This window comes from Bacillus sp. P4_E1, assembly GCF_056401715.1.
In genome coordinates this window covers 288,012-345,682 of record NZ_JBFUIV010000004.1, presented here as the reverse complement: position 1 = coordinate 345,682, position 57,671 = coordinate 288,012, and the positions used below count along the sequence as shown (strand labels likewise).

General features: G+C 34.5%; 53 protein-coding genes, 1 pseudogene, 1 riboswitch and 2 other annotated features (2 of these 57 cut by a window edge). Of the genes and pseudogenes, 39 read left to right on the top strand and 15 right to left on the bottom strand.

Going from position 1 to position 57,671, the window contains the following annotated elements; genetic code table 11:
* Nucleotides 1-112, top strand: the final stretch of a protein-coding gene (locus AC1DS7_RS08055; protein WP_476998903.1) for a prolipoprotein diacylglyceryl transferase family protein. It extends 569 nt beyond the left edge of the window; only the last 112 of its 681 coding nucleotides appear in the window; its start codon lies beyond the left edge, outside the window; it ends in the stop codon at nt 110-112.
* 48 nt (nt 113-160) lie between these two features.
* On the opposite strand, the gene AC1DS7_RS08050 is transcribed toward AC1DS7_RS08055, so the two are convergent.
* Nucleotides 161-706, bottom strand: coding sequence for a helix-turn-helix domain-containing protein (locus tag AC1DS7_RS08050; RefSeq protein ID WP_002012259.1), 546 nt, complete (start codon nt 704-706; stop codon nt 161-163).
* A 149-nt stretch (nt 707-855) separates the two neighbouring features.
* On the opposite strand from AC1DS7_RS08050, the gene AC1DS7_RS08045 reads away from it, so the two are divergent.
* Together AC1DS7_RS08045 and AC1DS7_RS08040 are read left to right on the top strand one after the other, a co-directional pair.
* Nucleotides 856-2,193: a D-serine ammonia-lyase gene (locus tag AC1DS7_RS08045; protein WP_476998902.1), complete on the top strand. Its 1,338-nt coding sequence runs from the start codon at nt 856-858 to the stop codon at nt 2,191-2,193.
* Between the two features lie 153 nt (nt 2,194-2,346).
* Nucleotides 2,347-3,594 carry a DUF445 domain-containing protein gene (locus AC1DS7_RS08040; protein WP_002189122.1) on the top strand — a complete coding sequence of 416 codons (1,248 nt, stop codon included), beginning with the start codon at nt 2,347-2,349 and terminating at the stop codon, nt 3,592-3,594.
* Between the two features lie 30 nt (nt 3,595-3,624).
* On the opposite strand, the gene exsE is transcribed toward AC1DS7_RS08040, so the two are convergent.
* The 4 genes from exsE to AC1DS7_RS08020 are packed head-to-tail and all read right to left on the bottom strand — an operon-like array spanning nt 3,625 to nt 6,569.
* Nucleotides 3,625-4,581, bottom strand: a complete 957-nt coding sequence (gene exsE / locus AC1DS7_RS08035; protein ID WP_476998901.1) for an exosporium protein ExsE — start codon at nt 4,579-4,581, stop codon at nt 3,625-3,627.
* Entirely contained in the window at nt 4,578-5,648 is a 1,071-nt protein-coding gene (locus AC1DS7_RS08030; RefSeq protein WP_002086382.1) for a hypothetical protein, read from the bottom strand. The genes exsE and AC1DS7_RS08030 overlap by 4 nt, the downstream gene beginning before the upstream one ends.
* Complete coding sequence (locus AC1DS7_RS08025) at nt 5,641-6,084, bottom strand: hypothetical protein (protein ID WP_002086380.1); 444 nt, start codon at nt 6,082-6,084, stop codon at nt 5,641-5,643. The genes AC1DS7_RS08030 and AC1DS7_RS08025 overlap by 8 nt, the downstream gene beginning before the upstream one ends.
* Nucleotides 6,081-6,569 (bottom strand): RNA polymerase sigma factor, encoded by a 489-nt coding sequence (locus AC1DS7_RS08020; protein ID WP_080019334.1) that lies wholly within the window; start codon nt 6,567-6,569, stop codon nt 6,081-6,083. Before AC1DS7_RS08020 ends, AC1DS7_RS08025 begins: the two co-directional genes overlap by 4 nt.
* 276 nt (nt 6,570-6,845) lie before the next feature.
* On the opposite strand from AC1DS7_RS08020, the gene AC1DS7_RS08015 reads away from it, so the two are divergent.
* The 5 genes from AC1DS7_RS08015 to AC1DS7_RS07995 all read left to right on the top strand — a co-directional run bounded on the left by AC1DS7_RS08015 (nt 6,846) and on the right by AC1DS7_RS07995 (nt 11,957).
* On the top strand, nt 6,846-7,484 hold the full coding sequence (locus AC1DS7_RS08015; RefSeq protein ID WP_002012250.1) for a response regulator transcription factor: 639 nt from the start codon (nt 6,846-6,848) through the stop codon (nt 7,482-7,484).
* 4 nt (nt 7,485-7,488) lie between these two features.
* Nucleotides 7,489-8,589, top strand: a complete 1,101-nt coding sequence (locus AC1DS7_RS08010; protein ID WP_002031110.1) for a sensor histidine kinase — start codon at nt 7,489-7,491, stop codon at nt 8,587-8,589.
* Between the two features lie 136 nt (nt 8,590-8,725).
* Nucleotides 8,726-9,664: an ABC transporter ATP-binding protein gene (locus AC1DS7_RS08005; RefSeq protein ID WP_002086377.1), complete on the top strand. Its 939-nt coding sequence runs from the start codon at nt 8,726-8,728 to the stop codon at nt 9,662-9,664.
* 36 nt (nt 9,665-9,700) lie between these two features.
* A complete protein-coding gene (locus AC1DS7_RS08000; protein WP_002086376.1) occupies nt 9,701-10,810 on the top strand; it encodes an ABC transporter permease in 1,110 nt (369 codons plus the stop codon).
* 1 nt (nt 10,811) lies between these two features.
* Complete coding sequence (locus AC1DS7_RS07995; protein WP_002086373.1) at nt 10,812-11,957, top strand: ABC transporter permease; 1,146 nt, start codon at nt 10,812-10,814, stop codon at nt 11,955-11,957.
* A gap of 44 nt (nt 11,958-12,001) precedes the next feature.
* Here AC1DS7_RS07995 and AC1DS7_RS07990 read toward each other — a convergent pair whose 3' ends face one another.
* A complete protein-coding gene (locus AC1DS7_RS07990; RefSeq protein WP_215588921.1) occupies nt 12,002-12,940 on the bottom strand; it encodes an esterase/lipase family protein in 939 nt (312 codons plus the stop codon).
* Between the two features lie 119 nt (nt 12,941-13,059).
* On the opposite strand from AC1DS7_RS07990, the gene cls reads away from it, so the two are divergent.
* The gene (gene cls / locus AC1DS7_RS07985) at nt 13,060-14,271 is read left to right on the top strand and encodes a cardiolipin synthase (protein ID WP_012260712.1); all 1,212 of its coding nucleotides are present in this window, start codon (nt 13,060-13,062) and stop codon (nt 14,269-14,271) included.
* Nucleotides 14,272-14,324: 53 nt separating this feature from the next.
* Here cls and pyrH read toward each other — a convergent pair whose 3' ends face one another.
* Nucleotides 14,325-15,068 (bottom strand): UMP kinase, encoded by a 744-nt coding sequence (gene pyrH, locus AC1DS7_RS07980; protein ID WP_002012233.1) that lies wholly within the window; start codon nt 15,066-15,068, stop codon nt 14,325-14,327.
* Nucleotides 15,069-15,448: 380 nt separating this feature from the next.
* On the opposite strand from pyrH, the gene AC1DS7_RS07975 reads away from it, so the two are divergent.
* The 6 genes from AC1DS7_RS07975 to AC1DS7_RS07950 all read left to right on the top strand — a co-directional run bounded on the left by AC1DS7_RS07975 (nt 15,449) and on the right by AC1DS7_RS07950 (nt 25,595).
* Nucleotides 15,449-16,720 (top strand): cation:dicarboxylate symporter family transporter, encoded by a 1,272-nt coding sequence (locus tag AC1DS7_RS07975; RefSeq protein WP_002012230.1) that lies wholly within the window; start codon nt 15,449-15,451, stop codon nt 16,718-16,720.
* Between the two features lie 24 nt (nt 16,721-16,744).
* Nucleotides 16,745-18,184 carry an aspartate ammonia-lyase gene (gene aspA / locus AC1DS7_RS07970; protein ID WP_002012229.1) on the top strand — a complete coding sequence of 480 codons (1,440 nt, stop codon included), beginning with the start codon at nt 16,745-16,747 and terminating at the stop codon, nt 18,182-18,184.
* 74 nt (nt 18,185-18,258) lie between these two features.
* Nucleotides 18,259-19,971, top strand: coding sequence for an oxaloacetate-decarboxylating malate dehydrogenase (malS, locus tag AC1DS7_RS07965; protein ID WP_002012227.1), 1,713 nt, complete (start codon nt 18,259-18,261; stop codon nt 19,969-19,971).
* A gap of 64 nt (nt 19,972-20,035) precedes the next feature.
* Nucleotides 20,036-21,334, top strand: a complete 1,299-nt coding sequence (locus tag AC1DS7_RS07960; RefSeq protein WP_476998900.1) for an ATP-binding protein — start codon at nt 20,036-20,038, stop codon at nt 21,332-21,334.
* A gap of 2 nt (nt 21,335-21,336) precedes the next feature.
* Entirely contained in the window at nt 21,337-22,269 is a 933-nt protein-coding gene (locus AC1DS7_RS07955) for a response regulator (protein WP_476998915.1), read from the top strand.
* 119 nt (nt 22,270-22,388) lie between these two features.
* Entirely contained in the window at nt 22,389-25,595 is a 3,207-nt protein-coding gene (locus tag AC1DS7_RS07950) for a DEAD/DEAH box helicase (RefSeq protein ID WP_476998899.1), read from the top strand.
* Between the two features lie 135 nt (nt 25,596-25,730).
* Here AC1DS7_RS07950 and AC1DS7_RS07945 read toward each other — a convergent pair whose 3' ends face one another.
* Nucleotides 25,731-25,862 (bottom strand): DUF3934 family protein, encoded by a 132-nt coding sequence (locus AC1DS7_RS07945; protein ID WP_000047589.1) that lies wholly within the window; start codon nt 25,860-25,862, stop codon nt 25,731-25,733.
* Between the two features lie 408 nt (nt 25,863-26,270).
* Nucleotides 26,271-26,530, top strand: a binding site (T-box leader).
* 70 nt (nt 26,531-26,600) lie between these two features.
* On the opposite strand from AC1DS7_RS07945, the gene asnA reads away from it, so the two are divergent.
* The gene (asnA, locus tag AC1DS7_RS07940; protein WP_476998898.1) at nt 26,601-27,584 is read left to right on the top strand and encodes an aspartate--ammonia ligase; all 984 of its coding nucleotides are present in this window, start codon (nt 26,601-26,603) and stop codon (nt 27,582-27,584) included.
* A gap of 144 nt (nt 27,585-27,728) precedes the next feature.
* The gene (locus AC1DS7_RS07935) at nt 27,729-28,169 is read left to right on the top strand and encodes a helix-turn-helix domain-containing protein (protein ID WP_061688938.1); all 441 of its coding nucleotides are present in this window, start codon (nt 27,729-27,731) and stop codon (nt 28,167-28,169) included.
* Between the two features lie 289 nt (nt 28,170-28,458).
* Here AC1DS7_RS07935 and AC1DS7_RS07930 read toward each other — a convergent pair whose 3' ends face one another.
* Nucleotides 28,459-28,911, bottom strand: a complete 453-nt coding sequence (locus tag AC1DS7_RS07930; protein WP_088039161.1) for a VOC family protein — start codon at nt 28,909-28,911, stop codon at nt 28,459-28,461.
* 280 nt (nt 28,912-29,191) lie between these two features.
* Nucleotides 29,192-30,421, bottom strand: a complete 1,230-nt coding sequence (locus tag AC1DS7_RS07925; RefSeq protein WP_476998897.1) for an aspartate kinase — start codon at nt 30,419-30,421, stop codon at nt 29,192-29,194.
* Between the two features lie 201 nt (nt 30,422-30,622).
* A riboswitch (Lysine riboswitch) is annotated at nt 30,623-30,809 on the bottom strand.
* Nucleotides 30,810-31,001: 192 nt separating this feature from the next.
* Between AC1DS7_RS07925 and AC1DS7_RS07920 the strand changes: the two genes are divergently transcribed.
* Genes AC1DS7_RS07920 through AC1DS7_RS07910 form a run of 3 tightly spaced genes read left to right on the top strand, consistent with a single transcriptional unit; the run spans nt 31,002 to nt 34,157 of the window.
* Nucleotides 31,002-31,910, top strand: a complete 909-nt coding sequence (locus AC1DS7_RS07920; RefSeq protein WP_476998896.1) for a DoxX-like family protein — start codon at nt 31,002-31,004, stop codon at nt 31,908-31,910.
* Nucleotides 31,911-31,914: 4 nt separating this feature from the next.
* Entirely contained in the window at nt 31,915-32,526 is a 612-nt protein-coding gene (locus AC1DS7_RS07915; protein ID WP_476998895.1) for a DUF4166 domain-containing protein, read from the top strand.
* Nucleotides 32,527-32,531: 5 nt separating this feature from the next.
* On the top strand, nt 32,532-34,157 hold the full coding sequence (locus tag AC1DS7_RS07910; protein ID WP_476998894.1) for a YndJ family protein: 1,626 nt from the start codon (nt 32,532-32,534) through the stop codon (nt 34,155-34,157).
* A gap of 28 nt (nt 34,158-34,185) precedes the next feature.
* Here AC1DS7_RS07910 and AC1DS7_RS07905 read toward each other — a convergent pair whose 3' ends face one another.
* Nucleotides 34,186-34,671 carry an 8-oxo-dGTP diphosphatase gene (locus AC1DS7_RS07905; protein WP_016103113.1) on the bottom strand — a complete coding sequence of 162 codons (486 nt, stop codon included), beginning with the start codon at nt 34,669-34,671 and terminating at the stop codon, nt 34,186-34,188.
* A gap of 172 nt (nt 34,672-34,843) precedes the next feature.
* Here AC1DS7_RS07905 and AC1DS7_RS07900 point away from each other — a divergent pair, with 172 nt between their 5' ends.
* The 4 genes from AC1DS7_RS07900 (at nt 34,844) to AC1DS7_RS07885 (ending at nt 39,490) form a co-directional block, all read left to right on the top strand.
* Nucleotides 34,844-36,088 carry an N-acetylmuramoyl-L-alanine amidase gene (locus AC1DS7_RS07900; RefSeq protein ID WP_016103114.1) on the top strand — a complete coding sequence of 415 codons (1,245 nt, stop codon included), beginning with the start codon at nt 34,844-34,846 and terminating at the stop codon, nt 36,086-36,088.
* A 259-nt stretch (nt 36,089-36,347) separates the two neighbouring features.
* Nucleotides 36,348-37,727 carry an S-layer homology domain-containing protein gene (locus AC1DS7_RS07895; RefSeq protein WP_476998893.1) on the top strand — a complete coding sequence of 460 codons (1,380 nt, stop codon included), beginning with the start codon at nt 36,348-36,350 and terminating at the stop codon, nt 37,725-37,727.
* 192 nt (nt 37,728-37,919) lie between these two features.
* Nucleotides 37,920-39,182: an MFS transporter gene (locus tag AC1DS7_RS07890; protein WP_476998892.1), complete on the top strand. Its 1,263-nt coding sequence runs from the start codon at nt 37,920-37,922 to the stop codon at nt 39,180-39,182.
* Nucleotides 39,183-39,211: 29 nt separating this feature from the next.
* Nucleotides 39,212-39,490, top strand: coding sequence for a hypothetical protein (locus AC1DS7_RS07885; protein ID WP_002135550.1), 279 nt, complete (start codon nt 39,212-39,214; stop codon nt 39,488-39,490).
* A 19-nt stretch (nt 39,491-39,509) separates the two neighbouring features.
* Here AC1DS7_RS07885 and AC1DS7_RS07880 read toward each other — a convergent pair whose 3' ends face one another.
* Nucleotides 39,510-39,974 (bottom strand): hypothetical protein, encoded by a 465-nt coding sequence (locus AC1DS7_RS07880; RefSeq protein ID WP_002086342.1) that lies wholly within the window; start codon nt 39,972-39,974, stop codon nt 39,510-39,512.
* A gap of 89 nt (nt 39,975-40,063) precedes the next feature.
* Between AC1DS7_RS07880 and AC1DS7_RS07875 the strand changes: the two genes are divergently transcribed.
* The 4 genes from AC1DS7_RS07875 to AC1DS7_RS07860 all read left to right on the top strand — a co-directional run bounded on the left by AC1DS7_RS07875 (nt 40,064) and on the right by AC1DS7_RS07860 (nt 43,801).
* The gene (locus AC1DS7_RS07875) at nt 40,064-40,372 is read left to right on the top strand and encodes a hypothetical protein (protein WP_016103117.1); all 309 of its coding nucleotides are present in this window, start codon (nt 40,064-40,066) and stop codon (nt 40,370-40,372) included.
* A gap of 327 nt (nt 40,373-40,699) precedes the next feature.
* Complete coding sequence (locus AC1DS7_RS07870; protein WP_476998891.1) at nt 40,700-41,512, top strand: polyphosphate kinase 2 family protein; 813 nt, start codon at nt 40,700-40,702, stop codon at nt 41,510-41,512.
* Between the two features lie 531 nt (nt 41,513-42,043).
* Nucleotides 42,044-42,379 carry a YrdB family protein gene (locus AC1DS7_RS07865; protein WP_016103119.1) on the top strand — a complete coding sequence of 112 codons (336 nt, stop codon included), beginning with the start codon at nt 42,044-42,046 and terminating at the stop codon, nt 42,377-42,379.
* Between the two features lie 153 nt (nt 42,380-42,532).
* Entirely contained in the window at nt 42,533-43,801 is a 1,269-nt protein-coding gene (locus tag AC1DS7_RS07860; protein WP_016103120.1) for an MFS transporter, read from the top strand.
* Nucleotides 43,802-44,033: 232 nt separating this feature from the next.
* On the opposite strand, the pseudogene AC1DS7_RS07855 reads toward AC1DS7_RS07860, so the two are convergent.
* Nucleotides 44,034-44,111, bottom strand: a pseudogene (locus AC1DS7_RS07855) (3-oxoacyl-ACP synthase); the annotation flags it as partial.
* A gap of 181 nt (nt 44,112-44,292) precedes the next feature.
* On the opposite strand from AC1DS7_RS07855, the gene AC1DS7_RS07850 reads away from it, so the two are divergent.
* From AC1DS7_RS07850 to AC1DS7_RS07825, 6 genes are all read left to right on the top strand, one after another.
* Entirely contained in the window at nt 44,293-44,847 is a 555-nt protein-coding gene (locus tag AC1DS7_RS07850; protein WP_016103121.1) for a hypothetical protein, read from the top strand.
* Between the two features lie 480 nt (nt 44,848-45,327).
* Nucleotides 45,328-46,587: a GTPase HflX gene (gene hflX, locus AC1DS7_RS07845; RefSeq protein ID WP_215588933.1), complete on the top strand. Its 1,260-nt coding sequence runs from the start codon at nt 45,328-45,330 to the stop codon at nt 46,585-46,587.
* Nucleotides 46,588-46,877: 290 nt separating this feature from the next.
* Nucleotides 46,878-48,089 (top strand): MFS transporter, encoded by a 1,212-nt coding sequence (locus AC1DS7_RS07840; RefSeq protein ID WP_002012170.1) that lies wholly within the window; start codon nt 46,878-46,880, stop codon nt 48,087-48,089.
* 10 nt (nt 48,090-48,099) lie between these two features.
* Nucleotides 48,100-49,017 carry a cysteine synthase A gene (gene cysK / locus AC1DS7_RS07835; RefSeq protein ID WP_002012169.1) on the top strand — a complete coding sequence of 306 codons (918 nt, stop codon included), beginning with the start codon at nt 48,100-48,102 and terminating at the stop codon, nt 49,015-49,017.
* Between the two features lie 94 nt (nt 49,018-49,111).
* Nucleotides 49,112-49,624 carry a GNAT family N-acetyltransferase gene (locus AC1DS7_RS07830; RefSeq protein ID WP_476998890.1) on the top strand — a complete coding sequence of 171 codons (513 nt, stop codon included), beginning with the start codon at nt 49,112-49,114 and terminating at the stop codon, nt 49,622-49,624.
* A 93-nt stretch (nt 49,625-49,717) separates the two neighbouring features.
* The gene (locus AC1DS7_RS07825; RefSeq protein WP_002141262.1) at nt 49,718-50,542 is read left to right on the top strand and encodes a DUF4037 domain-containing protein; all 825 of its coding nucleotides are present in this window, start codon (nt 49,718-49,720) and stop codon (nt 50,540-50,542) included.
* A gap of 41 nt (nt 50,543-50,583) precedes the next feature.
* Here the strand turns inward: AC1DS7_RS07825 and AC1DS7_RS07820 are convergent, their stop codons facing one another.
* Nucleotides 50,584-52,218, bottom strand: coding sequence for a putative polysaccharide biosynthesis protein (locus AC1DS7_RS07820; RefSeq protein ID WP_002141263.1), 1,635 nt, complete (start codon nt 52,216-52,218; stop codon nt 50,584-50,586).
* A gap of 220 nt (nt 52,219-52,438) precedes the next feature.
* Nucleotides 52,439-52,661, top strand: a binding site (T-box leader).
* Between the two features lie 298 nt (nt 52,662-52,959).
* Between AC1DS7_RS07820 and AC1DS7_RS07815 the strand changes: the two genes are divergently transcribed.
* Complete coding sequence (locus AC1DS7_RS07815) at nt 52,960-54,303, top strand: sodium-dependent transporter (RefSeq protein WP_002012165.1); 1,344 nt, start codon at nt 52,960-52,962, stop codon at nt 54,301-54,303.
* A 39-nt stretch (nt 54,304-54,342) separates the two neighbouring features.
* On the opposite strand, the gene AC1DS7_RS07810 is transcribed toward AC1DS7_RS07815, so the two are convergent.
* Nucleotides 54,343-55,047 (bottom strand): polysaccharide deacetylase family protein, encoded by a 705-nt coding sequence (locus AC1DS7_RS07810; RefSeq protein WP_016103126.1) that lies wholly within the window; start codon nt 55,045-55,047, stop codon nt 54,343-54,345.
* A 326-nt stretch (nt 55,048-55,373) separates the two neighbouring features.
* Between AC1DS7_RS07810 and AC1DS7_RS07805 the strand changes: the two genes are divergently transcribed.
* The 4 genes from AC1DS7_RS07805 to AC1DS7_RS07790 form a co-directional block, all read left to right on the top strand.
* Nucleotides 55,374-55,637 (top strand): CD3324 family protein, encoded by a 264-nt coding sequence (locus AC1DS7_RS07805; protein WP_002012161.1) that lies wholly within the window; start codon nt 55,374-55,376, stop codon nt 55,635-55,637.
* A 155-nt stretch (nt 55,638-55,792) separates the two neighbouring features.
* The gene (locus AC1DS7_RS07800) at nt 55,793-56,479 is read left to right on the top strand and encodes a DUF421 domain-containing protein (RefSeq protein WP_002126773.1); all 687 of its coding nucleotides are present in this window, start codon (nt 55,793-55,795) and stop codon (nt 56,477-56,479) included.
* Between the two features lie 110 nt (nt 56,480-56,589).
* Complete coding sequence (locus AC1DS7_RS07795) at nt 56,590-57,231, top strand: FusB/FusC family EF-G-binding protein (RefSeq protein WP_002012159.1); 642 nt, start codon at nt 56,590-56,592, stop codon at nt 57,229-57,231.
* Between the two features lie 164 nt (nt 57,232-57,395).
* Nucleotides 57,396-57,671, top strand: the 5' portion of a protein-coding gene (locus AC1DS7_RS07790; RefSeq protein WP_016103128.1) for an RCC1 domain-containing protein. It continues 621 nt past the right edge of the window; the window shows 276 of its 897 coding nt (coding positions 1-276); the start codon lies at nt 57,396-57,398; its stop codon lies off the right edge, out of view.

Genomic DNA, 57,671 nt, shown 5'->3' with positions numbered 1-57,671 from the left:
CATTATTTCACTTATTAGTGAACAAAATTCAGTTCTATTTGGTCTTTCAATACAGCAAATACTCAGTTTTTGTGTTATTAGTCTAGGGATTTCGTTAGTACCAAAAAAATAAAAGTAGCCATGCACGGAGAGCATGGCTACTTTTGTATCATCATATGAATTAAAAAATCGGCGGAGTAACAGAAAATAAAACAATCGCATTTTTCTCGAATTGATTTACCCATTTATGTTTTAAATAAGCTGGTATTTTTACGCTATCACCAGTTTCTAATGTGTATTCTTCTTCATTTAAGTGCAATGTGATTTTTCCGTCTAATACAAATGCTAATTCTTCACCTTTATGTTCTAGAACATTTTCTGATGAAGCAGTATTTGGTGGGATAGTCATAATTGCTGTTGCTAAATTTCCTGTGAAATCAGGTGATAACAATTCATATGATAAATTATCGATAATCATTTTTTTTCTTTTATGAGAACGTACAATTAAATCGTCTGTATTATTTTCTTCAAGTAAAAAACTAAATGTTGGAACATCAAGAGCTTTTGCAAGTACCTTTAATGTTTGAATAGAAGGGTTAGCAGAACCACGTTCAATTTGACTAAGCATTGATGGTGTGATTTCGGCCATCTTTGCTAATTCTTTACTAGTTAATCCTTTTTCTTTTCTTTGTTTTTCAATCTTTTTACCAATATCTATATTTTCCATAATAAATGCTCCTTAATAATTATTAAATTGTATTTAAATAAATTAAATTGAAATTAACTAAAATGAATTATTTATGTTAAACTATATTAAAATTAATTTAATTATAATTTATTATATGGCTATCTACAAGGATATGAGGAGGAAGAGGAATGAAGGAGATAGAGGCATTAAAAGAGCAATATCCACTAGTAAATAACTTAATCGCAACAGAAGAAGTATTTTGGATAAACCCGAATATGGAAAAGTATGAAACAGCAATAAAAAATTCGCCACTTAATGAAGAACATGTAAAAGACGCGGAAGAGAGATTAAAGCGTTTTGCACCATATATTGCGAAAGTATTTCCTGAAACGAAAGAAACAGGCGGTATTATAGAATCACCTTTAGTGAAAATCTCTTCTATGAAACAATCTTTAGAGAAAAGTTATGGGAAACCTATTTTAGGGGAATTACTATTAAAATGTGATAGCGGGCTTCCGATATCAGGATCAATAAAAGCTAGAGGCGGAATATACGAAGTGCTGAAACATGCAGAGCAACTGGCACTTCAGCATGGAATGTTAACAGGGAAAGATGATTATTCAATTTTAGATAGTGATAGATTTAGAGATTTTTTTGCGAAGTATTCAATTGCAGTAGGTTCTACTGGAAATTTAGGGCTTAGCATCGGTATTATGAGTGCGAAATTAGGTTTCAATGTGACAGTCCATATGTCAGCAGACGCAAAAGAATGGAAAAAAGATTTATTAAGAAGTAAAGGTGTAAACGTTATTGAATATGAAGCTGATTATAGTAAAGCAGTAGAAGAAGGAAGACTGCAAGCAGATGCAGATCCTAGCTGTTATTTTGTTGATGATGAAAACTCGCATGATTTATTTTTAGGATACGCAGTAGCAGCGTCACGTTTACAAAAACAATTAGAAGAGTTAGAGATTGTAGTAGATGAAGAGCACCCTTTATTCGTTTATCTTCCGTGCGGAGTAGGGGGCGGACCTGGCGGAGTAGCATTTGGTTTAAAGTTATTGTATAAAGACAACGTACACTGTTTCTTTGCGGAGCCTACGCACTCTCCATGTATGTTACTCGGTTTAATGACAGGGCTTCACGATAAAATCGCCGTTCAAGATATCGGGATTGATAATGTAACTGATGCGGATGGACTTGCGGTAGGAAGACCATCTGGATTTGTCGGTAAAACGATGGAACCATTTTTGAGTGGAAATTACACAGTAAGTGATGAGGAGTTATATAGATTATTAAAAGAACTGGCTGATACTGAAAATATTTATTTAGAGCCTTCTGCATTAGCGGGTATGATAGGGCCGTTGAATGTATGTAAAGCTGAAAATGAGTATTTACAAAAACAACAGTTAACAGAGAAGGTGAAGAAAGGTACTCATATTGTGTGGGGAACTGGTGGGAGTATGGTTCCGGAAGACGTGATGAATGGGTATTATAAGAAAGGTTTGGAATTAACGTGTAAATAAAAATGAGGCTATTTACAGCCTCATTTTTTTCATGTACATAAAATTCTTTGTTATTTTCGCACTAGTTCTTTATAGTATAGATATAAAGGATTGCTAATATCGAATAAAAATAACAAAAAGCTTTATTTTACATAATAAGAGGATGTGTATACGATGTCATTACAGACTAAATATATAGCGGGTATTTCGCTTGGGGTTATGGGCGTAGGTTTTGCGGCTTCCATCCCTTTTCAAGGAACGGTAGCTGGGGAGATTATTCAAGGGGGATTTGAAGCTGGGTTAGTTGGTGGACTTGCGGATTGGTTTGCGGTTACAGCTTTATTCCGTCATCCGTTGGGAATTCCAATTCCACATACAGCATTATTACCGAAAAATCGTAAGCGGGTAACAAAGGGTCTCGTTTCTACGTTAGAAAATGAATGGCTGACGAAAGAAAGTATTACAAGTAAAGTAAAAGAAATGCAGCTAGCACAAACGGTACTGCAAATTGCTGAGAAAGAGTTACAGTCTGACGCTGTGAAAAAAGGGATTGTAACAATTGCTGAGAAAGCGATTCTTCAAATAGATACGGAAAAATTAGCAGTTATTATTGAAAAAGAATTAAAAACGTATTTGCATACAATTAATACAAGTAACATATTACAAGTTCTCGTGGATCAATTAGTAGTGCAAGAATATGATGAAAAAACACTTGATTACATATTAGTAAAAGTGAAAGATTGGACAGCTCAAGATGAAGCACGTTATCAGCTCGGAAGCTTAGGCATGAAGGCGATGGAAAACATAAAAGTAGATGGATTCCTACAGTTTACTTTGAAATCGTTTATGAATATTGTTGATGAGGATAAAATCGGCGGCATTTTGCAGAAGTTTATCATTAGCAATATTAACAGCTTACAAGATGCAGATAATAGCACAAGGCAACTTATATTAGCGAAAATTCGTCAAGAGATTATAAATGTAAAAGAAAATGAATCTTTATTACAGGAATTAGAGAAGTGGAAAGAAAAATGGATTGCAAATTGGGATGCTACTGACAAAATAAAAGAGATGCTAGAGCAAGTACAGAGTAGGGCAGTTACTTTTGTGAAGAATGAAGAATTTGCTGATAAATATGTTGTTCCATTCTTACAAACACAAATGAATAAAATAAAAGAAGACGAATTGACTGTTCAAAAAATAGAAGATTGGTTACAAAAACAAGTTGTTACTATTGTTGAAAAGAATCATTCGAAAATTGGAAAGCTTGTGCAAGAAAACCTTGATAAGTTAGATGATAAAACATTAATCGAAATGATTGAAAATAATGTCGGTAAAGATTTGCAGTGGATTCGTGTGAACGGGGCTGTTTGTGGTTTTATGATTGGATTAATTTTAGAAGGAATAAAAGCGATTATATGAGAAAAACCTTCCACAATTGTGGAAGGTTTCTTATTTTTCGATAACGCTCATATTTAAATTATAAGCTTTCTCAATATTTAATTTGTACGTTCCATTTCCTGTTTTTATCGAGTTTTTATACCAATGTTCTTGCCCATTTAATTCTGGATTTTCTTCTGAAGAATTATTTTCTTTTTTCGCTAAATTTTCTACTTGTTCCCAAGGTGTGTTTCCGTGAGTTTCTTTTTGATTTGTTACGGCTGTTAAAGAAACATCACTTTCTTTAGTTAAATGAACAGATACGTTTGAACTGTTTTGTACAAACCAATTATTTTGTAATTGACCTGGATAAAGAGATAGTTCGTTATTCGAAGCGCGGATCTCTACATTTTTATTTTGCGGAAGAACGAGTGTTTGTTTCACCTGTGGTGCGAAGTTAAAAAACGTATGCTGAACCGGTAATGGTTTTAACGTTATATACATCGTTTCTCCAGCCGTTTGAACTGAAAGGAAATCCTCTTGTTTTAAATTAGGTTTTTCATTTGCCTTTGTCGTCATTTCATATGTTCCAAAAAGATGAATTTGATTTGTATTATTTCCCTCTATCGTTAGTGGGTGATGCCCCGCATCCACTACGATTTTTTTGATAGATTCAGGTATATCAAGTTGTCCGTCTGGAATATTACTCGTTTGCCTAGTTGTGTTAATAGAATGACGAACTTCTTCTAGCAATCCAGTTGATAATAAGCAGTAAAAAGCAATTCCAACACTTCCTAAAACTCCGATAAAGAAAATACTAAAAATATCATATTTAATAAATGAATGTTCCTTCTTAGAAAATAGAAGGTATAGTAAAATTTCAGCGCCAAGTATGATAAGTAAAACAGGCCACCAGGCTGTTAATGTATCTAATGCTTGAACTCCTTTTACGACTGAAAATAGTAAAAAGCAACCTAATGTAATAATGGAGAGCCCCATTGAGAATGTTCCAACGCGCCATGTTCTCATTCGTTTGTACCACCTTTGTTTTCTTTATTTCCAAGTAACAATTTAAAGCCGCCACCAATTAAAAGGAGAGCAACGATAGATGTCTGGAAATAGCGATAATATAGTTCGCTAAGATGAATATTAAATATAGTTGCAAAATAGTCATTCAAAATAGGAAGGACTGTTTGATCTAATAAATAGTAACCACCGAGTGTAATTAACCCAATACCGATCCATCTTTGATGATTTATAAAATAGTCAATGATAGGTTCGTCATTTACACGTTCTTTTCCGTATTTTGCAGTTTGCTGTAACGCATCAAAAAAGCTATAGAACCAAATGATTGGTACTAAAAATAAAAACGCAGAAAGTCTTAATAAGTCGAGCAAATAAATAGATAGTAAAAAGGCTGCCATAAGCTGAAGACCACGGCGCTGTAAGCCTAAATACATATGTCCTGCTCCAGGAAACATTGCTAAAATGGAAGCGAATGTTTTATTTTTCTTTCCTTGTTCTCGGTGCTCTTCAAATTCTTCAAAAATAGTACGATCCACTAATTGCTCGCCGCGTTCTTTTTTCTGTAGTTGTTGAACAACATCGAAGAAATTATAAATCCATAAAACAGGTAATGTAATAAGAAAGATAAGGAAACTTCCTTGAGATGTTAAGAGTGCAACGAATATAATCATACTTCCGATTCCTGTGCAAGCGACTAAAAATGTAAGTCCGCGTTGCATAAGTCCTAATTGAAAATGACCAAGCCCAGGAATGATTGATAGAAGAATGATATAAAATCGTTCGCTTTCTTTAGAGGACTCTGTAAATTCTCCGGCTGCTTGTTTTTTCGATTGATTAATAATAGTGATAACTAAATCTAATAAATTGATCGCCCATAACACGACTAGTAAAAATAGAGAAAGAAAAGCAATATCACGCGCTCCTAATGCTATTGTACAAAATGCTGCAAGGATAAATAGAAATAAAGCCCCGCCGCTATATAAAATAAATCGTCCAAATTTCTTTAAATATAAATGTCCAAGCCCAGGAATTAGCCCTAACACAAGTGCTAAAAAGGGATTTTTATTCATGCTTTGAACCTCCGTCCTTTTTTGATGTGTCTACCGATTTGTTTACAATTTGTTGTGAGATAGAAGACTCGTTATGTTTTGAAGATTTCTCGAAATTTGATGTCGCTGTGAAAATATACTGGAATAAACCACTTACCATAAAAATAATTGTAGCCGCAGTCGCAATTATGTAGTGAATAATTGTGCGCTTTAGTGAGTTTGTTTTTATATTTTCATTAGATTGTAGTGTTTCAAAATTAATTTGCGTCATAACTTCGTTCGTAAATGAATCATCATTTATCATTGGAAGGTTTTCATGTTGTTCATCAATACTTTCCATATAAAGTGCTAAACAATGATCACATTCATAAAGATGTTCTTCCATAGATTCACGTTCATTGTTTGATATAACATCTAATGTATAATTGCGCCAATCTTCTTTTGAATAATGCATCATAGAAACTCTTCCTCCTTCCAATGTTTTTTAATCCATTTTCTTGCCCGATACAGTTTCATTTCGACTGTTTTCACTTCAATATTTTCTTGCAAAGCAATTTCTTGATAACTTTTTTCTTCTAAGTAATGTGCGAGAACGACGTCACGGTAATTGTCGGGAAGTTCTCGCAGTTTTTGAGCAATGAGTAATTTTTGCTCTTTCGTCAATAATAAAGCCTCAATATTATGAGAGGATTTTATATTTTCCGCAGTTTCTTTACATAAGGAGAGTTCTTCGTTTTCTCTAGCTTTTTTTCTCTTATAATCAATAGCGTGATTGGTGGCAATACGTGCCATCCACGTTTTTAATCCGCGAAATTGATAATTTGGGAGAGAGGCGTGAATTTTTACGAATACTTCTTGTGTAACATCTTTAGCATCTTCTTCATGTCTTAAAATAGAAAAGATAACTTGAAAAATATAATGACGATATGTTTGTACAAGGATACGAAAAGCATGTTCGCTTCCTTGTTGTGCTTTTTCAACTAATTGTTTTTCCTCAATCGGTCTCTCCCTCCTTTTTGACGCATTCTATTATATAGACGTAAGAAATGATAAGTCACCCTACACATGTTATAAAAAAAGAATAATATATTTTTAGCAGGAGGGCTATATGAAAAAGGTGTGAAAAAATGGTAAAGAGAAGTATATAATGAGCAAGAAGAAAATGTTACACAGAGAAAGGATGTGAATGTTAGTAGGGGAAGGTCCATACTAACAAACATGAAAATTAAAATATTAATAGCGGACGATAATTCTTTTATTAGAGAAGGCATGAAAATTATTTTAAATACATACGAAGAGTTTGAAGTATTAGATACTGTAAATGATGGGAAAGAGGCTGTAGCGTATTGTAAAAAGTATGAAGTTGATATCGCGCTTTTAGATGTTCGTATGCCAAACATGAACGGGGTAGAGGCGACGAAGTTAATTTGTGAAGAGACAAAAACGAAGCCTCTCATTTTAACGACGTTTGATGATGATGAATATATTTTGGATGCAGTAAAAAACGGAGCGAAAGGTTATTTGTTAAAAAATAATGATCCTGAGCGTATTCGTGATGCGATAAAAGGAGTTTATAACGGTCAAACTGTTATGCAAGATGTAGTGCTTGATAAAATTAAGTCTAATTTAATGGAAAGTAAAGAGGAAGAATCTAAAATTGATAAGAGTCTTTTTACAGAAAGAGAGCTTAGTATTATCGCATTAATTGCGAAAGGTTTCTCAAATAAAGAAATTTCGAAGCAACTTTTCATATCTGAAGGAACGATTGCAAATTATATTACATCAGTTTTAGGGAAAACTGGACTAGAACATCGCACACAAATTGCGATTTATTACTTAACAGGGAAAGTAGATTAATGTTATGGAATTTTGGTTAACTGTAAGTAAACTTATTGTCTTTTTATATATAGTGTTTAGCTACATTCATTTAAATGTTACGAACTTACCGTGGATTATACTTACTTTGCTTTTATATCTTTCTGTCAATGTGTTGATCTCTATATTTAAAAAAGATACGTACAAAAACATATTAACTTGTGTGTCAATTGGCGTAGTTATGTTATTTACATGGAAGGTTCATCCATTTTTTATTTTGTTTTTACCTTTGAACTTATATGAAATTGCAAATTATTACATAAAAAAGAAATGGTTAATCTTTTTCATTATGATTCTTCCTATTATTTTTATAGGTGAAGGTATTCAAATGACGTATGGACTTATTAGTGCATTTTGTTTTTTTTCCTTAACGATAGCTCACCGCTATATAGCACGATTATTAAAACTAGAAATGCAAAATGATAAAATGAGAAAAGACATACAAAGACTTACGAAAAGCTTAAATGAAAATAAAGATTACATAAGGCAATCTGAATACACATTTAAATTAGAGGAAAGAAATCGACTATCTCAAGAAATTCATGATAAAATCGGTCACTCAATGACAGGTGCACTAATTCAAATGGAAGCAGCGAAGAGATTAATGGAAATAGATAAAGTGAAATCTGCTGAGTTATTACAAAATGCAATTCATATTTCAAAAGATGGAATTGAAAGCATTCGGATTACATTAAAAAATATGAAGCCACCAACTGAGCAAATTGGTATTCATCGTATGAAATTATTCATAGAGGAATTTGCCGGTAAGCATGATATAAATATTCCTTTCGTATATAAAGGGAATTTAGATATGATTTCACCGATTCAGTGGAAGATTATTGGTGAAAATGTTACGGAGGCATTAACAAACGCGATGAAATATGCTGATGCGACAGTCATTTCAATAGATATTCATGTACTGAACAAGATGGTGAAAGTACAAGTGAAGGATAATGGTAAAGGGGCAGCTCTTGTTAAGAAAGGCCTCGGTATTATGGGAATGGAGGAGCGAACAGCATCAGTAAACGGGAAAATTATTGTAGATGGAACAAGTGGTTTTTCAGTAACAATGTTATTGCCGATATAAGAGGATGAGACGAGGATGAATCATCTCATATGAAAAAAGTGAATAATCTCATGTGAAAAGGGTGAACTTCTGCACTGAGCAGGTTCATTCTTTTTGTTTATAATAAAAGCAGAGAAACCGAAATAGGGGTGAAATGATGAATACATTGGAAATTAAAAATTTAACGAAAAAATTTGGTGACTTCATCGCAGTAGATAATATGTCTTTATCTATTAAAGAAGGAGAGATATTTGGCTTTTTAGGATCAAATGGTGCTGGTAAAAGTACAACGATTAATATGATTGCTGGTTTGTTAAGAAGTAATGAAGGTGAAATTAGCATATTAGGAAAAAATATAAAGAAACATAATCGATTTGCGAAAATGAATATCGGTATCGTTCCGCAAGATATTGCGATTTATGAAGAGTTAACTGCCTATGAAAATGTGAAATTCTTTGCTGGATTGTATGGATTACGAGGAGCCGAGCTAAAAGCGAGAGTAGAGGAAGCACTTCAATTTGTAGGCCTTAGTGATAAACATAAAAGTTATCCGAAAAACTTTTCTGGCGGGATGAAACGAAGACTGAATATCGCTTGTGCAATCGCTCATAGACCGAAGTTAATTATTATGGATGAACCGACAGTTGGAATTGATCCGCAGTCAAGGAACTACATTCTTCAGTCTGTCCGAAAATTAAATGAAATGGGAAGTACGATTATTTATACGAGTCACTACATGGAAGAAGTAGAAGAGATTTGTACGAAAATAGCAATTGTCGATCACGGTAAAGTAATTGCAGAAGGAACGAAAGAACAGTTAAAAGCAATTATTACAGATACGAAAGATATTTGGATTGAAGTAAAGTCAGTAGAAAATTTAGATGTAGAAAATTTAAAAGAGATAAATGGTGTGAAAGCTGTTCAAATTGAAGAGAACGTAATCAAGGTAAACTCGGATGCAGGATTAAATAATTTAAATAAAATTATTCAGCATTTCATTAATCATGACATTGAAATTCGTTCGTTAGAGGAGCAGGCTCCAAACTTAGAAACAGTATTTCTTACGTTAACTGGAAGAAACTTACGAGATAAATAAAGGTAAATGAAGAAAAGGTAAAGGGAGGTTCATCAATTGAACATCTTTAACATTGCAGTGATGCACATTAAAAGAGATTTCAGGGACGTAAGAACTTTAGTTTTTATGTTAGCATTTCCGATTGTACTTATGCTTGTGTTAGGAACAGCGTTAACGAATGCATTTAATAGCGATAGTCAATCGTTTAAGGATATACAAGTGCTATATAAAGATGAAGCAAGTAGCACGTTTTCTCAATCATTTGAAGCATTTACGAAAGAAGTCGATAAATCAGGTATTCATTTTAAAAAAGCTTCCGAAGGTATAGATGGGAAAGAAGAAGTGAAGCAAAATAAATATGCTGCTTATGTAGAGTTAAATAAAGATGGTGCAAAATTTTATGGAAGTGACAAAAGTAGTATTGAGGGAAGTATTGTGGAAGGCATGCTTACAACATTTGTTGATAAGTACAACGTAGTGGCCGAAGTTGCAAAAGTAGATCCGAGTAAGGTTAGCGCAGTTATTTCAAACGGAAATCATAATGATTATATTAAAGAAACATCTTTACAAGCTGCTAAAAAACCAGGTTCTATGGATTACTATGCGGTTGTAATGACGACGATGATTGCACTGTACGCTGCAATGGGGGCGAGTTTTTTAATTCGAGGAGAACGAATACGTAAAACAGGAGATCGTTTAATTGCAGCACCTATAAGTAAGGCTGAAATTTTCATTGGGAAAGTGCTCGGTAGTCTTGTAGCGAATGCACTTTGTCTATTACTTGTCGTTTTATTTAGTAAATTTGTTTTTCAAGCGAATTGGGGCGACCATATTGGAATCATATTTATTATTTTACTAACAGAAGTCTTTTTAGCAATTAGCTTCGGTTTAGGAATCGGATATATTACAAAAACAGGTGAGGCATCTAGAGCGATTATTATGGTTGTTGTGCAATTAGCGTCTATTTTTGGTGGTGCGTATTTCGTAGTGGAAGAAAATTCCGTTACGAATTTATCACCATTAACGTGGGCAAACACAGCTATTATGAAAATTATTTATGCAAATGATGTAGGAGCGGCACTGCCGGTAATATCTTTAAATCTTGGGATTTCAGCAATCTTCTTATTAATTGCGATTATTGCATTACGTAGACGGGAGGGGCTATAGTATGAAAGATATTTTATGGCTCATACAAAAAACGTTATCTGTGCTTCTGAAAAATAAAAAGGGGTTACTCATTATTATTAGCTTGCCGATAATAGGAACGCTCATTTCCTTTTCGATATATGGGAATGTAGGGCAAGGAACGTTAAATATTGGGGTTATAAATAAAGAAAATCAACCTATCGCAAATGATACAGTGAAATTTTTAGAAGGACTCAATCATGTAAATGTTAGTAAAATTAAGGAATCTGAAGTGGAAGATAAACTCACTTCAAAAAAACTTGATGGTGTTATTACATTACAGTCTGGTTTTTCTGAAAGTGTTCGAGAAGGGAAACCGAGTCATATTGAGATTTCATCGATTAAAGGCGATCAAGTAACAGGATTTATAAAATCGTATTTATATAACTATGTTGATAACATCGCTGCAATTAGTAAAGTGGCAGGGGCCGATCAAAGTACGTTTAATAGTATGTACGCGGGTTATCAAAAAAGTTCATTTAAAGTAAAGTCTGAGACACTTGAAGATACTTCAAAAAATAAAGATATGACAAATCAAACGATGGGTTATCTTATTATGTTTATGTTATTTTCAGCAGTGAACTTATCAGGATTTATTTTAAAAGAAAAAGAGAACAGAACGTATTTTAGATTATTATCAACGCCGATTGACGGAAAGAAATTTATATTATCTAATGTCGCAGTAAATATGATGATATTAACAGTACAAATTGTAATTGCAGTATTCTTTATGACGAATGTTTTTCACACAACTATAAATATGCCTTTCATAGTTATGATTGGTGTGCTTATGATATTCGCTTTAATTGCAATTGGTTTATCATTAGTCATTGTGTCTTTTTCAAAAAGTTCAACTGCTTCAAATGCAATGCAAAATATAGTAATAGTACCAACATGTTTACTTGCTGGATGTTATTTCCCGTACGACATTATGCCGAAAGCAGTACAAAAAGTAGCTGATTTCCTTCCGCAGCGTTGGTTACTAGATACGATTTCAAAACTACAGCAAGGCATTCCATTTTCTGAGTTGTATTTAAATATTTTAATTTTATTCGCTTTCGCGATAGCATTCTTCTTAATTGCTATTTATAAGTTTGGAAGAAATAATGATGCGAGGAACTTCATTTAATGAAAAGGTGTGGCGCAATGCCACACCTTTTTTGTATTCGTAATTTAAAGTATCTTTTGTAATATAGGAATGCTTTTGTAGAGCACTTCGTTATGTGAAGCATGCACAACATATTTATTTCCTTCTAGAAGAAAAACGCTATGTAGAACAGCGTTACCGTCACCATGTTTTGTAAGTATATCACCGACGACTTTTCCGTCTGTCCATTCTAGTTTTGAATGTGAAGGGACGACTTGTAAATATTGAATCGTTTCTACTCCATCTCCTGCAATAAGTGTAGTTTTAATATTTCTTTTCTGTATAATAAATCTATTTTCATTTAATGTATCGAGGAAAGGGTTTTTCATTTGCATCTTACTATAAGGAAGAAATGTAATAGAAGAGCCTGATCTTATAAATAAATAATTTCCATAATCTTTACAAGGAATAACATCTTGTAATCCTGGAAAGTAACGGTGTATCGCTTCGACTTTATTCATTTTATACAAGGTACTTAAGTAGTGTATGTACTGTTCCATATAGGAACGAACAATATTTATTTTAGAAGATGCATGTACTGGGAGACTACCTCCAGTCCAATAACTATAATTGGGGGGAGATCCAGCGTTTGGTGTACAAAGTATAATAAGTTGCTCCACATCATTTTCATATTCTTCACTTTGAACGTAAGAACGTGCAAGAAGTCCACCCATACTATGACAAACTAAATTTAGTTTATCGCACCCTGTAAATTCTTTAACATAGGCAATTGTTTTTAATAAATATTTTTGAGTGGAAAAAGCAATACGCTGACGCCAGTCATAAAAACAGATAAACAAGTTTTTATTTCGTTCATAGCCGATACTTTCTAACATCATAATGAATGGTTCATAAATAAACGAAGAAAGCCCAAAGTTCCAATTACCGGTACCAGGAATAATAATATTACTCATTGAACCGAAAAGACCTGGGATAAAAATAATAGGAGTTTTTGCTCTTTTCATAGTCTGCTCTCCTTTAAGTTTTTAACATCCGACAAAAAGTAAGAAATACATTTTGTATGAAAACATACTTTAATGAAACACTACGAAATAGTAAGTAATATGAGTGGAAGGAAATCAAAATGATTAAAAAAATATTGCGAGTCACTTCTATTATTATTGCTATTTTCGTTGTTATTTTAATTTGGATGCATATTGACGTTACGCTCGGAAGGAAAATGGAAGCCGGGAAAAATATGCCGACAGAGTATGCGCCTCATTATAGTGACTTTCAATTATATGTGGAAGGGAAGTCGTTTTATAAACAGTTGTTTACTGATATAAGAGAAGCGAAGCGATCTATTTACACTTATTTTTATATTTTATCGGATGATAAAAGTAGCCATACTTTTTTAAACTTATTAAAGGAGAAGGCGAAAGAAGGAATAAACGTATATTTATCGGTTGATTTAATTAATGATTTATCATTTGAAAGAAAGATGAAAAATGAATTGCGGGAAAGTGGTGTTCATTTTACATATAGTAGAAAACCGGAATTGCCATTTGGATTTTATTCACTTCACCATCGTAATCATCGTCGTATTACGACGATTGATGGGGAGATTGGCTATACGGGTGGCTTTAATATGGGGGATGAGTACTTAGGGAAAGATAAGCGATTTGGATATTGGCGTGACTATCATGTGCGGCTTAGAGGAGAAGGAGCAAAAGATTTAGAAGAGCAATTCGCTTTAGATTGGAAACGAGATACGAAAGAACATATAAAAAGAAGTACGAATAAAGCGAGTAAAGGGAATACATTACATACGATGGTTAGCTACAATGGACATCACGTCGCTGAAAAATATATAAAGTTAATAAAACAAGCGAAACATTCAATTGTAATTACAACACCTTATTTTATAGCGAAAAATAAAGAATTAATGAATGCTTTAATTGGAGCGCAAAAACGTGGTGTTACAGTAAAAATACTATGGTCATATAAACCAGATATTCCTCTTATTAAAGAGGCAGCGTATCCTTATATTCGTCAAGCTGTTAATAACGGGATTACGGTATATGGTTATAAAAAAGGTATGTTTCATGGAAAGTTAATGCTGATTGATAATGAACTAACTGTTATCGGTACAACAAACTTTACTGCACGTAGTTTCTATATTAATGATGAGATGAATTTGTATATTCATGGTGGATCTATCGTATCAGAAGTGAATGCGGCGTTAACACAAGATTTTCATGATTCGAAAGAAATGACGAAAGAGTTTTTTGATAACTTATCTTTTTGGGAGCGTTTTAAGGAGAGGTTGGCGGGATTAGTTGATTTTTATTTATAATAATTAAGGAAGAAAGGGTGTCTATAAAGGACACCCTTTTTTGATGGGAATAACTATTTTTCATGCACAAGCATCGAAACATCATCATTAATCAACGTCCCAACATGTTCACCTAAACAAATTCTTTTCATAACACCAGGCTCATCAAAGTTAAAGACGTGTGCCGGTAAATTATAATCTCGAGCAAGCAATAAAGCTGCTTGATCCATTACTTGTATGTTTTGCCTAACAATATCGTTATAGTTCAGTTTACTGTACATTTTCGCTGATTTGTTATGTTTCGGATCACTTGTAAAGACACCGTCTACTCCTTGTTTTGCGACTAAAATGGCGTCGCTATTCATTTCAATGGCTCTTTGTACACTTGGGTAATCTGTTGTAACGAATGGTTGCCCGTTACCACCACCGAATATGACAACATAACCGTTATCTAAATGATGTACTGCACGTAGGCGAATATATGGTTCAGCTACTGCATTAAAAGGGATGGAAGTCATAACGCGTACTTCTCTATCTGTTTTACTTGTTAAAACGCCACGAAGCATTAAGCTGTTAATAATCGTACCTAGCGTACCGATATTATCAGCTTCTACACGATCAATTCCCCATTCTTCAGCTAGATGACCTCTGAAAATGTTACCGCCGCCGATGACAATGGATACTTCGATATCTAGGTCAATAATGGATATTATTTCGTTTGCGATATGTTCTAATCGTTTGGAGTTAAAGCTATTTCCAGATTGATCAGCAAGTGCGCCGCCACTTAGTTTAATTAGGACGCGTTTATATGGTTTCATAACAATTCCCCCTATATAGATTGCAATAAAAAAGGAACAAAGGCGAATGCCTTTGTTCCTTCGTAAGAAAATGAAATAGAAAAGAAATAGATATGATGAACTTCTTCACGTGATTTTTCATAACATCCACTCCTTTTCATCCCCATTTATTTAGAATACGTATATCTTTTAGATTATACGAAATAATCTGATGTTTTATCAAGGTTATTTTATTTCTTTTTTATAAAAAAGTGTCAATGAATATTATAAGAAATAAATTTGAATTTTTTGTGACGAACTTGTAGGTTTTTGTATGATTTTGTAGGTTCGCCTATATGATGTGTGAGTAAGCTTTTATAAATACGAAATGAAAGCGTTCGCATAAAAGGGGATGAACATAAATGAAAAAATTCGGATTGGCAACACAAATTTTTGTCGCACTTGTTTTAGGGATTGTAGTAGGGGCAATCTTTTATGGCAATAAAACGGCGATTTCTTATATCACACCAGTTGGGGATATATTTATTCATTTAATTAAAATGATTGTAGTACCGATTGTTATTTCAGCATTAATTGTTGCGGTAGCTGGTGTAGGTGATATGAAAAAGCTTGGGAAACTGGGCGGTAAGACAATTCTTTATTTCGAAATTATTACGACGATTGCTATTTTAATGGGATTACTTGCAGCAAATATATTCCAACCAGGTACTGGCGTTGATATGAGTAATTTACAGCAAAGTGATATTTCTTCTTATAAACAAACAGCAGATGCAACAGAGAAGAAAGGCTTTGCAGAAACGATTGTTCATATTGTACCGAAAAATATATTTGAGTCTATTACACAAGGTGACTTATTACCGATTATATTCTTCTCAGTACTATTCGGTTTAGGAGTTGCAGCAATCGGAGAAAAAGGAAAGCCTGTTTTTAACTTTTTTGAAGGTGTGCTCGAAGCGATGTTCTGGGTTACAAATCAAGTGATGAAATTCGCACCATTTGGTGTATTCGCATTAATTGCTGTTACGGTTGCAAAATTTGGTGTAGCAACACTACTTCCTTTAGGAAAACTAGTGCTAGCTGTATACGTAACTGTTATACTATTCGTTGTGATTGTATTAGGTATTAATGCGCGAATGGTTGGAGTAAATATTTTTACATTAATGAAAATTTTAAAAGAAGAACTTATTCTTTCATTTACGACAGCAAGTTCAGAAGCTGTTTTACCTAATATAATGAGAAAAATGGAAGAGTTCGGTTGTCCAAAGGCAGTTGCCTCTTTCGTAATTCCGACAGGTTATACATTTAACTTGACTGGATCAGCTATTTATCAAGCGTTAGCGGCATTGTTTGTTGCACAAATGTACGGTGTACACATGTCACTGACGGAGCAAATAACGCTATTATTCGTTCTCATGTTAACATCCAAAGGTATGGCGGGAGTTCCGGGTGCATCATTCGTTGTTGTATTAGCGACGTTAGGATCAATGGGCTTACCGCTAGAAGGCATCGCATTAATTGCGGGAATTGACCGCATTTTAGATATGATTCGCTCAGCTGTCAATGTATTAGGAAATGCATTAGCTGCCATTGTTATGTCGAAGTGGGAAGGCGAATTCGATGATGAGAAAGCAAAACAATATGTAGAAACGGTCAAACAAACAAAAGCAGCGTAAGAGATTGTTAAGGAGTGAGTAATCATGGCAACATTAACTGAAGTTAAAAATGGAGTACGAATTGAAAAAGATTTTTTAGGTGAAAAAGAAGTACCAAATTATGCGTACTACGGTGTACAAACAATGCGTGCAGTGGAGAATTTCCCGATTACAGGATACAAAGTCCATGAAGGTTTAATTAAAGCGTTAGCAATTGTAAAAAAAGCGGCAGCACTTGCTAATGCAGATGTAGGAAGATTGGAATTGAAAAAGGGTGGTGCTATCGCAGAAGCATCACAAGAAATCCTTGAGGGGAAATGGCATGATCATTTCATCGTTGATCCAATTCAAGGTGGTGCAGGAACTTCAATGAATATGAACGCAAATGAAGTCATTGCCAATCGTGCCCTTGAATTATTAGGAATGGAAAAGGGAGACTATGATTATATTAGTCCGAACAGTCATGTAAATATGGCACAATCAACAAACGATGCATTCCCAACAGCGATTCATATTGCAACATTAAATGCATTAGAAGGCTTATTACAAACAATGGGTTATATGCATGATGTATTTGAATTAAAAGCAGAACAGTTCGATCATGTTATTAAAATGGGTCGTACACATTTACAAGATGCTGTGCCAATTCGTCTTGGACAAGAATTTAAAGCATACTCCCGCGTACTTGAACGTGACATGAAACGTATCAAGCAATCACGTCAACATTTATATGAAGTAAATATGGGAGCAACTGCAGTTGGTACAGGCTTAAATGCAGATCCAGAATATATTGAAGCAGTTGTAAAACATTTAGCTACAATTAGTGAACTACCACTTGTTGGTGCAGAAGATTTAGTAGATGCAACTCAAAATACGGATGCGTACACTGAAGTATCTGCAGCACTTAAAGTATGTATGATGAACATGTCTAAAATTGCGAACGACCTTCGCCTAATGGCATCAGGTCCACGCGTTGGATTAGCGGAAATTATGCTACCAGCTCGTCAACCAGGTTCATCTATTATGCCAGGGAAAGTAAACCCTGTTATGCCAGAAGTAATTAATCAAATTGCGTTCCAAGTAATTGGTAACGACCATACAATTTGCCTTGCTTCAGAAGCAGGACAATTAGAATTAAATGTTATGGAACCAGTACTTGTTTTCAACTTACTTCAATCTATTAGCATTATGAATAACGGTTTCCGTGCCTTTACAGATAATTGCTTAAAAGGAATTGAAGCGAATGAAGATCGCTTAAAAGAGTACGTTGAGAAGAGTGTAGGAATTATTACAGCCGTGAACCCTCATATCGGCTATGAAGCAGCAGCTCGCGTTGCGAAAGAAGCAATTGCGACAGGGCAATCCGTTCGAGAACTATGTGTGAAAAATGGTGTATTGTCACAAGAAGAATTAGAGTTAATTCTAGATCCATTCGAAATGACACACCCAGGGATTGCAGGAGCAACTCTTTTAAAGAAAAATTAAAAGAAGAGGGGGACAATCCCCTCTTTTTTGTTTACAATATAGAAATGCTATATATGAATAGAGGTAGGGATGTTATGAGTAAGTTTACAGTGGCTTCTAATGGTGCATTAGAAACAACATTAAGAGGAGCAGAAGTATTATCAACACCACTTTTAAATAAAGGGGTAGCTTTCACACAAGAGGAAAGAGAAGAGTTAGGTTTAAAAGGGTTATTACCGCCAGCGGTTTTAACGTTAGAAGAGCAAGCACGCCGAGCATATGAACAATTTAGTTCTCAGCCGGATGATTTATTAAAGAATGTATACTTAACAGCGTTACATGATCGAAATGAAGTGTTATTTTATCGTATTTTAACAGAGCATTTACGTGAAATGTTACCGATTGTATATACACCAACTGTAGGTGTAGCAATTCAAAGATATAGTCATGAATACCGTAAACCACGTGGCATTTATTTATCAATTAACGATCCATCAGGTATTGAAGATGCATTTGCAAATATCGGTGCAACAGCTGAAAACATTGATTTAGTCGTTGTAACGGATGGAGAAGGTATATTAGGAATTGGTGATTGGGGTGTTGGTGGAATTAACATCGCAATCGGGAAATTGGCTGTATATACGGCCGCAGTTGGAATCGATCCTAGCCGTGTATTACCGGTAATTTTAGATGTAGGTACAAATCGTGAGGAATTATTAAACAATCCATTTTATATTGGAAATCGTCACCCTCGTATAACAGGTGAAGCTTACGATGAATTTATTGATACGTTTGTTCAAGCGGTAAATAAACAATTCCCGAAAGCACTTCTACATTGGGAAGACTTCAGTTCTCGAAATGCACGAAAAATTTTAGATAAATATCGTCATGACGTTTGTACGTTTAATGATGATATTCAAGGTACAGGGGCAGTTTCACTTGCTGCTGTATTATCGGCAGTAAAAGCTTCTGGTGTACCGTTAAGTGAACACCGTGTAGTTGTGTTTGGTGCTGGTACGGCTGGAATCGGTATCGCAGATCAAGTAAGAGATGCAATGGTTCGTGTCGGCTTATCAGACGAAGAATCACATAATCGTTTCTGGTGTATTGACCGTAATGGGTTGGTTACAGATAATATGGAAGATCTTCTTGATTTCCAAATTCCATATGCAAGAAAAGAAGCTGAAGTAAGTGATTGGAAACAAAATGATGCTATCGGACTTGCTGAAGTTGTGAAACATGTAAAACCGACAATTTTAATTGGTACATCTACTGTTGCAGGCGCATTTAAAGAGGAAATTATTAAAGAAATGGCTTCTCATGTAGAAAGACCAATCATTTTACCAATGTCGAATCCAACGCCACTTGCTGAAGCGAAACCAGCAGATTTAATCGAGTGGACAGAAGGAAAAGCATTAGTTGCAACAGGAAGTCCGTTTGAACCGGTTACATATAACGGTGTAACGTATGTGATTGGACAGTCAAATAACGCACTTATTTTCCCAGGACTAGGTCTTGGTACAATTGTTGTTCGTGCAAGCGTCATGACGGATGGAATGTTCGCAGCAGCAGCAGAAGCAGTTGCAAGTATGGTAGATACAAGTCAGCCAGGAGCGCCCATTTTGCCAGAAGTTGAAGAGTTACGTAATATCTCTGAACTGGTTGCGATTGAAGTAGCGAAAGTCGCAGTTGCAGAAGGTGTTGCTAGAGAGAACTTAAGTGATGACGATATTAAGATTGCAGTAAAAGAAGCAATATGGGAACCGGAGTATCGCCAAATAAAAGCGGTAGAAAAGGTTAGAATATAGAAATAAAGCCCGTTTATAATTATAAGCGGGCTTTCACTTTTACAATTGAAAAAAAGCATAGGAAGTGGCACCTTTGAATTGGAATCAATTATGGAAGAAAGATATGTATCTTTTAATTATATTAATGGTTGTTGTTCCGATTGCTGGAGAGCTGAATTTTCATCCTTTTAATGATATGTTTCGTGTTAGTTTCGGGACACCGCTTTTCTTCTTTTTATTACTATTTTTAAGAAGAGTGCCAGCAGCAGCTGCAGGTATTCTTGTAGGTATATCTGTAGTCTTATTTCGTGTATGTCTTGACTGGGTATTGCAAGGTTCATTCCATATGACAGAATCATTTTATTTGCGTTATCCTGTGTTCTTTTATTATTTTATTTATGGAAGTCTTTTTTCGCTTTGTAGGGTGAATAAGTTTCATCAGAAGCCAATTGTGATAGGATGTCTTGGAATTACAATTGAAATTATCGCAAGTATGTCTGAACTTGCGTTTTATCATATGTTAGTGCTGGGGACAACGATAATAGTTTCTGAAGTGAATAAACTAATTATTATTGCTATTTTTCGTAGTTTTTTTGCGCTTGGTTTTTTAAATATGATGATCTTGTATGAAACAAAATTAAAAGAATCACAAGTGCGAAAAGAAAATGAAAAAATGTTGCTGCATCTTTCTAACTTATATGTGGAATCTGTTCATTTGAAAAAAACGTTACAAAATGCGGAGTTAATTACACAAACAGCGTATCAATTATATCGGAATTTACAAGCGAACGATGATTCGAGTAGTAAAACAGCATTGAAAATAGCGGGAGAAGTACATGAAATAAAAAAGGATAATCAAAGAATTTTTGCAGGATTATCTAAACTGTTATTAGATAAAAATGTGGCTGAGTATGTAGAAGGACATGAGCTTGCGGAAATGATTGTGAGAATAAATGAGAAGTACGCTGAAATGTTGGGAAAAGATATACGTTTTTCTAAACATATAGAAGGTGAGCATGCAGAATATCATGTGTACACGGTCTTATCAATTTTTAATAATTTAGTTGCAAATGCAGTTGAAGCAATTGCGGATAATGGCGTTATTATTATTAAGTTATATAAACTTGATAACCATATATTCTTTGAAGTAATTGATGATGGACCTGGTATTGCACAAAAATATAAGAAATTAGTATTTAAGCCTGGATTTACTTCAAAGTATGATCAAACGGGAACACCATCAACAGGAATTGGACTTTCTTACATAAACGAAATGGTAACAGAGCTCGGAGGAGAAGTGAGATTAGAAGACCGAGAAACTGGCGGAGGGTGTAAGTTTGTCGTTTGTTTACCGGAGTGCAGTTTAAAGCGGGAAGGAGAATGAAGTTGTTTTATTATATCGTAGATGATGATGAAGTTTTCCGCTCTATGCTTTCACAAATTATTGAAGATGGTGATCTTGGGGAAGTAATTGGAGAATCGGAAGACGGAGCTTTTATTGAAGCCGACCAACTAAATTTTAAAAAAGTAGATATTTTATTTATTGATTTATTAATGCCAATGCGAGACGGGATTGAAACAGTTCGGCATATTGCGTCCTCTTTTTCAGGGAAAATCATCATGATTTCTCAAGTTGAATCGAAACAGCTTATTGGTGAGGCGTATACACTTGGTGTTGAATATTATATTACGAAACCATTAAATAAAATTGAGGTTATATCTGTTGTACGTAAAGTAATGGAACGTATTCGTTTAGAGCGCTCTATACATGATATTCAAAAATCATTGAATAACGTTTTTAAGTGGGAACAGCCGCAAGTTCGAAATGAGCCAATGCAGGAAGGAAAAAGAATAGCAGATTCAGGGCGCTATTTATTATCAGAACTCGGTATTGCGGGAGAGAATGGAAGTAAAGATTTACTTAGTATGTTGGAATATTTATATGGACAAGAAAAAGAGCAAACGTTTGAATTTGGATTTCCTGCGCTAAAAGATATCTTTCACCATATAACTATAAGAAAATTAGAGAATATAGCTTCAGATGCAGATATAGATAAGGAGAGAAAAGCATCTGAACAAAGGGTACGTAGAGCGATTTATCAATCGTTAAATCACTTAGCTTCCCTTGGATTAACAGACTTTTCAAATCCGAAATTTGAAAGCTATGCTCCGAAATTTTTTGATTTCACTGTAGTTAGAAAACGAATGACAGAAATGAAAAAAGATGAAGTAGCAACTTCTGGCCATATACGAATTAATACGAAGAAATTTATTCAAGTGTTGTATTTTGAGGCGAAAAGGTTGATGGAGATAGAGTGAAAAAAGGTGCTTATATACAAGCATCTTTTTTTATTAAATCTACATTTTATATTTTCTCTTGGAGCATGTAAAATGTTAGTTAAGAGAAACTGGTTTTAAAGTAAGGAAGTGTCAAAACAATGGGTTTTACATTAAATAAATCGATTATTAAAGAAGTATGCGGAGAAACCTCATATAAAAGAGGCGAAGCTTATTATAAATCAAATAAAGTAATAATAAATCATTATGATGAAAATAAAGAAATTTGCGAAGCGACGGTAAAAGGGAACGAAGATTTTCATGTTACAGTAGAAAAAGCTAAAAAAGGTGATGTTGTTGCGAAATGTAGTTGTCCTTCGTTAGCGTCTTTTCAAACATACTGTCAACATGTTGCGGCAGTATTGATACAAATAAATTATAATCAGCAAACCGGTGGAATGGTGCCTCTTAGTAGCGGGAATATGAGTGGAAATGATCAATTAACAAGCGGGATGTTTCATTTATTTGCAGAAAAACCATTAAGACCAAAAAGTAAACAACACCGTTTTGATACACGTGAAATACTTCATGTTGAATTTATATGTACGCCAGTAGTTACGAAAAATGGTGGGGCACTGCTAGGTATTCAGTTTAAACTCGCCAAGATGTATTTTGTAAATCATATTAGAGAATTTCTTTCCAATGTGGAGAAAAGAGAGTCCTATAATTGTTCGAATAAATTTACATATACACCGGATGTACATAGCTTTAAGCAAGAAACCGATGCGATTATTCAGCAGCTCATTAAAATTTATCATAATGAAAAAATGTATGAGGATACACTGGAAGTACATGCAAAACAAGATGATAGTATGATTTTAATACCGCCAGCTTCATGGAAGGATATGCTTTCTTTACTTTCTAAAGTTGAGTTTGTGGGACTTAATCAAGATGGAAAATCTTTTCACGGTTTACAAATTTCAAAAGGGCTACTTCCTTTACATTTTGAGTTTAATAAAGGGAGTAACGGTGGGTTTACACTTTATATTGACGGCTTACAACAAGTAGAAGTAATGGATACGTATAGTTATGCTCTATTTGGAGGGAAACTGTATCAGTTGAATGCTGAGGATTGTAAGCGACTTATCGAATTACAAAAAATGATGAATCGTTCTAGTAGTAACCAATTGTATATTCCAGCAGATAAGATGGAGCACTTTGTAGCAAAAGTTGTACCAGGGTTAATGAAGCTAGGAACTGTGCGAATAGATGAGGTAGTATCAGATCGTGTTGAAACACCCGCATTAAAAGCAAAATTGTATTTAGATCGAGTGAAAAATCGTTTGTTAGCAGGTCTCGAATTTCATTATGGAAACGTCGTGATTAATCCGTTAGAAGAGGATGGGCAGCCATCTGTTTTTAATCGTGATGAGAAAAAGGAAAAAGAGATTTTAGACATTATGAGTGAAAGTGCCTTTGCGAAAACGGAAGGCGGTTATTTTATGCATAATGAAGAAGCTGAGTATAACTTTTTATATCATGCTGTTCCAACGTTAAAAGGTTTAGTTGATATTTATGCGACGTCAGCCATCAAATTACGAATTCATAAGGGAGACACAGCTCCTCTTATAAGAGTTAGAAGGAAAGAGAGAATTGATTGGTTATCATTTCGCTTTGATATAAAAGGTATTCCAGAGGCAGAAATTAAAGGGGTATTAGTGGCACTTGAAGAGAAACGAAAATATTATCGTTTAGCAAGTGGTGCTCTACTATCACTTGAGAGTAAAGAGTTTAATGATATTAATCAGTTTATAAAAGAATCTAGTATTCGAAAAGGATTTTTAAAGGGCGAAGAAATAGATGTCCCTCTTATTCGTAGTGTGAAATGGATGAATTCACTGCAAGAAGGAAACGTATTAAGTTTAGATGAGTCTGTTCAAGAATTGGTAGAGAACATTCAAAACCCTAAAAAGCTGAAGTTTGCGGTGCCAAGTGGTTTAGATGCGATAATGAGAGAGTATCAAACATACGGATTCCAGTGGATGAAAACACTTGCCTATTATCGTTTTGGCGGCATTTTAGCTGATGATATGGGACTGGGGAAAACGTTGCAAAGTATTGCTTTTATAGACTCTGTTTTGCCGGAAATTCGAGAGAAGAAACTGCCTATATTAGTTGTTTCTCCGTCGTCCCTCGTTTACAACTGGCTTAGTGAGTTGAAAAAATTCGCTCCACATATTAGAGCAGTTATTGCCGATGGAAATCAAGCAGAGCGCCGAAAAATTTTAAAAGATATAACGAAATTTGATGTTGTCATTACGTCATATCCTCTACTGAGAAGAGATATAAGGTTATATGAGCAGCCATTTCATACGCTATTTCTTGATGAAGCACAAGCATTTAAAAATCATACGACGCAAACTGCAAGAGCGGTAAAAACAGTGCAGGCGGAGTACCGTTTTGGATTAACAGGAACACCTGTAGAAAATTCATTAGAAGAGCTATGGTCTATCTTCCACGTCGTCTTCCCAGAATTATTACCGGGAAGAAAAGAGTTCGGTGATTTAAGACGTGAAGATATTGCGAAGCGGGTAAAACCTTTCGTGTTAAGAAGGTTAAAGGGTGATGTATTACACGAACTCCCAGAAAAAATTGAGCACTTGCAATCATCAGAACTTTTACCAGATCAAAAGAGGCTTTACGCAGCTTATTTAGCAAAGTTAAGAGAAGAAACGTTAAAACATTTGGATAAAGATACGTTACGTAAAAATAAAATTCGGGTTTTAGCTGGTTTAACGAGACTACGGCAAATTTGTTGTCATCCTGCTTTGTTTGTTGATGACTATAAAGGTAGTTCAGCTAAATTTGATCAGCTGCTAGAAATTTTGGAGGAATGCAGAAGTACAGGGAAGAGAATTCTTATCTTTTCCCAATTTACGAAGATGCTTTCGATAATCGGACGTGAATTAAATCGTCAAGCAGTTCCATACTTTTATTTAGACGGGAGTACACCAGCGCAAGAACGTGTAGAGCTATGCAATCGGTTTAACGAAGGAGAAGGGGATCTATTTCTTATTTCGTTAAAAGCTGGTGGCACAGGACTAAATTTAACAGGTGCAGATACAGTTATATTGTACGACTTGTGGTGGAATCCAGCTGTTGAACAACAAGCTGCGGATAGAGCGTATCGAATGGGACAAAAAAATACAGTGCAAGTGATTAAGTTAGTAGCACATGGAACAATTGAAGAAAAAATGCACGAGTTACAAGAGAGTAAGAAAAATTTAATCGCTGAAATTATCGAGCCGGGAGAAGAGAAGTTATCTTCTATTACGGAGGAAGAAATCCGCGATATTCTTATGATTTAATATGCAAAAAGCTATGCTTTCATAGAGATGAAAGCATAGCTTTTTTGTTGTAATAATTATATTTTGTTTTGTACAAAGTAAAGAGATAAAGTGAAACTTTAAATAGTGGGAGTTGTTCGTCTCCCACTATTTATTTTATTTCTTTGTACCTTTACTTTTGTATGGTTTTGCAGCTTTCTTTTTCGCACTTGATTGCCAACGGTTCCATCCTTTACTTCCTGTACCTTGTCCTACACCTTTTTTCGGTTTTGCTTTCGTTTTACTCATATGATCACTCCGTTATATAAAAAATCTGATTTGATAATAGCCAATGTTTTAGAAAAATACTATCGATAAATGACTATGCTTGCTTTAAATAAAAACAAACTGCTTGAATGCTATAGTATATCATGAAATTGCGAGTAAACTGAAAGGAATTATAAAGAAAATGAAAATAATAAGAAATACTGCGGATTCTATATTTCGAACAATCACACTAGTTGTTGTATATATGTTAGTTTCAATTAGTGAAATGTTTTTTGGATTGAAGAGACAAAGGAAATAAAAATGTTATATTAAGAACAGTCGGTAAAGGCATAAAATAAAGAATTGAAAAATATTTTAAAACTTTTTGTTGACTTTATCGATTTTTTGTATAGAATAATCATTAATAAAATGTTTCAGAGATGTGACAATAAAACGACTATGAAAGGACGAGTAGTAGTAGGATGTAGTTTAAGCGAGTCAGGGACGGTGTGAGCCTGATACGAAGCCTATTATGAAGAACCTCCTGGAGTCGCTAACCGAAATCCTTTATAGGAAAGTAGACTTAGCCGGGAACTTCGCCGTTACAAGAAGAACAGTATCGAGATTTTTTAATCTCCGTATTGTATAAGTGAGCAACCTCTGTTGCTAATTTGGGTGGTACCGCGGAACCAAAGTCTTTCGTCCCAGTTTTTTGGGAAAGAAGGGCTTTTTTTGTTGGCTTCTTTTCACAACATCCAAACATTTTAGGAGGAAACCACCATGTATCAATCATTAATGACAGTAAGAGAGACTCAAATCGCAATTAAGGAAGTTAAAACATTTTTTGAGGATCAATTAGCAAAACGACTTGAACTATTCCGCGTATCTGCACCATTATTCGTAACGAAGAAATCAGGATTAAACGATCACTTAAACGGTGTAGAACGTCCAATTGAATTTGATATGTTACATTCAGGAGAAGAATTAGAAATTGTACATTCACTAGCGAAGTGGAAAAGATTCGCATTACATGAATACGGATATGAAGCTGGTGAAGGTTTATATACAAACATGAACGCGATTCGTCGTGATGAAGAACTTGATGCAACGCATTCCATTTATGTTGACCAATGGGATTGGGAAAAAATCGTTCAAAAAGAATGGCGTACTATCGATTACTTACAAAAAACAGTACAAACAATTTATGGAATATTCAAAGAATTGGAAGATCACTTATTTGAAAAGTATCCGTTCCTTGGAAAGTATTTACCAGAAGAAATTGTTTTCATTACTTCTCAAGAACTGGAAGATAAATATCCAGAATTAACACCGAAAGATCGTGAACATGCAATTGCGAAAGAACACGGTGCAGTCTTTATTATTGGAATTGGTGATGCACTCCGTTCAGGTGAAAAGCACGATGGACGCGCGTCCGATTATGATGATTGGAAATTAAACGGTGACATTTTATTCTGGCACCCAGTACTACAAGCTTCGTTCGAATTATCATCAATGGGAATTCGTGTTGATAGTAAATCACTTGATGCGCAATTAACGAAAACAGGTGAAGACTTCAAACGTGAGTACGATTTCCATAAAGGTATTTTAGAAGACGTTCTACCATTAACAATTGGTGGTGGTATCGGCCAATCAAGAATGTGTATGTACTTCTTACGTAAAGCACATATCGGTGAAGTTCAATCTTCTGTATGGCCTGACGATTTACGTGAAGCTTGCAAGAAAGAAAACATTCATTTGTTTTAATAGAAATATGAGGGAGAGTGGCTCGAAAATAGAGTTACTCTCCCTTTTTTATTGTGTAAACTGCTGGTTTACAGTGAGTGTTACTAATAGTTTCTTTCTTTTTCATCTCCTTTTATGTAATAATTTGTTAAAGGAGGGGGCGTTATGAACTTGGGAGAACAATTAAAAAAATTACGAGAGTCAAAGGGTTTTTCGCAAGAGGATGTTGCAAAGAAAATTGGGGTAACTAGGCAAGCTGTGTATAAGTGGGAAAATGATAAAAGTTACCCTGACATTGATAATTTAATTTTATTGAGCGAAATGTACAACGTTACGCTCGATGAATTAATAAAAGGGAATCAAAACTTTAAAGAGAAAATACATATTGATGAAGAAGATGAGGATTTTGAGAAAGAGAATGAGTTTGGTTTTTATATTGGATTTGGTTTGCTAATTATGAGTGCTTTCATTGATTACGAAGGAATTCAAGAGATTTTATTAGGGGCTGCGCTATTCATGATGGTCTTTTATTCCGACGTGAAGAAAGTTATTTTGAATGAATTTCGCTCGTTATTTAAAGGGAAAGATATATATGATAAGAAGTGAGAAGAGTCCGTTATATTTCCTAGGAAAAGGTACTGCGAATAATCTAATTGTTTTATAATGAGTTTTAGATATAGGTAATATGTTAAAAAGCTGTTTGTATAGAGTCTTGAAATCTATGTGTAAAATGATAATAAAGTTATTTAATTTTAAAAGCTCAAACGAGTATAGCCCCGTTCTAAAGTTAGGACGGGGTTGAAAATCTAAGTTTTATTGAATAAGAATTTTCTTCAAATATTTTTACTTCAGTAATGTATATTTCAGTAAAGGCCTTTTATAAAACGTCACTTACTTATTTGTTACTGAGTTGTTCCGCCAAACCGATTAGAATTCCTTCGGTTCCACGAATGTAGCAGAGTCGATACGAGTTCTCATACTGAACTACTTCTCCAACGAGCTGAGCACCATGCTTAGTAAGTCTGGATACCATTTCGTCAATGTCCTCGACGGTGAACATGACGCGCAGATAACCGAGGGCGTTTACAGGAGCTGTCCGGTGATCTGCTATAGTAGGTGGGGTGAGAAATCGCGAAAGTTCAATTCGGCTGTGACCATCTGGCGTAACCATCATAGCAATCTCTACGCACTGAGAACCGAGTCCAGTTACGCGACCAGCCCATTCACCTTCGACAGTAGCTCGCCCTTCGAGTTTTAATCCAATCTCCTTGAAGAAAGAGATTGCGTTATCAAGAGATTCTACAACGATGCTGACATTGTCCATTCTTAGTAATCTGTTGTTTGCCATAGTCTTTATCTCCTTATGTGTAAAAATTTATCCCGCTATTTGCGGGCAATAAGACTCCCACCTCAAAATTCGGCGAATGCGAGGAAGTTAGGTGGGAGATAACTGCCCGATTGTTGAATAGAATGACTTGCTTCCGTTTTTTAACAATTTTATTGTTCTTCAAACGACTTTATTTTAAACTAAATAACCTTTTTCTCACTTTCCACTATGCAAACAGCTTTCTATTTATATAGGAAGGAAATAGATTCATATAATTTGTTGTAAGTTTTACTGGTGGAAATTAAATCATTTGCACTAAAGGTTCAATTTTCGCCATAAATGATTGATGAAGTGCTTCAACACCCGTTACTAAATGAAGACGGTCAATAACGACAGATACTTTAATTTCTGATGTACTTACCATTTTAATATGAATATCTTCTTCTTTTAAAGTAGTGAACATATTCGCAGCAACTCCTGGGTTAGATACCATACCAGATCCTACAATTGATACTTTTGCTAAATGATTTTCATGTTCTACAGATTCGTAGTGAAGTGCTTCTTGATTTTGTTCCAATACTTCTAATGTTTCTCTTAAATCATTAGAATGGATTGAGAAGGAGAGGTGAACAGTTCCTTCATTTGTAATACTTTGAATAATAATATCCACATTAATATGTGCTGCTGCTAATGTAGAGAAAACTGTTGAAAGTGCACCTTGTTCTAATCCTTTAATTGTGACGCGTGTAATATTATCCTCAAATGCAATACCTTTAACGATTGATTGTTGTTCCATGTTACATTCTCCCCTTACAATTGTTCCGTTTTCTTGTTCCATACTTGAGCGAACTTCTAAAATTACATTATGATTTTTAGCAAATTCAACAGCGCGTGGGTGTAATACGCCAGCACCGAGGTTGGCAAGCTCTAACATTTCGTCATAAGAAATTTCATCTAATTTATAAGCATCTTGTACAACTCGTGGATCAGTCGTATATACGCCGGTCACATCCGTATAAATATCACATTTTTTTGCTTTTAGTGCAGCAGCTAATGCGACAGCAGTCGTATCAGAGCCACCGCGGCCAAGTGTGGTAATTTCATTTTCTTCACTTACTCCTTGGAAACCAGCTACTATAACAATCGTGCCTTCAGTAAGGTGAGACTGAATACGGGTAGTGTTAATGTCAATAATCCGTGCACTACTATGTACAGATTCTGTCGTAATACCAGCTTGCCATCCTGTTAATGAAATTGCGTTATAACCTTTTGTTTGTAGTGCCATTGTTAATAATGAAATGGTTACTTGTTCTCCTGTAGATAGGAGCATATCCATTTCACGTTTACTTGGATTTTCAGTAATAGCTTTAGCAAGTGCTACAAGTTTATCCGTACTTTTTCCCATTGCTGAAACGACAGAGACAATACTATGTCCTCGTTCATATTCTTCAATAATTAAATTTGCTACATGTTGAATGCGTTCGACGCTTCCGACAGAAGTACCGCCAAATTTTTGTACAATCGTTTCCATTACGAATTCCTTCTTTCGTCCATTTTTAAGAATAGGTTAGGACATATACAAATCCCAATATTCCTGTAGTTACCAGAGAGAAAAACAAAAAACACCATCTCAAATAAGTGAGGATGGTGCTGTTACAGGAAAAGGGAAACAGAAAACGGAGCTAATAAAAAAACCGCCAAAAAAGGAATATCATAAAAATGATATCTCTTTTTTGTAGATAGCTCTTCATACGTACACGTCTGTACATATGACAGTTCTGTTTCTATTCGAAAACAGCCCCAATTGATAAATGCAGAGAAATTTATCAATTTCGGCAACACTTCCTTTCCTCTAAAATCATAGACATCTCTGTGTCTCCTTTAGAATACTTATAAGCGTTGCAACCTCTATCTCACGTTTTAGGCGAGAGTGTATGATTTATGAAGTTGTTGGTAACATTTGTTTTATAATAATTTAAATTTTTCAGGGAATCAAGTGTTTTTTGTATTTTTTTGAAATTCTATCTTTTTATTAAATTAGTTTGTGAAAAATGTAGCAAAATCGATTCATTGCATGTACATTGAAAATATAGCGCATGGGAGGTGGAAGGATGGGGAAGAAAAAGCCTATTTATGTAGCCACAGAAATGAACACAACAATGGAGAAACTATGGGCATATACACAAGAGCCTGATATACATACAGAGTGGGATGCTCGTTTTACTGAGATTTCGTATTTAGAAAAAAAAGAGGGAGAACCACAGAAGTTTTTATATAAAACAAAGATCGGATTTGGACTTGAAATAGCCGGAGAAGGGGAATCGATAGGTGAAATAAGAAAAGAAACTGGAGAACGCATTTCCTCTTTAAAATTTTGGACAGACAATCAATTATCACTTATACAAATAGGGCGTGGTTATTGGAAGTATACACCGAATGAAGAACATATTCATTTTGAAACGCAATATGATTATGATACGAGATTTGGTCGTATAGGAAATGTGATAGATTTATATGTTTTTCGTCCACTATTAGGTTGGGCGACAGCATGGAGTTTTGATGCTTTAAAATTATGGTTAGAAAAGGGACTTCATCCTAAGTTGCTAATTAGAAGAACGATGACGTATTGGCTAGTTTGCTTTTTATTTGCTTTCGTATGGTTATATCAAGGGATTGTACCGAAATTGATGTTTACTCATTCAGAAGAAGTAAAGATGCTTTCTGCACTAATCGGATCGAATGAAAGTAGTATTTTTATACTTAAAATAGTTGGATTTTTAGAAATAATATGGGGTGTTATGTGGCTATTGCCACTTCAAAAGCGAAAACTATTTATATTGCATATTATATTGTTGATAATTTTAACATTAGCGGCAGGATCGACGAATATCGCTAGTTTTACGCAACCGTTTAATCCGATTACATTAAATTTTCTTCTAATAGGGTTATCGATTGTCGGTTATATAAATAGCACGAATTTGCCAAGCGCAAAAAATTGCAAGAGGACGAGAAAGGGATAAGTATATGGTTAATATTTATGAAAGATTATTAAGGGATTCTTATAAAAGGCTTCATCCAAAATTGCAGGAACGATATGCGATAACAAAGGAAAATAGCTTTATTGGGGAAGGGGAAATGGATGAAATTTATGGAGGATCTTTTTTCGTTAAATTAATATTAAAAATTACATCGAAGTTTCGAATGTTTTTCTCTGAGCGAGGGCAAAAAGTTCCGTTTGTGATACATAATACCGCTGAGCGAGATGAACATGGAAATGAGTTTGTACGGTGGAATCGTACTTTTTATTTTCATAATAAGAAAAGATATTTTAACGCTGTTATGCAGTTGGATGAAGAAAATAATGAAATTGTAGATTATTTTGGTGAGCCACATTTACTCGTTTCTACATTGAATTTTTATATTGATGAAAAAGGCGGGATGCATATTTCTTCAAAGAAACAATGGTTTTTTATGTTTGGAAGAAAAATCCCGTTACCAAAATTTTTATATGGAGAGGCAAAAATTGTTGAAAGTTATGATGATGCACTGCAATGTTTTCGAATTCATGTACAAGTACGGAATCCGTTAATTGGTTCGTTATTTTCATATAAGGGAACATTTGTGGAAAGGGAATAAACGATATGAAAAATATACTATTTGGGCTTGCTTGCTATATTATTTTTCTAATATGTGAGTGGTCAAATGTAAAACCAGTTGAAGCAATTATTTTATTATCTATTTTGTTATTTATACCGATGTCTTTTTGTATTATTGACAAGAAAAAAAGAAATGGATCGTATGTATTATTTTATAAATTTGTATCGTTTTTATATCCAATCGCAGCAATCAGTGCAATGCTAGCTTTCGTAACAAATCACTATTTCTTTGCGCTACTTTGGTTTGCATATACAGGAATCGTTGCGTTATTTGGTGTAAGTAGATTGTTAGAAAGAGGATGGAAACCGATAGAAGAGACGGCTATCGATAGTGCGTTTATTTATTTGTTTTTAGGTGGTTTTTGGTTTTTTGCTTCAGTAGCAAAGGTTTCAATTATGCACTTTAGTTCTGACATTGTTTTACTTACAGCGGCACACTTTCATTACTCGGCATTTCTATTGCCGTTATCAGCTGGTTTACTTGGAAGGAAAAGAGAAAAGAGAAGTAAAGTGTATGATGCTATTATGTTTATCATAGTCATTTCACCTATGACAGTTGCGATAGGAATTACATACTCAAGGATATTTGAATTTTTTGCAGTGTTCATATATTTATGTGCGATTTATGGATATGGAGTTTACGTGTGGAGAACGAAATTCAATGCTATAAGTGCAAAGATTCTCCTTACTCTTTCATCCAGTACACTTATGGTAACAATAATGTTTTCACTCATATATTCATACGGAAATTTCAAACAAGTAATGACGATTACAATTGCACAAATGGTTTGGATTCACGGTGTTGTAAATGGAATTGGAGTAGCGTTACCAGCATTTGTTGGTTGGATGATTGAAAAGAGTACTCCGAATTATAAATATTACGGGAAAACAATGAGCAGGTTAAGAGGAAATGCGACAGTTGGTGAAGCATTTTTACATAACAGAAATTTAATAGATAGCAAGGAATACAAAGGTTTAGTTGATAAAATGAATGATTTTCATAGTGAGGCATTTGACATGGCGAAGATTCCTTTAAGTATTATTCGTTTTTATGAAAATACAAAAGAGTATGAGTTACAATCGCATATTAAATGGACTCGTTGGTTCCGTCCGGTTGCATTTTGTTATGAGAAAATGAGTAAGCGTGTAGGACAAATACATTTAGGAATGGGCGGCAAGTGGGAAACGATGCATGGCTCTATCATTGGGATAATAGATGAGAAGGATGGAAGAGAGAATGTAAGGGCTTGGCTAAGAAAAAATGAAGCAGGGGAGACAATTTTTGTAGCTCTTTATTCAAAGCATACATACAAGAAAGATACATATATGAATATCGCATTACCTTTACCATATTCGAATATGACTGGTATTTTGAAGTTATGCAATGATGATAATGCTTTAATCATTACAAGTAAGTTAAGAGAGAATGGCAGGGGAGATGAGGGGATTTATTTACATACTCGTTTCTTTACAATACGTTTACCATTAGCAGAGACTTTTATTATTAAAGAGAGCAAGGATCAAATATTAGAAGCTAATCATAGAATGTGGATATTTGGAGTTAAGTTTTTAGAAATTGATTATGAGATTAAGAAAATAGAGGGAAAGTAAGAAAAGCTTGGAGAGATTCCAAGCTTTTTTATGTATGGGTAATTGTCATAGCAACTTGTTTATCCAAGTCTCGGTCCCAAACACGCTGAATTTCAAACGTACCTTTTTCAAAAAATAATGGGAATCTCTCTTTAAACCAATCTTGCATAGGAAGATTGAGTGCTGTATCAATTGGCACCCATAATAATTCGCCTTCAGGAGGATTCAAAAGGAGTTCACCTTCAAATGAATCTGTCCAATAGTTAAATACCATATATCGAACATTTTCTTTCGGATTTACGTATTCATCTAATCCCTTAAATATTAAATTAGAAACAAGTAATCCAGTTTCTTCTTTTACTTCTCTTATAGCGGCTTGAACGATACTTTCTGGGAAATCTACTTTTCCGCCCGGAGCGATGTAACCAGGGAAGCCTAGATGATCCGGCCGTTGTATTAGTAATACTTCGTTATTATGCTGAATCATACACATTGTATAAATGCGGTGTTCGATACTTTTCCAATTCGTACTCATACGAATCTCTCCTCTTATAAAATGAGTCTCATATAGTTTAACTATAGTTATTTGTTCCAAAAAATACAATAATAAGACAAAATTATACAAAATACAATTGACTATTACTAATTTTCAGAACTATAATTACTCTGTTATATAAAAACTTGTACTTGAGAGGGGAATATATTCTATGAAAAATAGAATAATCGCAGCAGCAGTAATAGCAGCTAGTATATTATCTTATTCATCTAGTAGTTTCGCACAAACAAAAACGTTTCCAGATGTCCCAGCTAAACACTGGGCAGAAGATTCTATTAACTATTTAGTAGAAAAAGGTGCAGTTAAGGGTAATGATGCAGGAATGTTCGAGCCTGAAAAAGAAATCACTCGTGCAGAAGCAGCTACAATGATGGCTAAAATCTTAAACTTACCAATCGATTCAGGTGCTAAACCATCTTACGCTGATGCTCAAAAACACTGGGCTACTCCAATCATCGCAGCTGTAGAAAAAGCTGGCGTTGTTAAAGGTAAAGATAACGGCACATTCGATCCAGACGGAAAAATCGACCGCGTTTCAATGGCATCTCTACTTGTAGAAGCTTACAAATTAGATTCTAAAGTAAACGGTACTCCAGCAACTAAATTCAGTGATTTAGAAAAAAGCTGGGGGAAAGCAAAAGCTAACATCCTAGTTGAATTAGGGATTTCTGTTGGTACTGGTAACAAATGGGAGCCTGAAAAAACTCTAACTAAAGCAGAAGCAGCTCAATTTATTACAAAGGCTGACTCAATTCAAGTTGGAAATCCATTAGTGGAAAAGGTAGTTATTATTGATCCTGGTCATGGAGGATTTGATCCAGGGAATCCAGGGCAAGGTGTAGAGGAAAGTGAAATTGTATTTGATATATCTTTAAGATTACAGCAATTGTTAGAAAAAAATACACCTTTAAAAGCTTTGTTAACACGTGAAGAGAACGGAAATCCAGGAAGTAACAAGAATGAGTCTCTTGTGAATCGAGTGAAATTTGGTCAAGAGAACAATGCAGATATATTTGTAAGCATTCATGCAAACTCTTCTCAAAATCATGATGGTTATGGAACGGAAACATATTATTATAAAAAATCCAAGCGTGGAGAAGAGACACAGATTGAAAAGGATAGCGAAGTATTAGCGAAAAAAATTCAAAAGCGAGTAGTAGAGGCACTACATACAAGAGATAGAGATATAAAAGATGATCATTCATTTTATGTAGTAAATAAAAATACAGTACCAGCAGTTTTAACAGAGCTTGCCTTTATTGATAATAATATAGATAATGGCAAATTAGCTACTGAATCAGGAAGACAAATTGCTGCAGAGGCAGTTTATGCTGGGATTTTAGATTATTATGAGTGGAAAGGTTTCGATGTTTCAAAATATCGTTTAGCTAAATAAAAAATATTAATTGTTAAGTCCATCATCTATATAGAGATGATGGACTTTTTATATGAGTTTATATAATTTTGTATCAAAATAAAAAGATATATCGTATTATGCTGATTACAAATAAAATAATGGTAGATTAGTTTATTTGTATCACGTATACTTTTACTGTTGACTAATTAAGAGTTTGTTAGTTTGATAGGGAAAATTTTATTGAAAAGGGAGGCAAGTTAACACGGGACAAGCATATACATAACGTGTTAAAAAAAATATGAAAAAAGTTATTTCTAATGTGTTAGCAGTGACAGTCGCACTTCAAGTAGTGATGGCTCCGGCAACTTCATTTGCAGCTGAAAAGGAATTTCCAGACGTTCCGAAAGATCATTGGTCGTATAAAGCAGTTACTAATTTAACATCAAAAGAAATTATTGCAGGATATGATAATGGTAAGTTTGGATTCGGGGATGTTGTAAATCGTGAGCAAGTAGCCGCATTAATATATCGTGCATTAAAACCAGAAGCGAAAAGCGAATATAAAAATCCATACTCTGATATTAGCGAAGGAACGACAATGTTCCAAAATGAAATTTTAACTTTAACAGATATGGGGATTTTCGTAGGTGATGGTAAAGGAACATTTAGACCGAAAGAATCTTTAACTCGTGCTGAAATGGCTGTAATTTTACAGAAAGCCTTTAAACTAAAAGTAAAAGCTAATCATACATTTAATGATGTTCCGAAAGATCATTGGGCAAATGAAGCGATTAGTGCATTAGAGTCTAACGGTGTTGCTGCAGGTAATGGAGCAGGTGCATTTAATCCAACTAGTGTTTTAACACGTGAAGAATATGCACAATTTTTATATAACGCCATGGCATCATATATCGATTTAGATGTAACATTACCTTCTAATGTAACAGCTCAAGAGATTGATAATTATATTAAAAGATATCATCCCGATAGTCCGCTTGTTGGAGTTGGACAAGACTTTATTAAAGCGCAAAACGAGTATGGCGTGAACTCTTTATATTTAGCAGCACATGCAATCTTAGAGTCTGGATACGGGAAATCAGAAATTGCATATCGTAAACATAATTTATTTGGACTACGAGCGTATGATTGGGATCCATTCGCACATGCAAAATATTTACCATCTTATGGATTAAGTATTTCATACAATGCTGATTATGTGAGAAAGAATTACTTAGAACAAGGTGCTAAGTATTTCAAAGGTTACACATTACCTGCGATGAATGTAATGTATTCAACTGATAAAGAATGGGCTGGCAAAATCGCTAATATTATGGAACGTATTAAGCCTTTCAATAACAAAGATTATCAAAATGTAAAACGATTACCGAAAAACCCTAATACATTAAATGTAGATGCATTAGGCGAAACAATTCCATATAAAGATTATGTAAAAGACGCAAAAACTACTGTTCAGTCGGTAGGATCTTACTATCAAGTTCCATTCCCGTTTAACAACCCAATTAAGAGTGTACCAAACGTTACACAAAATGAAGTTGGAAAATTAGAAAATGGTACAAAAGTAAACGTATATCGTGAAGATCCAAATGGCTGGGTAGAATTCTCACTTGAAAATGCTCCAGAAAAATATTGGACATTGAAGAAGAACTTAAAATTATAAAGTGGAAAGGTGTTTTCATATATGAAAACACCTTTTTTATTTATATTCAACACGTAATATTTGTAGATTCATTATGATTTTCTTTATTATATTTCTACCAATAATTTAACAGTTTCATATATAATTAAAGTTATTAAAGATTGAATTTTCTGTGCTTTTGGTATTAACTTAATTTGAAAAGAGGAGAGAGATATGCAAGGAGAAATACCAACAGAGAAAGCTTTAGGTTATGTCGGTAAATTGTTATTGCCAGTTAAAGTGTCACCACACTTTAAGTTTTTATGGATTGGGCAATTACTTTCGACTTTAGGTAGTTCGATAACGATGGTTATTTTGCCAGTCGTTGTGTATTCATTAACCGGTTCAACAATTGTAATGGGAATGACTATGGCAATGTACATGCTTCCTAATATTCTTGCGTTACCGTTTGCTGGATTAGTCGTGGATCGAATTGACCGAGTGAAATTGATGTTATTTACAGATATAATCCGCTGTATATTAATGCTATTAGTTGCAACACTTATATTTATGGACATTTTAACAATTCCACTTTTATATGTACTTGTTGCATTATATGGACTTATGGAAGGGATATTTCAGCCGGCATATTCAGCTGTAAGAGCGAAAGTATTTGTACCGGAAATTCGAAATGCAGCTAATGCATTAACGCAAATGAGTAATCAAGGAATACGATTAATTGGCCCAGCACTTGGTGGGTTAATAGTATCAGTTACATCTGTAGGGATAGGCTTCGGACTAGATGCAGCAACGTATTTGTTATCATTTTTATGTTTATTATTTTTAAAAGAAATAAAGTTTAATAAAATACAGAAATTTGAAAGAAATAAAGTCAATTACAAACAAGATTTTATGGAAGGGATTCTTGTTCTAAAAAGCCATCCGTGGTTGTGGATTACTATTCTAGTCTTTTCTTTCGTTAATATTTGTTATGCAGGCATTATCGTTGTATTAATTCCATGGTTGTTTAATGTTCATCATCATTTTGAAGCTTACGTATATGGATTGGGTATGGCTGCTTCTGGTGCTGGAGCTGTAATTGCAGCGCTAATTTTTGGTGGGAGGCAGCAGTGGCATAAGAGAGGATTACTTGCGTATGGCGGTGTTTTAATAAGTGGAATGGCACTATTAATTATGCCTTTCGTTTCTTGGGCACCTGTCTTAATTGGATTAATGGCAATTGAAGGATTCGGTATTATGATATTTGGGCTCATTTGGGAAACAAGTTTACAAGAGCTTGTACCAGAAGAAGCATTTGGAAGAGTGGCAAGCCTTGATATGTTAGGTTCATTTGCTTTATTGCCATTAGGATATGTGGTTGTAGGCTGGTTAGCTACTGTAATAGGTGGAAAGATAACAATTATAATGCTAGCTATTTTAGTACTCATAACAATTGGAATGGCATTGTCTGTACCAAGTATTCGGCGGTTCGATTGATTATGTAGGCAAAAAGGGGGGGATGGTATATGACTATAGAAAATCTACATGATTTAGTAGTACATGAGTTGGGATGTAAATACGTTTTGGGAGAAAAGGTATTTGAAGCAAGGAATTTCACGGTGTATATTGCTACTCCTATAGAAAATAAAATGACATATAATCGATTCATCTTAATTAAGCATTTGTCTAATGAAGAGCCTTCCGTACATGTTTGGGACAAAAAAATATGTGTAGACGCTACAAAAATACATATTGCAAAAGAAGTGACAGAAGCAATTCAATCGGGTTTTGTAAATAAAGAGTAAGCCCTAATCAAATTAGGACTTACTCTTCATTAAACACAAATGTTTGCTTCATTTTTTTACTCTCATGTACTGGATGACCGTTGTAAGAGAAATTCTTTTCTTCCCAAGTAATGACAACTTTAAAATTATGGCTATTAAAGTCTAATGGGAATACCATGTAGTCAAAGCTTGTATGACTTTTTGAAACGTTGTTATTAGATGAAGTAGGATTAAAGGTAGCTTTAGATGTAGGTGTGTTATCAAGTATTTCCACCGATACATTTGCAACATCATTACCAATATTTTTTAAGAGTAAACTATACGTATCATATACACCTTGTTTTGGCTGCACGGCTTGCTTGTTTGAGTTATGAGATTTGTCAATTTCGATATACCACTGTTTAGACTTTGACGCAATTGGTAGTGATTGAAATGTGTATGCACTAGCTTGTATTGGTAGTGCTAAGCAGATTAGTGCAAAGAGAGAAAATATTTTTCGTTTCATCTTTAGAGAGCTCCCATTCTTTAAAGGATTTATTTGTTATTATCTTCTCTTTTTAAGATAATATACCATGTAGTTTAGGGGAGGGTATATTGAAAGAATTAGTAAGTATGGGAAGCAGCATGTTTCTACAACTGTTATTTTCGTATATATTTATTTCTGTTGTTTTATTGGAACTCAATCCATGGTATGCGGTAGTGGTTTATGTGGCTATTGCTATAATCAGTCTTCTGCTAGGAATATACTCGATTGCTTTCCCTATGAAGAGTAGCTTGAATACTATTTTTCTAATACTACCAGGTGGAATTATAATAACATTATTTTCAATATTAATTATTGGATTTACAGTGTTTGCTTACTTTTTACGAGAAGGAGATATTCCGGCTGTAATTCGTTTGTAGTATAAGTGAATCGATAGAGCTCCTATCTTTTCGTTATTAATCTTCCCAAGTATGTCACACGCACATTTAAAAAAACAAGGAAACTGTGTAGAGATTTTTCGGCATAGTTTCCTTATTTTGTTTTTTTGATTAATAATAAATGCTTGCTAAAGGATACGAAAAAGCATATCAGGGGGATTAATTTATTAATATAAAGTAGCGTCCAACTTATAAAAGATAGATATAGGTGGAGGGGTACGAGTATTAGTTAAAAGAAATATTAATATGAAAATATTACCAATAAATATGTTAAAATAACATTGTCATATAACAAGGGGGATTCGTTTGATGGAAAAAGAGCATCTTGCTAAAGTAGATTTAACGAAAAAAATTGAATCAAAATCTGAGTACAATAAGAAACTTGAAAAATATCAAATGCGTTTATTGGCACTACAACAAATATTAAAAGAAGAGAAAATAGCCGTTATGATGGTTATGGAAGGTTGGGATGCGGCAGGTAAAGGCGGAGCAATTAAGCGAGTGACTGAACATCTTGATCCACGCGGATTCCAAGTAAATCCAATTGGAGCGCCTGCTCCTCATGAAAAACGGTATCATTATTTGCAACGTTTTTGGCGGAAACTTCCTCAGTACGGGCAAATTACTATATTCGACCGTTCATGGTATGGGCGTGTATTAGTTGAACGTGTTGAAGGCTTTGCTACAAACGAAGAGTGGACGAGAGCGTATGATGAAATTAATGATTTCGAAAAACTATTAACAGATGATCATTACATAATAGGAAAGTTTTTCTATCATATTAGTAAAGATGAGCAGTTAAAGAGATTTACAGAAAGAGAGAACAACCCTCTTAAAAGGTGGAAAATTACAGATGAAGACTGGCGAAATCGTGAAAAATGGGATGAGTATGTCGAAGCAATAGAAGACATGTTTGAAAATACAAATAAGCCGAATGCAAAATGGCATATTATCGCGAGTAATGATAAATTATACGCCCGTTTGAAAACATTGAAAGTAATTATTTCATTAATTGAGGATTATTTCTTAGAGCATAATATAGAATTACCTTCTTATTATAATGAAATAAAAGAAGGAAAGAAAAAGAAAATTGAATCTGTGCAAGATGCAGGAGTCAAATAGTAAAAAGGTTTGTATAGGAAATATGAAGGGAAGCTGTCTTGTAATTTGGTTTTACCAAATTACAAGACAGCTTTTTAGTTGGAAGTATTTTATATATTTATATAAAGCGAGTGTACCAATTATTTTAGTTTGTGCTGTAGTAAGTTTGTTGTTTTAGGAAGGGGAAGCTTTAAGAAAGAGTAGTAGGGGAATAGGCTAAATATGAATCGCATTTTAATTATGGAACGTTAGCTGTCAAAAAAATTTATAGAATTATTTTGGGAACTCCTCCGTAATGGGCGAAACGTAAACCGTGGAGTTCTTTATTTTGTGATTATAGGCATATGTATCACTGTCATTAAGTATTTGCTTTCATTCATTATCCGTCAAGATCAAGTTTTCGAAGTTTAGAAAGATAAACTGAATAATATTAATAAGATGTATAATTGTTTTTTACATGTCATGAATGGGCACGTATCAAGTTCAAATAACGGATGCATAATATTATTTTCATAGGATTTTAAATATATTTTTCAAAGGGGTTTTCTTTAAATGTTTATAAAACCTATAAATTTAGCGATTCGATTTTTTCTAGAATTATGTGCTCTTGCATCACTATGTTACTCGGGCTTTCAATTTTGGGAAAGTGTATATGTGAAATTTATTTTTGGAATTGGCTCACCACTACTTTTTGCGACAATATGGGGGATTTTCATTGCACCTAAAGCATCATTAAAACTGCCAGAACCATATAGGTTTATGTTGGAAATCATATTGTTTGGAGTTACCTCACTTGCTCTATATGTTGTTGATCAAATAACCTTAGCTATTATTCTTGGAATGGTATTTGTAATAAATCGCACTTTAATCATTATTTGGAAACAATAATTTTTTTGCTAAGTTTCTTCACGAAAGGAACTTAGCATTATTTAAGGTGTAGGAGTAACGAAATATGGATAAATTTAAGCGCTTTAAATTTTGGGATTTTGTTGTTTTATAGTACATTAACAAGAGATATTAGTTTCATAGGGGGGTGAGGAAATGATAGATACAGCAGATGTTTTAATAAGTAAGCGTATGTATACAGAAGAAGAGCAACAAAAATTATATAAACGAACGTTAATAATCGTAAGTATTTCACAAATGTTTGGCGGAGCGGGGTTAGCTGCTGGTATTACAGTAGGTGCACTTCTTGCACAGCAAATGCTTGGGACGGATGCGTATGCAGGATTACCAGCTGCTATGTTTACAATGGGATCTGCGGTAGCGGCTTTCTTTGTTGGGAAGTTATCGCAAAAATATGGTCGCCGAATAGGACTTGCAACAGGGTTTATAGTAGGAGGACTAGGAGCTATTGGAGTTGTATTGGCTGCGTTAACAAATAGTATTATTCTATTACTAGTTTCTTTACTCATATATGGTGCGGGTACAGCGACGAATCTACAAGCTCGTTATGCTGGTACCGATTTAGCAGATAAGAAACAACGAGCAACTGCTATTAGTATTACGATGGTTATGACGACTTTTGGTGCGGTAGCTGGTCCAAATTTAGTAGGCGTAATGGGAGATTTTGCCCATTCAATTGGAATTCCTAACCTTGCTGGTCCGTTCATATTATCAGCAGCGGCATTTATACTTGCGGGTCTTGTACTTTTTGTTATGCTTCGTCCAGATCCGTTAATTATTGCTAACATAATAGAAACATATAAACAAGAACATACATATAAAGGGCAACCAGTAACAGAAGAAATGATAGAAAATAAACGTGGTGTTACTGTTGGAGCAATCGTAATGATACTTACTCAAATAGTGATGGTTGCGATTATGACGATGACTCCAGTTCACATGGGACACCACGGTCATGGATTAAGTGCAGTAGGTCTCGTGATTGGTTTTCATGTAGGTGCAATGTATCTTCCGTCTCTCGTTACAGGAATGTTAATTGATAAAATCGGCCGAACTACGATGAGTATAGCTGGTGGAGTAATTTTACTAGCGGCGGGTGTCATAGCTGCGATAGCGCCGAGTGATTCTTTACTATTATTAATTGTTGCTCTGTCTTTACTTGGGTTAGGGTGGAACCTCGGTTTAATAAGTGGTACAGCTCAAATTGTTGATGCAACTATACCTTCTACACGTGCAAAAACACAAGGAAAAATAGATGTATTTGTTGCGTTAGCTGGAGCTTCTGGTGGAGCGATGTCAGGTATGGTAGTAGCTAATTCAAGTTATGAGGCATTATCATTAGCGGGAGGGGCTGTAGCCTTACTGCTTATTCCAGTTGTGATATGGTCTCGGACAGGTAAATAAAATTCAGATAAAAGAAGCGGCGTTCAAAGGGAGATAATCAATCTTTGAATGCCGCTTTTTTGTGATCAACTAATAGTCTAACTGGAATCGTTGATATAATTTCATTTACCGTAATGTTAGTTGTATAAAAGGAAATTTCAGTTTAAATCCCACTCCACAATAAGCCCTAAATGCATACATCCATCGCCAAATCCCTACAGTAAAAGTGTATCTCCATTATTTAATTTTCCTTCTTTTCTAAATCGTTATTAGATAATATTTGATCTGGAACATAAGTACCAATTGCAGTAATACGAGATTGAGAATTCATAAGAACATCTCCTAACTTATTTTTTATAATCTGATACTAATATTAGATCGTAAAAATATTGATAAAGATTTTCTGTTTAACAAAATTAATATATTTTAATAAACGGAAAGGGATTTGAGGAGTGATATCCAAATAATATACGGAAAGCTTCTAAACTTGATAATGAAGGGGTTTGAGATTCTTGAAAAGAATCGTATATGTATTGTCTCTTGTTTTAATTTGTAGCTTTACTTATTTTATTTTACCAGAGAAATCTTATGCTTGTGATTGTACTAAAGCATCACCAGAAGAGAGGTTACAACAAAATGATGTAGTGTTTGAAGGTAAGGTATTAGAAGTTCAAGAGAAGGACGGAAGAATGAAAACATTATTTGAAGTGAAGAAAATTTGGAAAGGGACAAGTTCTTCGCAAATTATTATATATACAAGCAGTAGTGGTAGTTGTGCGTTTCGTTTTGCAGAGGGAGGAGAGTACCTAGTGTTCACTTCTCATAGAGGAGAAGTGAAACTGTTGGAGACATCTAGCTGCAGTGGAACGAAGAGATTAGATGAGGCAGAGATAGAGAAAATGGCTTTACGTCATATTGCAAAAGAGTCTGTTCCGACGAAGAAAGTGGATTTAAAAGGGGATATGGTGAGCGGCTTAAGTTTGTGGCAAGTTGTGGTTATTGTTATAGGTGTATTATTCATTGTAGCTGTTGTTATTTTTATTGTGAGAAGAACTCGCAAAAAATGACGATTAAAGTAAAAATATAAAGATTTTCTTTCTGTTTCTATGGGTGGTTTAATCTTGTGAAAGCGAATTACTTATGCTACACTTTATGTAACTTAAAATGAACGGAGGGGCTTCCTTTGATCTTAATCAGATTACGTCTCAATACTTTGTGCCAATAATTGAATAGCGCTCAAAGGCTCTGTCTGTGTACAGAGTGAACGGGATTGGTCTGCCTATTTTAAAGGAACCCTTTATTAAGCTTATATGTGAAAAAGAGGGAGGGACGAATACGCCCTCTTTTTGTTTTGCCTTTATAAATAGAATGGGATAGTATAGGTGAACACTTGTTGGATACGTATACTATCTTGGGACTTTTTGACCATGTATAGGACGAAAGCACTGCTTTCTTCTATTTCTTTGGTGAACCCTTATCCGTTTACGAAAACACAGGCAGTGACCTGTGTTTTTTATTTTGCGTAATCGAAATGGAGGAATAAATATATGGAAGAATTATTACAAAGAGCAATATTAGTTGGAGTGAATTTAGGTAAGGAAGCTGATTTTGCATATTCGATGGAAGAGTTAGCAAATCTTACGGAAGCTTGTGATGTGGAAGTAATCGGTCAAATGACGCAAAATTTACAACGAGTAAATCCGTCGCATTATATTGGAAAAGGGAAGATTGAAGAAGTAGCAGCGTATGTGAAAGAAGCAGATGCAAATATGGTCATCTTTAATGACGAATTATCTCCTTCACAAATTCGAAATTTAGAAGAGGATTTAGATTGTAAAGTAATTGATCGTACCATTTTAATTTTAGATATCTTTGCGCAACGTGCGAAAACGAAAGAAGCGCAGTTGCAAGTAGAAGTGGCCCATCTTCAGTACATGATGCCTCGTTTAATCGGTCTTCGTGAATCTTTAGGAAGACAAAGCGGGGGAGTTGGCACGAAAAATAAAGGTGTCGGTGAGAAGAAGTTGGAATTAGATCGTCGTAAAATTGAAGAACAAATTGCGGCTCTAAATAAAGAATTAGAAGCACTTGTTGCACAGCGCCAAACGCAGCGTAAACAACGTAAGAAAAATGAAATTCCAGTTGTGTCGTTAGTAGGATATACGAATGCAGGTAAATCAACGATAATGAATACAATGCTTGAAATTTTTAATGGTACTGTAGAAAAACAAGTATTTGAAAAAGATATGTTATTTGCGACGTTAGAGACATCTGTACGAAATATTGATTTGCCGGATAATAAATCATTTTTATTAACGGATACTGTTGGATTTGTAAGTAAATTACCGCATCATCTTGTGAAAGCCTTCCGTTCAACGCTAGAGGAAGTGGCAGAAGCGGATTTACTCATTCACGTTGTAGATTACTCAAATCCCAATTATGAGCAATTAATTGATATTACAAATGAAACGTTAAAGAAAATTGGCGTGGAAAATATCCCGACGATTTATGCATACAACAAATCAGATTTGGTAGATGTTGAAATTCCGAAAGTGCAAGAAGATCGCGTTTATCTATCTGCGAAGAAACATGTTGGAATTGAAGAGCTAGTAGAAGTAGTTCGTTCACACATTTATAAAGAGTATACGAAGTGTGAAATGTTAATTCCGTATGATCAAGGGCAGGTAGTTTCGTATTTCAACAATCATGCACACGTTTTATCTACGAGTTATGAAAACGAAGGTACGAAAATGGCACTAGAATGTAAGACGAGTGATTATGAGAAATATAAGCGTTTTTCTATTTAATAAAAAAAGACGATCCTAATATGTTTTAGGATCGTCTTTTTCTTCATATTTGCAAGCCTTCCTTTCGTCCTGCCTTAGTATAAAAAAAAATACAAAGAGTTCATATGAATAAATCCGACAAAGCACATAGAAAAAATATATTTTTTTAGAAGTTGAATTTCTGGAAAAAGAAATGAAACCAGTATAGAATAGAAATGTTTCAAAACTCAGAATTTATTCTGATTAAAGTCTAAATTTATTATAATAACTGTAATAAAAATATATTTTGTACAGGAAGGAGAAATACACATATGCAGGCAGTTTCACAAAAAAATACAGTAGAAACACCGACAATATATCGAATATTATTTGCGATTAGTTTCGGACATTTTTTGAATGATTCGATGCAAGCAGTTGTGCCAGCGTTGTTTCCTATTTTGGAAAAAACGATGAATTTATCCTATATGCAAGTAGGGTGGATTGCGTTTGCGTTAAATATGACGTCATCGATTATGCAGCCGGTTTTTGGGATGTATTCAGATAAGAAGCCGTCACCATTTTTATTACCGCTCGGTATGTTTTCGAGTATGCTTGGGATGATTGGACTCGCATTTGCACCGAACTTTATAGTTGTTATTATTTCTGTTTTATTTATTGGATTAGGTTCCGCGGTCTTTCATCCGGAGGGCGCTCGTGTTGCTTACATGGCAGCCGGTGCAAAACGAGGTTTAGCACAAGCGATTTATCAAGTGGGGGGAAATACAGGGAATTCTCTAGCACCTATTTTTACAGCATTAATTTTCGTTCCGCTCGGTCAAATTGGTTCTTTAGGTTTTACAGCCTTTGCAGCAGTTGGAATTGTATTACTAATTTTCGTATCAAATTGGTATAAAAATGAATTAGCCACTGGTGCTGTAAGAAGGAAAAAGAGGGCTGCACTTGAGGCTGAAAATGCGATTGTAAGTACGCACATTAAATTTGTTATTATACTTCTTGTTTTTCTAACATTCGTACGTTCTTGGTACGGTGCTGGTATCGGGAATTTCTATCAATTTTATTTAATAGAGCATTACGGTTTATCTATAAAAAATGCACAGTATTTCGTCTTCGCTTTTATGATTGCTGGTGTATTAGGTACTTTCTTTGGTGGTCCGCTAGCGGATCGATTCGGTAAGAAAAAGATTATTGTCTTTTCGATGCTCGGTTCAGCGCCGCTTGCACTATTGTTACCTCACGTTTCTCTTATGTGGGTTGTACCGTTATTTTTATGCATTGGATTTATTAGCTCTAGTAGTTTTAGTGTAATCGTTGTATATGCTCAAGAACTTGTTCCAGGGAAAGTTGGAATGGTGTCAGGATTAATTGTCGGTCTTGCGTTTGGTCTTGGAGCATTAGGTGCTGTAGTCCTTGGGAAATTAGCTGATATGTATAGTCTTCAATTTATTATGCTATTATGTAGTGGTTTACCATTAATTGGACTTACTTCATTGTTACTGCCAAATGATAAGAAAACGATAGAATAGGGGATGCGCTATGAAATTATGTGAAAACGTTACAGAATTAATAGGAGATACACCTGTTGTCCGATTATCTAAATTTATTCCAGAGGACGCAGCGGATGTGTATGTAAAACTGGAAATGTTTAATCCGTCACGCAGTGTGAAAGATCGTGCTGCCTATAACTTAATTCATATTGCCGAGGAACACGGTCTCATTAAGCCAGGTGATACAATTATTGAACCGACAAGTGGAAATACAGGAATTGGCTTAGCGATGAATGCAGCTGCTAAAGGATATAAAGCTATTTTAATTATGCCAGATAATATGTCCAAAGAGCGTATTAATTTATTGAAAGCATACGGAGCAGAAGTAGTTTTAACACCAGCAGAACAAAGAATGCCAGGAGCAATTGCGAAGGCGGTAGAGTTACAAAAAGAAATTCCAAATAGTTTTATTCCGCAGCAATTTGAAAACCCAGCAAATCCGAATATTCATCGTTATACGACTGCACTTGAAATTTATGAACAAATGGATGGAGAACTTGATGCATTTGTAGCAACCGCAGGAACAGGCGGAACAATTACAGGGACCGGTGAAACGTTAAAAGAGAAACTACCAAACTTATATATTGCCGTAGTAGAACCGAAAGGATCACCAGTGTTATCTGGTGGTGTTCCAGGCCCTCATAAACTAGTCGGAACAAGCCCAGGGTTTATTCCCAAAAACTTAAATACAGAAGTGTATAACGAAATTATGCAAATTGCAGATGAAGAGGCATTAACTACAATGAGGAACTTGGCAAGACAAGAAGGATTACTAGTAGGGCCATCTTCAGGAGCTTCTGTTTACGCCGCAATAATGATAGCGAAGCGTTTAGGTGCTGGTAAAAAGGTTTTATGTATTGCACCTGATACAGGGGAACGCTATTTAAGTATGGGGCTATTTGAATAAAATTGATGGAAACACCTTAATAGTAAGGATGAAAATCCCCTATTAAGGTGTTTCTTTTAGAAAAATAGATAATGGGTGAGTGGGGAGAATGACAATGAAGCTATTGAAACCAACATACGAATATAGCGAACAAATTATGGAGTATAGGCAGGCATTTTTACATGCAGGAGAAGAACCGCACGGTAGTTGTTCTTTACAAAATTTTGATTCACTAGATGAATGGTTTGAAAAAGTGAGTATACAAGAATTAGGAGAAAACTTACAAGCAAATCGAGTGCCATCTAGTCAGTTTTTAAGTTTTGAAAAAGGAGAACTTATCGGTTTTGTGAATATTAGACATCGATTAAATCCAGAATTATTGCTGGAAAGCGGTCATATCGGTTATAGTATCCATCCGAATAAACGTCGCCTAGGTTACGCGACAAAACAATTGAAACTTGCATTAAGTGAAGCGCAAAAGTTAGGGTTGAAGAAAGTGCTAATAACTTGTGATAAAGCTAATATTGGTTCGGCTAAAACGATTCAAAAGGTTGGTGGTGTGCTAGAAAATGAAGTAGTCTCTTCTAATTCTGGCGAAATTGTTCAACGTTATTGGGTAGAAATATGATTTAGTGGAAATTTGAAAAGGTAATATAATGTTTAATATCGAAATAGATAAATGAAAAGTAAGGGGAGTACTGCAGTTTTAGGGGGAAATGAGATGGGATTAAAAGAGAAAGCGATAGAAATATCGGAGATTTATAGGCGAAATCCGAAAGTCGAAGCTATTATTTTAGCAGGCTCTGTAGCGAGAAAATTAGAAGATGAACATTCGGATATCGAATTACATATTTTATGGTCAGCATCACCTGAGGATAAAGACCGTCAAAAGCCAATCGAAACTATAGGTGGCACTATTTTGTCATATCATCCATACGAGGAAGAAGAATGGTCGGAAACGTATTTGACGAAAGAAGGAATTAAACTAGAGATTAGTAACTTTTTAACATTAACAGTAGAAAAAATTATTTCAGAAGTTATAGAGCAGTATGATACAAATTATGAGAAACAATGTATTGTATCATCGGTTCATGATGGTGTGAGTTTGTATGGAGAAGTAAAAGTACATGCTCTAAAAGATAGAGTTGAAGCATATCCAGAAGAACTGGCGAAAAGGATGATTTCAGAAAAACTTTGGTTTAGTAATCGTTGGCATAATCGAGAGGCGCTTTTAAAACGGAAAGATTGGCTTATGCTTTATGATGTTATTTGTGAAGTACAAAGGGATTTATTCGGTGTTTTATTCGGTTTGAATAGAATGTACGTGCACCATCCTGCATTTAAATGGATGGCTTATAATGTAGAGCGTATGAATATTAAACCTGAAAATCTATATGAGCGTATGGCGAATACGCTGATAGGGGAACCAGAGTATAGTGTACAGGAGTTAGAAGTGTTGATCGAAGAGGTATTACATTTAGTAGAACAATATGCCCCAAAATTAAATATTGCTGAACAACAAAAGCGTATTCAATATGCGAAGTAAAAAAACAAGAGATGTAACAACGCGTTACATCTCTTGTTTTTTTATTTTACTAACTTTCCTAATACAGGTAATCGTTGAATCCTATCACCGAGAATATGCGAAGCAAGTCCACTTGTTAATACGAATAAAAGATAAACAAGTCCTCCTGCTGCGGCGCATATAAACACAATGATCAGTGATTCTACATAAGATTGTCCAGGAATAATCCAGCTTATAATTGCTCTTAATACGATCACAACAGCAGACATTGCTGCGGAGTAAATCGTAATAAGAAATACTGTTTTTGCTGTTTCGCCAATTTTAAATTTCGCAAACTTAACGATGCAGTACAACATAATAATATTTGAAACGAGATATCCAAGAATTGTTCCAAGTACAGCACCATGTCCACCGAATAAATGTAAGAGCGGTGTGTTCACCACAATTTTAACGAGAATACCGGCTGAGAATGCAATCATTGTTTTTCTTTGATAATCAATTCCTTGTAATATAGCGGCTGAAACTGTGAAAATTGCACTTAATACAGCAGAAGGTGCAAATGAAATTAAATATTGTGATCCACCAAGTGCAATTTCAGGATTTACATAAACCATGCGGAATGCATCGTAAGCGATACTAGCAAGACCGAATGCGGCTGGGATAGTGAAGAATAACAACACTTGAAATATCTTTGAAATTTGTCCTTGTAATTCATCTAGCTTCCCGCTTGTAAATGATTTCGTTATAGCCGGAATAATTGTTAATGAGAATCCAGTTGCAAGTGAAGCCGGAATCATAATTAACTTTTGGGCATAGTTCGTTATATAAGCGAAAACTGCATTCGCGGTTTCTAAAGGTTCTCCCATTGCTCTAAGGACATCAGCTACGGTATATTGATCTACTAACGTATAGAGCGGGATTGCAATGCCTACAAATACAATTGGAATTGCATAACGTAGTAATTCCATATAAATACTTCTTAACGGAATGTTTGATGATCTCGTTTTCAGCTCACCTTCAGGAGGTTTTAATCCATTATATTTTTTCCAGTACATCATTAAAATAGAGACGCTTGCAAGTGCCCCGATAACAGCACCAAATGTAGCAACTGCAACAGAAGAAGCTACTGAACCTCCTAATAGTTTTGAGACGATAAAACTACCAACTAAAATGAAAACGACACGTGCGATTTGTTCTACGACTTGAGAAACAGCACTTGGTTTCATATGTTGAAAACCTTGGAAATAACCACGTGTAACACTCATAGCTGGTACGATAATAAGCGCGAAGCTTAATGCTCGCATTGTAAGTGTTACGTCTGCGATAAATTGTGGATCTGGTGTTTTCGAGCGAATAATAAATTGTGATATGTACGGTGCTCCAATAAATAAAGTTAAAAATCCTAAAAAGCCCATAAACATCATTAATTTTACGCTCGAGTTATACAATTTTTTACTTGTACTATAATCACCAAGTGCATTATGTTTTGCAACAAATTTTGAGACGGCAATAGGAATACCAGCTGTTGAAAAGCTTAATAAAATACCGTACCAAGAGTATGCGTATCCATATAAAGCGACCCCTTGCGTTCCAACTAATAATTGAAAGGGGAAAAAGTATATAAAACCTAAAATTCGTGAAATCATTGTTGCACCACTTAATAAAGCGGTACCTTTTAAAACTTTTGAAGTAGACAAAATTCTTTCCTCCTACTCGTGCTGTCTTGCATTTATCGTATACTACTATAAACCTGCTAGAGAAGTTAATACAGTATAAACCATAAATGTTCTAATACTATTCATACAAAAGTCATATTTTGAATTTTTAAATAGAATGTAATGCATAAAATTTCAAAATATAAGTTGACACTATTTTTAATGTATGATAAAAATGATAGTAATCAATTCGGAAAATAATATTTGGGCAATGAAAGGGTATAGTAGTGAAAATCTCCCTATTTCAGAGAGCTGATGGTTGGTGTGAATCAGTATATAGATTATTCATGAAGTTCGTCCTGGAGCATCTTTCATAAATCTCACATTATGAGGAAATGAAAGACGGTAGTTTATACCGTTATCAAATAAAGTGGTGAAGATTGTTTCACAACTAGGGTGGTACCGCGATATTTATCGTCCCTACGTATTTACGTAGGGACGTTTTTTATTTAGGTCCTAATTTTGGTGTGGCTTCATAACTAGGGTGGTACCGCGATATTTTATCGTCCCTACGTATTTGCGTAGGGACGTTTTTTATTTAGGTCCTAACTTTGGTGTATCTTCACAACTAGGGTGGTACCGCGATATTTTTGTCGTCCCTACGTATTTACGTAGGGACGTTTTTTATTAGGGAGGAAGTGAACGTATTAGAAAAGAGTATGGATAGAACAATATAAATACCGGATTGTAAAACAGAAAAAGATAAAGAGAGGAGATTAACAAATGAATTCACAGCAATGGACATCGAAATTAGGTTTCGTATTAGCTGCAGCAGGTTCAGCGATTGGTCTTGGAGCGATTTGGAAGTTCCCGTATATGGCCGGAATTGGAGGAGGCGGCGCGTTCTTCCTTATTTTCATCGGTTTCACATTATTAATTGGTTTACCGCTATTATTAGCTGAATTCGTTATCGGAAGAAGTACACAAAAAGAGGCCGTTGATGCATATAGAGAAATCGCACCAAAAACATTATGGCCATGGTTAGGGAAGTTAGGGATTGTAACATGTTTCATATTACTTTCTTTCTACAGTGTTGTAGGAGGATGGATTATATTATACTTATGGAATGCAATTACAGGTAGACTATGGGAAGGAAATGGAGCATACGAAGCTACGTTTGGTGAAATCATTTCCAATCCGTATTTAGCAGTTGGATCACAGCTATTATTCATCCTTATTACTATTTTTATCGTAAGTAAAGGTGTACAAAATGGTGTTGAAAAAGTAAATAAATATTTCATGCCAGCATTATTCGTTTTATTCTTTGTATTAATTGTTCGTGCACTTACGTTAGATGGTGCTGGAGAAGGAGTTCGATTCTTCTTACAACCTGATTTCTCAAACGTAACATCAGAAATCATTTTATATGCAATGGGGCAATCGTTCTTTTCGTTATCTGTCGGGGTAGCCGTTATGGTAACGTATAGTTCGTACTTACCGAAAGAAGAAAGCTTACCACGTTCAGCATTTTCTATCGTAGCTTTAACGCTTGTGATTACATTACTTGCAGGGCTTGCAATTTTCCCAGTAGTGTTCGCATTTGGGATGGAACCATCTCAAGGACCAGGGCTATTATTTATCGTACTGCCAGCTATTTTCAGTAAAATGGCGTTCGGGAAGTTATTCTTCATTGTTTTCTTATTACTATTCTTCTTTGCTACTATTACATCAGCAATTTCGATGTTAGAAATTAGTGTTGCGTCTTTAACAACTAAAGGTAAAAGTAAAGGGAAACGTGAAAAAATGGCATTAATTGTTGGCTTGTTAATCTTTGTTGTAGGGGTTCCATCAGCCTTATCATTCGGTTTGTTAAGTGATGTGAAACCATTTGGGAAAACAATTTTTGATTTAGCAGACTATGCGGTTAGTAACATATTAATGCCGCTTGGTGTTTTATTAGTTTCCATCTTTGTTCCGTTGAAAATGAAGAAAGATGTATTAATGAAAGAGCTTGGTGTAAGTAAAAATAAAGGCTATAAACTATTCGTATTATGGTTATTCTTACTTCGCTATATTGCACCAATTGCGATTATTATCGTATTCCTAAATGTACTTGGAATTATATAAAAAGAAAGGTAGCGTATCGCTCTATGATACGCTACCTTTTTATTTTGCTTTTTTTTGCAATTCGTTTACTGTCACGAATTGATAGCCCTTTTTAGATAAAGAGTCTAAAATACCTTCAATAGTTTGCAGATTTTCATTAGATTCATCGTACATAGGGTGCAATAAAATGATAGAACCTGGTTTTACATTTTTACTAACATATTCAATTTTATCAGCTGTAGATGTATAAAAAGTATCAGGTTCAAGGTCCCATGTGATTGTTTCGATATTGTTTTTATTTAAATAATAGGGCAGACCAATTAGCTTTTTACCGTTAGGTGGTCTAAAATCAATTTTATCTGTATATCCTGTTTGACGGATTATCGAGTTCGTTTTTTCTATTTCTTCTTTAATAAAAGAAGGAGTTTTGAAAACCATTCTGTTATGAGAGTATGTATGGTTTCCAATTTGGTGTCCAGATTGTACGATATCTTCTCCTAACGATAGGTTTTTCTCTAGTTCATTTCCGATTAAAAAGAAAGTAGCTTTTGCATTGTATGTATCTAGTAGTGGTAATATTTGTTTTACATTGTTCGTAGGGCCATCATCAAAAGTTAAAGCAATCACTTTTTCATTTGTTTCTACTCGGTTTGTTAAACCTCCAAACAATTGAAAACTTCTTGCGTTCATCAATTTGTATGTTCCGAATAATGCTACAGTAATAATGAATAATGTAACGATTGTAATGATAATATTCTTTTTCATAACGCAACCTCACTATACTTTTGGATTGGACTAAAAAGTATTATATCAAACTAAGTAACTTCGTGCTTTAAAAAGGATGTGGATGCAAGGGGAAGAAATTTATCATATAATAAAATGCAAAAGGTATATTAGGAGGTGTTTATATGGCGATTATAATTCAATTGCCAGACACTGCAGCGTCTCATGCAAAGCCAAGTATGGAAATGGCGATACTTTGCGTGGGGTAGACAAGTAATATACAATCGCCTAAATGAGCTCGTATCATTTTTTATATTTGGCTTTGCACCTTATTGAAATGAACCATAAAAAATAAGGGGCGAGCAGAAATGAAATACGTTAAAGCTGCGACGGTTTTACCAGAAAGTTTAATTGCTGAAATTCAAAAGTATATACAAGGTGAAACAATTTACATTCCAAAACAAGAAACAAAACATTATAAATGGGGTACACAATCTGGAGGAAGAAAACAACTAGATGAAAGAAACAAAGCTATTAAAGAAGCGTTTAAAAGTGGAATTTCCATTCATCAACTTGCGGAGGAGCATTTTCTTTCCGGAGAAACGATTAAAAAGATTGTGTATTCTAAATGAAAATAAAAGAGTCTAGTTCAATTATTAAATTGAACTAGACTCTTTTTGTTTTGTATCTATTGGATATGAATGGGCAAGATAATAGAAAAAATGTGCCGGCTTTTTACTAAATAGAATATAGAGCATTTGAGTGAAAAGCAGAAAGGTGAGCATATATGAATCATCTAGGACAAATAACGATAGAACTATTTTTTGGTTTTTTTGTGCTATTGATTGCTACTAAAATATTAGGGAAGACACAAATATCTCAGTTAACGCCATTTGATTTTATTTCTGCCATAGTTCTCGGAGAATTAGTAGGAAATACTATATATGATCCGGAAATAAAAGTATGGTCTATTTTATATGCAGTACTTGTATGGGTAGTGTTAATTTATACAATAGAAGTGATAACGCAAAAATTTAGGGGGACGAGAAGTTTTTTTGAAGGCTCTCCGTCAATCATTATCCGTAATGGATATATTGACCGGGAACAACTAAGTTCAAATCATTTGGATATTAATCAACTACAACAAATGCTAAGACAACAAAAAGATATATTTTCAATCCGAGAAGTTGAATATATGATTTTGGAACCTAATGGAAACATAAGTGTTCTGAAGAAAAGCAAATATGAATCTCCTACTATAAATGATTTAAGTTTAAAACATAAACCTGTATACTTACCGATTTCATTAATTAGTGATGGAAAAGTAGTGAAAGATAATTTGAGGGAAGCAGGTTTTGATGAAGGATGGCTTTATAAACAAATAAAGCAAAAAGGGATTACTAAATTTGAAGATGTATTATATGCAGAATGGAAAACAGATGATGGTTTCTTTTGTCAGGAAATGCCTCGGTAGAACATAGTCAGAGTATGTAATGTTCATTTCTAAGTTATCTTTTACATATCAAAAAGCTGAATCATTGTATACAATAAGACTAGATCAACAATTTGTATGGAGTGATAAAGATGGAAGCTTTTATTAGAAGTGATCAATATAATTTTATAAAATCACAAGCTTATATTTTAGCAAATGGGCACGCAACGGCAAATGATAGAGGTGTAATTCAAGCGTTAAAATCACTTGCGATTGAAAAAATAATACATGTATTTGAAAATTTAACAGATGAACAGAAAGAGTTAATTGATACGGTATTAACAGTTCAAAATAGAGAAGATGCAGAATCGTTTTTACTAAAAATAAATCCGTATGTCATTCCGTTTCAGGAAGTTACAGCGCAAACATTAAAAAAATTATTTCCTAAAGCGAAAAAATTAAAACTTCCTGATATGGAAGAACTGGACATGAAAGAATTATCTTATTTAAGCTGGATTGATAAAGGGTCAAGCAGGAAATTTATTATAGCGAAAAATGATAAAAATAAGTTTGTTGGTCTGCAAGGAACGTTCCAAAGTTTAAATAAAAAGAGCATTTGTTCATTATGTCATGGACATGAAGAAGTAGGGATGTTTTTAGTTGAAATTAAAGGTAATATACCAGGAACTTTCGTGAAAAAGGGAAACTATATTTGTAAAGATGGTGTAGCTTGTAATCAGAATATGAAATCTCTTGATAAATTGAATGATTTTATTGAACGATTGAAGAAATAAAGAAAAAACCTCTAGTATTTAAACTGGAGGTTTTTATTTTTTGAAGAAGTAGTAATAGGCTTTTTTTATAGCTGTAAATTTATAAAAAAAGTCGGGTCATTTATAATGAAATTAGATAAAAATATCTATTTGGATACAGTTGCTTATTTTGAAGGAGGTAAAACATGAATTACATTTCACCGAAAGAAGAGATATTAAAAATGAAACGGTGGCCTAAAGATACGATAGCGGCGGGGCGTGGTCATACTGTTGGTCTTAAATCGGATGGCACAGCGGTAGCAGTGGGGCGAAATAAAGAAGGAGAATGCAATGTAAGCAGCTGGTGTGATATTGAAGCAGTCGCTGCGGGCAATGTTCATATGGCGACGAACACTGGGAACGCTCATACAATCGCTCTTAAAAGTGATAATACTGTGGTAGCTGTGGGTTGGAATAAGCAT

Excerpts from the sequence above, each read along its gene's own strand:
- AC1DS7_RS08030 (WP_002086382.1), bottom strand. The coding sequence starts at position 5,648 with ATGAATAAAAATCCCTTTTTAGCACTTGTGTTAGGGCTAATTCCTGGG.
- AC1DS7_RS07900 (WP_016103114.1), top strand. The coding sequence starts at position 34,844 with ATGAAAAATAGAATAATCGCAGCAGCAGTAATAGCAGCTAGTATATTA.
- AC1DS7_RS07810 (WP_016103126.1), bottom strand. The coding sequence starts at position 55,047 with ATGAAAAAGAATATTATCATTACAATCGTTACATTATTCATTATTACT.
- AC1DS7_RS07910 (WP_476998894.1), top strand. The coding sequence starts at position 32,532 with ATGAAAAATATACTATTTGGGCTTGCTTGCTATATTATTTTTCTAATA.
- hflX (WP_215588933.1), top strand. The coding sequence starts at position 45,328 with ATGGAAGAATTATTACAAAGAGCAATATTAGTTGGAGTGAATTTAGGT.
- AC1DS7_RS08015 (WP_002012250.1), top strand. The coding sequence starts at position 6,846 with ATGAAAATTAAAATATTAATAGCGGACGATAATTCTTTTATTAGAGAA.
- AC1DS7_RS07800 (WP_002126773.1), top strand. The coding sequence starts at position 55,793 with ATGAATCATCTAGGACAAATAACGATAGAACTATTTTTTGGTTTTTTT.
- AC1DS7_RS07995 (WP_002086373.1), top strand. The coding sequence starts at position 10,812 with ATGAAAGATATTTTATGGCTCATACAAAAAACGTTATCTGTGCTTCTG.
- aspA (WP_002012229.1), top strand. The coding sequence starts at position 16,745 with ATGGCAACATTAACTGAAGTTAAAAATGGAGTACGAATTGAAAAAGAT.
- AC1DS7_RS07945 (WP_000047589.1), bottom strand. The coding sequence starts at position 25,862 with ATGAGTAAAACGAAAGCAAAACCGAAAAAAGGTGTAGGACAAGGTACA.
- AC1DS7_RS07830 (WP_476998890.1), top strand. The coding sequence starts at position 49,112 with ATGAAGCTATTGAAACCAACATACGAATATAGCGAACAAATTATGGAG.
- AC1DS7_RS07815 (WP_002012165.1), top strand. The coding sequence starts at position 52,960 with ATGAATTCACAGCAATGGACATCGAAATTAGGTTTCGTATTAGCTGCA.
- AC1DS7_RS07880 (WP_002086342.1), bottom strand. The coding sequence starts at position 39,974 with ATGAAACGAAAAATATTTTCTCTCTTTGCACTAATCTGCTTAGCACTA.
- AC1DS7_RS07930 (WP_088039161.1), bottom strand. The coding sequence starts at position 28,911 with ATGGCAAACAACAGATTACTAAGAATGGACAATGTCAGCATCGTTGTA.
- asnA (WP_476998898.1), top strand. The coding sequence starts at position 26,601 with ATGTATCAATCATTAATGACAGTAAGAGAGACTCAAATCGCAATTAAG.
- AC1DS7_RS08045 (WP_476998902.1), top strand. The coding sequence starts at position 856 with ATGAAGGAGATAGAGGCATTAAAAGAGCAATATCCACTAGTAAATAAC.
- cysK (WP_002012169.1), top strand. The coding sequence starts at position 48,100 with ATGAAATTATGTGAAAACGTTACAGAATTAATAGGAGATACACCTGTT.
- AC1DS7_RS07865 (WP_016103119.1), top strand. The coding sequence starts at position 42,044 with ATGTTTATAAAACCTATAAATTTAGCGATTCGATTTTTTCTAGAATTA.
- AC1DS7_RS07840 (WP_002012170.1), top strand. The coding sequence starts at position 46,878 with ATGCAGGCAGTTTCACAAAAAAATACAGTAGAAACACCGACAATATAT.
- AC1DS7_RS07885 (WP_002135550.1), top strand. The coding sequence starts at position 39,212 with ATGACTATAGAAAATCTACATGATTTAGTAGTACATGAGTTGGGATGT.
- cls (WP_012260712.1), top strand. The coding sequence starts at position 13,060 with ATGATTAAAAAAATATTGCGAGTCACTTCTATTATTATTGCTATTTTC.
- AC1DS7_RS08050 (WP_002012259.1), bottom strand. The coding sequence starts at position 706 with ATGGAAAATATAGATATTGGTAAAAAGATTGAAAAACAAAGAAAAGAA.
- AC1DS7_RS08005 (WP_002086377.1), top strand. The coding sequence starts at position 8,726 with ATGAATACATTGGAAATTAAAAATTTAACGAAAAAATTTGGTGACTTC.
- AC1DS7_RS07905 (WP_016103113.1), bottom strand. The coding sequence starts at position 34,671 with ATGAGTACGAATTGGAAAAGTATCGAACACCGCATTTATACAATGTGT.
- AC1DS7_RS08010 (WP_002031110.1), top strand. The coding sequence starts at position 7,489 with ATGGAATTTTGGTTAACTGTAAGTAAACTTATTGTCTTTTTATATATA.
- AC1DS7_RS07860 (WP_016103120.1), top strand. The coding sequence starts at position 42,533 with ATGATAGATACAGCAGATGTTTTAATAAGTAAGCGTATGTATACAGAA.
- AC1DS7_RS08025 (WP_002086380.1), bottom strand. The coding sequence starts at position 6,084 with ATGATGCATTATTCAAAAGAAGATTGGCGCAATTATACATTAGATGTT.
- AC1DS7_RS07795 (WP_002012159.1), top strand. The coding sequence starts at position 56,590 with ATGGAAGCTTTTATTAGAAGTGATCAATATAATTTTATAAAATCACAA.
- AC1DS7_RS07920 (WP_476998896.1), top strand. The coding sequence starts at position 31,002 with ATGGGGAAGAAAAAGCCTATTTATGTAGCCACAGAAATGAACACAACA.
- pyrH (WP_002012233.1), bottom strand. The coding sequence starts at position 15,068 with ATGAAACCATATAAACGCGTCCTAATTAAACTAAGTGGCGGCGCACTT.
- AC1DS7_RS07895 (WP_476998893.1), top strand. The coding sequence starts at position 36,348 with ATGAAAAAAGTTATTTCTAATGTGTTAGCAGTGACAGTCGCACTTCAA.
- exsE (WP_476998901.1), bottom strand. The coding sequence starts at position 4,581 with ATGAGAACATGGCGCGTTGGAACATTCTCAATGGGGCTCTCCATTATT.
- AC1DS7_RS07825 (WP_002141262.1), top strand. The coding sequence starts at position 49,718 with ATGGGATTAAAAGAGAAAGCGATAGAAATATCGGAGATTTATAGGCGA.
- AC1DS7_RS07950 (WP_476998899.1), top strand. The coding sequence starts at position 22,389 with ATGGGTTTTACATTAAATAAATCGATTATTAAAGAAGTATGCGGAGAA.
- AC1DS7_RS07805 (WP_002012161.1), top strand. The coding sequence starts at position 55,374 with ATGAAATACGTTAAAGCTGCGACGGTTTTACCAGAAAGTTTAATTGCT.
- AC1DS7_RS07915 (WP_476998895.1), top strand. The coding sequence starts at position 31,915 with ATGGTTAATATTTATGAAAGATTATTAAGGGATTCTTATAAAAGGCTT.
- AC1DS7_RS07870 (WP_476998891.1), top strand. The coding sequence starts at position 40,700 with ATGGAAAAAGAGCATCTTGCTAAAGTAGATTTAACGAAAAAAATTGAA.
- AC1DS7_RS07975 (WP_002012230.1), top strand. The coding sequence starts at position 15,449 with ATGAAAAAATTCGGATTGGCAACACAAATTTTTGTCGCACTTGTTTTA.
- AC1DS7_RS07990 (WP_215588921.1), bottom strand. The coding sequence starts at position 12,940 with ATGAAAAGAGCAAAAACTCCTATTATTTTTATCCCAGGTCTTTTCGGT.
- AC1DS7_RS08040 (WP_002189122.1), top strand. The coding sequence starts at position 2,347 with ATGTCATTACAGACTAAATATATAGCGGGTATTTCGCTTGGGGTTATG.
- AC1DS7_RS07935 (WP_061688938.1), top strand. The coding sequence starts at position 27,729 with ATGAACTTGGGAGAACAATTAAAAAAATTACGAGAGTCAAAGGGTTTT.
- AC1DS7_RS07925 (WP_476998897.1), bottom strand. The coding sequence starts at position 30,421 with ATGGAAACGATTGTACAAAAATTTGGCGGTACTTCTGTCGGAAGCGTC.
- malS (WP_002012227.1), top strand. The coding sequence starts at position 18,259 with ATGAGTAAGTTTACAGTGGCTTCTAATGGTGCATTAGAAACAACATTA.
- AC1DS7_RS07890 (WP_476998892.1), top strand. The coding sequence starts at position 37,920 with ATGCAAGGAGAAATACCAACAGAGAAAGCTTTAGGTTATGTCGGTAAA.